Genomic DNA, 49,210 nt, shown 5'->3' on the forward strand with positions numbered 1-49,210 from the left:
GAAACCCCCCCCCCCCCCCCCCCCCCCCCCCCCCCCCCCCCCCCCCCCCCCCCCCCCCCCCCCCCCCCCCCCCCCCCCGCCGCCGTGTCCGGACGCGCCCGGCCCGTGCTGACAGCGGCGTGACAGCGGGCTGTCAGCGCACCGCCGACGCCGACAGGGAGCTGACAGCCGGGGCGGACAACCTGGGGGCATGACAGGAATCGCGACCGCCCGGAACGACCGGGGAACCACCTCCGCGAACGCCGTGGAGGTCCACGGCATCGTGAAGCACTTCGGTGCCACCAAGGCCCTCGACGGGGTCGACCTCACCGTCCGCGAAGGCACCGTCCTCGGCGTCCTGGGCCCCAACGGCGCCGGCAAGACCACCCTGGTGCGCATCCTCTCCACGCTGATCAAGCCGGACGCCGGCACCGCGTACGTCGGCGGCTACGACGTGCTGCGCCAGCCCAAGCAGCTGCGCCGCACCATCGGCCTCACCGGCCAGTACGCCTCCGTCGACGCGCTGCTCTCCGGGTACGAGAACCTCTACCTGATCGGCCGGCTGCTCGACCTCTCCCGACGGGACGCCAAGGCCCGGGCCAACGAGCTGCTGGAGCGCTTCTCGCTCACCGAGGCCGCCAAGCGCACCGCCCAGACCTACTCCGGCGGCATGCGCCGGCGCCTCGACCTGGCCGCCAGCATGATCGGCCGGCCCCGGGTGCTCTACCTGGACGAGCCCACCACCGGTCTGGACCCGCGCACCCGCAACGAGGTCTGGGACGAGGTGCAGCGGATGGTGGCCGAGGGCAGCACCGTGCTGCTGACCACCCAGTACATGGAGGAGGCGGAGCAGCTCGCGAACGAGCTGACCGTCATCGACCGCGGCCGGGTGATCGCCAGTGGCGGCGTCGCCGAGCTCAAGGCCAAGGTCGGCGGCCAGACCCTCCAGGTGCGCCCGGTGGACCCGGCCGAACTGCCGGAGATGGCCCGCTGCCTGCGGGACACCGGCATCGCGGGCGCCACCGTCTCGGCCGACACCGGACTGCTCGCGGTGCCGATCACCGGCGAGGAGCAGCTGACCGCGGTGATCGGGGTGCTGGGCACCCGCGGCTTCGCGATCGCCGGCATCGACACCAAGGTGCCCAGCCTGGACGAGGTCTTCCTCGCCATCACCGGCAAGCCCGCGACCGCCGCGGACGCCGCCCCCGCCACCAGCCTCGCCAAGGAGCCCGTCGCATGACCACCGCCACGCTCGCCCCCGCCCAGGTGGAGGACGGCCGGATCGGCCTGGCCGGCACGCTGCGCCACGTCGGGGCGCTGACCAGGCGCAACCTGATGCGGATCAAGGCCGATCCGGAGTCGATGTTCGACGCCGTGCTGATGCCGATCATCTTCACCGTGCTGTTCGTCTACGTCTTCGGCGGCGCCATGTTCGCCGGGGACCAGGACGCCTACAAGCAGTACATGATCCCCGGCCTGCTCGGGCAGACCGGCATGACGCTGGCGCTGGCCGTCGGCACCGGGCTGAACAGCGACTTCCAGACCGGGGTGATGGACCGCTTCCGCACCCTGCCGATCGGCCGGGCCTCGGTGCTGCTGTCCAAGCTCGCCGCCGAGTCGCTGCGGGCCCTGCTCTCCTCGGCGATCCTGCTGACCTTCGCCTTCCTGCTCGGCTTCGAGCTGAAGACCGGTGTGCTGGAGCTGCTGGCCGCGGTCGGCCTGTCGATGGTGTTCGGCATGTCGATCGTCTGGATCTCGATGCTGCTGGGCATGTCGCTGAAGAGCGCCCAGGCCGTGCAGGGCGTCTCCATGCTGGTCCTGATGCCGCTCCAGTTCGGCAGCTCGATCTTCGCGCCGACCGACACCATGCCGGGCTGGCTCCAGTCCTTCACCAAGGTCAACCCGCTCTCCGCGCTGGCCGACGCCTCCCGGGCGCTGCTCAACGGCCAGGGGGCGGTGGCCCACCCGGTGATGATCGTGCTGATCTGGTCGGCGGCCGCCACCGCGATCTTCGCCCCGCTGGCGGTGGCCCGCTTCCGCAAGCGGGTCTGAGCGAGCGGGGCGCGGAACCGGCCGGCGGCCCGGGACAGGACGCCGGCCGGTGGACGGGCGGCCGGCCGGGTGACCAGGGGACGGGCACCCGGCCGGCCGTTCGAGCCTCGGACCGTTCGAGCGCCTCGGACCGTTCGGGGTTCGGCCGTTCGGGGTTCGGCCGTACAGGGGCGGGCCGATGGGCTCCGGCGGGCTCAGCCGAGCAGCTCGTCCAGCAGCCGCTGGGTCTGCTCCTGCGTCATCCCCTCGCCGGTGCGGTACGCCGCCTCGTACGCCTCGTCGCCCAGCAGCCCCCGCAGCACGGCGGCCGACCGCTCGCGCTCGGCGCGCTCCAGGTACCCGCCCTTCGGGCCGTTCAGCCCGCCGTGCGCGCCGACCAGGACGGCGGCCGTGCGGCCCCGTTCCACGTCGCCGTCCCGCTCGGCGAAGGCGCGCAGCACCCCGGCCGCGGCGGGCACCACCATGATCGTCATCTGCTCGGCGAACCCGGACGCCGCCGTCACCGAGAGCAGCGTCCGCCGTCCCTCGCGGAGCAGGGCGAGCCCCTGGTCCGGATCGCCGGACCGGGCGACGATCCAGCCCCGGGAGGCGGTGATCATCCCGGACACGACGCTCGGCGCGACGCTTCCCGGTCTGCCCCGCTCCAGCAGGTCCAGTTCGGCCAGGGCCCGCGGGTACTCCTCGCGCTGGGCGTACAGGCCGGCCAGTGTCAGCCTGCCGAACAGCACCGCGCCGGACGTGGCGTGGTCGGCGGTCAGCGGCCCGAGGTCCTCGACCGTCTCCCGGATGACCCGCTCCCCGGCGTCCAGGTCCAGTTCCATCAGGGCGCCGCCGAGGTTCACCCGCAGGACCGGCACCTCCTGCAACGCCCCCAGCCGCTCGACCAGTTCGATCGCCCGCCGGTACGCGGCGACCGCCGCCGCGGCCTCGCCCCGGATGGCCAGCGACTCGCCCTGGGCCGACAGCGCCTGGGAGACGCCCCACAGGTTCCCGGCCTGCTCGAACAGCTCCAGGGAGCGCTCGCCGTCCCGGATGCCCTGCTCCCCGCCGCCCGGCCAGTCGTTCATCATCTTGGCCCGGATCTGGAGGATGAAGGCCAGGTCGTTCGCGCTGCCGTGCTCCTCGCAGCCGCGGACCGCGTCCTCCATCAGGTCGATCATCAGCTCCATGTGGCCGGTCAGGAAGGCGCCGAAGACCCGCATGATCGCCGGGAAGCGGTAGGACTGCGGGAGCTCCGGGGTGTAGACGTCCATCAGCCGCTGGGCGGTCTCGACCGCGGCCGGGTCGCCGAGGACCTCCAGGTTCCCCTCGAACATCCCTATCAGCCGGTACATCGTGAGCAGCCGGCGGGCCTCCTCGACCACGCCCTCGGGCATCGGGACGCCGTACTCCAGCACGTCGCGCTCCAGCGGCACCGGCGGCGGGGCGCCGGGCGCGAACGGGTCCCGGCCCAGCGCCGCGACCGCGCCGTACCAGCCGCGGGCCTCCAGGCCGTAGCCGCGCAGCGACCAGTACCAGCTCATGCCGATGGTCAGCACCAGGCCCTGCTGCTCGTCCCCGAGGTCGACCGCCCGGCGCAGCGCGGCCCGGATGTTGTCCTGCTCGCGGTCCAGCACGGCCAGCCAGTGCAGCTGGCGGGGGCCGTGGACGTCCCGGCCGGCGGTGGCGACCATGGCGCGGAAGTGCGCCAGGTGGCGGGCCTCGGTGGCGGCGCGGTCGGCGGCGGACTCGGCGAGGCGCTCGGTCGCGTACTCGTGGATGGTCTCCAGCATCCGGTAGCGCGGCAGGCTGGCCCCGTCCAGGTCGGCGACCAGCAGGGACTTGTCGACCAGCGACAGCAGCAGGTCGGCGACCTCGTCGCCGGCCACCTCGGTGCCGTCGGCGCAGACGGCCTCGGCGTCCTCCAGCTGCCAGCCGCCCGCGAAGACCGACAGCCGGCGCAGCACCGCCCGCTCCCGCTTGCCCAGCAGGTCCCAGCTCCAGTCGACCACCGCGCGCAGGGTCTGCTGGCGCGGCAGCAGGGTGCGGCTGCCCGCCGTGAGCAGCGCGAACCGGCCGTCCAGCCGGTCGGCTATCTGGCGCGCGGTCATCACCCGCAGCCGGGCGGCGGCCAGTTCGATGGCCAGCGGCAGCCCGTCCAGCCGGCGGCAGATCTCGGCGCAGGCCTCCGGGTCGCCCTGAGGGTCGAAGCCGGGGCGGGCGGTGGCGGCGCGCTCGGCGAACAGCCGCAGCGCGACCGGGTCGGGCAGCGGCTCGACCGGCAGGACCGTTTCGCCGGGCACGCCCAGCGGCTCGCGGCTGGTGGCGAGCACGGTCAGCCCGGGGCACTCGGCGAGCAGGACGTCGGTGAGGTCGGCGGCGGCCTGGATCAGGTGCTCGCAGTTGTCCAGGACGAGCAGCATCCGGCGGTGGGCGCAGTGATCGACCAGCCGGCGCACCGGGTCCTCGGCCCGCTTCTCGATCACCTCGGCGACCTTGCTGTTGGTGTGCAGCACGATCTCGCGCAGGCCGAGCGCGGAGACCACGGCGGCGGGCACCGCGTCGGGGCTCTCCAGCGGGGCGAGTTCGGCCACCCAGACGCCGTCCGGCCAGTTCCCGGCGGACTGCTCGGCGCGGCCGGCCTCGGTGGACAGGCTGGTCTTGCCGGAGCCGCCCGGGCCGGTGAGCGTCACCAGCCGACGGTCCGTCAGCATCCTTCGCAGGGTGGCGAGTTCGTCCTCGCGGCCGACGAAGCTGGTCAGTCGGCCGCGTACGTTGCCGCCGGGGCGCGGGGGCGGCGGCGCGTCCGGGGCGGGGGCGGGCGTCGGCCCGGGGGCCGCCGTCGCGGCCGGGGGCTCCTGGGTGACCGAGGCCGGCGGGGCGGTCGGGGGAGCCGGGGCGATCGGGGCCGCCGGAGCGAGCAACTCGGCGTACAGGGAGCGCAGTCGGTGGCCCGGGTCGACGCCGAGCTCCTCGGCCAGCGCGCGCCTGGTCCGCTCGTAGTGGCGCAGCGCCTCGGCCGTCCGGCCGCTCTCGTGCAGCGCCCGGAGCATGAGCAGCTGCAAGGTCTCGTCCAGCGGGTGCCGTTCGCACAGCTCGGTGAGCTCGGCGACCAGCTCGGCGGCCCGGCCGAGGCCGAGTTCGGCGGTGATCCGGTGGCGGCGGGCCTCGTCGCGCTGGGCCTCCAGCCGGGCGGCCGGGCCGGCGCGGTCCGGCAGGTCGGCCAGGGCGGGGCCGCGCCACAGCGCCAGGGCGGCGAGCAGCTTCTCGGCGGCGAGCGGGTGGTCCCCGGCGTCCAGGGCGCGGCGGCCCTCGCCGGCCAGCCGCTGGAAGTCGGCGAGGTCGCCGGACGTGCCGGTCAGCCAGTACCCGGCCGGACCGGAACCGACCTCGTCCCGGCCGATGGTGCGGCGCAGCCGGCCGACCAGGGTCTGGAGCGCTGCGGAGGAGTCCTGCGGGGGGTCGGCCTCCCACACCTCGTCCACCAGCACGTCGGCCGGCACCGGCCGCCCCTGCCGCAGGGCCAGTGCGGTGAGCAGGGCCCGCAGCCGGGCGCCGCCGAGGGGGACCGGGGTGCCGTCGTCGTGGTGGGCCGTCGTCGTCCCGAGGATGCCGTAGTACACCGGACCATTCTGGTCGATCGCCGGAGCAAGGGCCTCACCTTTGTGCCGGGCCCGGATCCGCGCGGAACGCGACGGCGCGCCCGGACGTTCACCGGGAGCGGCTTGTCCGGTCACCGGCCCGCCCGGCATGATCGGTCCCCTGCCCGCCTTCCTCGGACACCCGGAGCTCCCCCGCCATGACCTTCGCCGCCACGCCGCGCTCCCGCAGCGAGGACCGCCGGATCAGCCCGGTGTTCTGGGTGCTCCTCGCCGTCCTCGGCACCTCCGGGTGGGCGCTCTACTCCGGCTACGGCAACATGCGGTTCGGGATCTTCCTCTTCGTGGTGACGGGCTGGATGGTCTCGCTCTGCCTCCACGAGTACGCCCACGCGCGCACCGCGCTGCACGGCGGCGACATCACCGTCGGCGCCAAGGGCTACCTGACCCTCAACCCGCTGAAGTACGCCAACGCGCTGCTCAGCTTCGTGCTGCCGATCGTGTTCGTGCTGCTCGGCGGCATCGGCCTGCCCGGCGGCGCGGTCTGGATCGAGCGGCACCGCATCCAGGGGCGGCTCAAGCACAGCCTGGTCTCGGCGGCCGGTCCGCTGGTGAACCTGGCCGCCGCGGTGCTGATCCTGCTCCCGGTCGGCGCGGGCTGGCTGGACGACCCCCAGGTGCACGTGACCTGGAACGGCTACGAGCTCCAGGTCTCGCCGCTCGCCCTGGCGCTGGGCTTCCTCGGCATGCTGGAGCTGAGCGCGACCCTGCTGAACCTGCTGCCGGTGCCGGGGCTGGACGGCTACGGGATCGTCGAGCCCTGGCTGTCGTACAAGACCCGGCGGGCGGTCGAGCCGTTCGCGCCGTACGGGATGCTCGCGGTGTTCGCGCTGCTCTGGCAGCCCCAGGTGAACGCGCTGTTCTTCGACGCCGTCTACGGCGTGATGGAGCTGCTCGGCGTCGACCGGGCGTACGCCCAGTTCGGCCACGACCTGTTCAGGTTCTGGACGAACTGAGGCCCGGTTCTCGCTCCGGTCAGCCCTGCTGGGCGAGGGCGGCGGCCTCGGCGATCTTCGCCCGGCGGCGGTTCATCCACAGCACGTTGCTGGCCACGCCGGCCAGCGGCAGCCAGATCAGGCCCAGCCAGAAGCCCTGGGTCAGCGAGAAGACGGCGGCGGCCAGCGCGAGGACGACGACGATCAGGGCGAGCACGGACGTGCGGGGCATGGCGGCGGACTCCTAGGACCGGGTACGGACGGCCGGGTTGCGGCCGGGACCCATTGTCGCCGACCTCACCTCCGGAGCGGGGCCAGGGGTGAGGTCGACACGGCGGCCGTTGCGCGGGCGTCGGTTCAGCTTCGGTTCGGGCGCCGGTTCGGGCGCCGGTTCAGACGTCGGTGATCCGCAGGCCAGCGTGGGCCTTGTAGCGGCGGTTGACCGAGATCAGGTTCGCCACCAGCGCCTCCACCTGGTGGGCGTTGCGCAGCCGGCCCGCGAAGATGCCGCGCATCCCGGGGATGCGTGCGGCCAGGCCGCGCACGATGTCGGTGGCCTCCCGGTCGTCGCCGAGCACCATGACGTCGGTGTCGATGGTCTCCACCGACTCGTCCTGGAGCAGCACCGCCGAGAGGTGGTGGAAGGCGGCGGTGACCCGGGAGTCCGGCAGCAGTGCGGCGGCCTGCTCGGCGGCGCTGCCCTCCTCCGGCTTCAGCGCGTAGGCGCCCTTCTTGTCGAAGCCGAGCGGGTTGACGCAGTCCACGACGATCTTGCCGGCGAGGTGCTCGCGCAGCGCGGTCAGGGTCGCGGCGTGGCCGTCCCACGGAACGGCCACGATCACCACGTCGCTCTCCCGGGCGACGGTGGCGTTGTCCGAGCCCCGCACGCCGAGGCCCAGGCCGGCCGCCGAGGCCTCGGCCCGGGCGGCGTCGCGGGAGCCGATGATCACCTGCTGGCCGGCCTTGGCCAGCCGCAGGGCCAGGCCCCGCCCCTGGTCGCCGGTGCCGCCGAGGACACCGACCACCAACTGCGAGACGTCCGGTACCTCATGGGCCGGGTTTGTCGCTGAATCGAGGGAAGTCATGGGGCGATACTGCCAAATCCCCGGCCCGGCGGGACATCCTGGCCCGCATGGACGCGCTGAGAGTTGCGGCACTCCGGGACCGGCTGACCGGAACGGGCTGGCTGGAGGCGGTCGGCGGCTTCGCCGGGGCGTTGCGCCACTCGGTGGAGCGCCGCCGGGCCGGCGACCTGCTGCTGGTCGGCACCGAGGCGTACGAGCCCTGGCACCTGGCCGCCCACCTGGACGACGAGGCCGCCTGGTCGGACATCCCCCGGCTGGCGCCCACCCTGCTGCGCCACCATCCGTCGGCGGACGCCCCGGCCCATCTGACGCACGGTCTGGCACGGCTCACCGAGGCCGGGCGCGGCGCGACCGTACTCGTGGTGGCCCCGGAGGCGGCCGGCGCCCCACTGCTGGAGCGCCTCCACGACGCCCGGCGGCAGGGCGCGACGCTGCTCGCCCTGGACGGGGGCACGGCCGGTGGCCCCGGCGTGGCCGCCGGCCCCGGAGGCTTCGCCGACCTCCGCGACCTCGCGCACGAGCGGCTCGCCGTCGGCACCGGCGAGGAGGAGCCGTTCGACCTCGCCCAGCACCTGGTCAGTCTCGCCGCCGGGCAGCGGACCGGCCGCCGCTCCGTCCGGGACCGGCTCGCCGAACTCGCCGGGCGGCTCTCGGCGCCCACGATCAGCCGCTGGTGAGTCATCAGCCGCTGGTGAGTTCGGCGCCGTCCGCCGCCGGGGCCACCGGCCGGCCCACCGGTGCGACCGGTTCACCGGCCGGTTCACCAACCGGTTCACCGACCGGCCGGAAAACCCTTTGCGGGAGCGGACACCGCCCGTCCAGGATGACCGTTCGTGAACGTCGACGAACCAACGCAACCCCCCGCGCCCGGCCGGACCCGGAGGCTGCTGGGTTCGCTGACGCCCGACCTCTCCCCCTGGCGCGCCTCGCGCGACTTCCGCTACCTGTGGACCTCCGGCTGCATCACCAACTTCGGCGGCTTCCTGACCCTCGTCGCCGTGCCGATGCAGATCAAGGAGCTCACCGGCTCCTCCTTCGCCGTCGGCCTGATCGGCGCCGTGGAGCTCGTACCGCTGATCGTCTTCGGCCTGTGGGGCGGCGCCCTCGCCGACGCCCTGGACCGCCGCAAGCTGGTGCTGCGGTCGGAGGTCGCGCTCGGCCTGCTGGCCGGGGTGCTGCTGCTCAACGCCCTGCTGCCGCACCCGCTGCTGTGGCCGATCTACCTGGTCGCCGCGCTGGTCGCGGCCGCCGACGGCATCCAGCGCCCGGCGCTGGACTCGCTCCTCCCCCGGCTCGTCCCGCACCAGCACCTGACCGCCGCGTTCGCCCTCAAGTCGCTGTACCACAACGCCGCTTCGGTGGCCGGTCCGGCGCTGGCCGGTGTGGTGGTGGCCTTCGCCGGGGTGCAGACCGCGTACGCGCTGGACGCCCTCACCTTCGTCGTCTCGCTGCTGCTGCTCGTCCGGATCAGGGCGGTGCCGCCGCCGACCGCGGCCGAACGGCCTTCGATCCGGGCGGTGTTGACGGGTGTCCGCTACGCGTGGAGCCGCAAGGACCTGCTCGGCACCTACGCGATCGACATGTGCGCCATGCTGTTCGCCTACCCGGTGGCCGTCTTCCCGTTCCTGGCCTCGGAGTTGGGGGCGGACTGGGCGCTCGGCCCGATGTACGCGGCCTCGGCCCTGGGCGCCCTGGTGGTCGGCGCGACCAGCGGCTGGACCTCCCGCGTCCACCGGCACGGGCGGCTGCTGGTGGTCGCCGCCGTCGCCTGGGGCGCGTCGATGGCCCTCGCCGGACTGACCGAGCACATCTGGGTGGTGCTGCTCGGCCTGGCGCTGGCCGGCGGCGCCGACGAGATCAGCGGGCTCGCCCGCTCGACCATGTGGAACCAGTCCATCCCGGACGAGGTCCGCGGCCGGATGGCCGGGGTCGAACTGCTCAGCTACTCCGTCGGCCCCCAGCTCGGCCAGGTCCGGGCGGGCACCATGGCCGGAGTGGTCGGTGTGCGCGCCGCGGTCTGGGCCGGCGGCGCCGCCTGCGTGGTCGCCGTCCTCGCCGTCGCCGCCGCCCTGCCGAAGCTCCTCGCCTACGACGACCGCACCGACCCGCACGCCGCCGCCGTCCGCGCCGAACACGAACGCGCCGCCCAGGCGACCGCCCCGGCCGCCTGACGCCCCACCGACCGGGGCGCTACTCGGTGCCGCCGTCCTTCGGCTGGTCGCTCCAGCGCGGGTCGTTGCGCCACTCCCGGTTGCGCTCGTCCGCGATCCGCAGGGCCTGGGCGGCCTCCTCGGGGGTGGCGTACGGGCCCAGGCGGTCCTTCGCCGGGCACTCCGGGCCCTCCTCCACCTTGCTGTGCTTGATGCAGTAGAACCACTCACCGGGCTTTCCGGTCGGCTTGCGGTCGAATCCGAAGGGCATGGCGCTCTCCCGTTCCGAAGGATGGGTCGGTACCGATCATTCCCCGCCCGCCCCCTGGTCGCACACCGCCCCGGGGCGGCGGGGACCGGCGACTAGACTCGCCGCATGGCTCTCGTACCCGGCATCCAGTCCCCCACCCGCAAGGTCCCGGCGCACATCGCGCGCCCCGAGTACGTCGGCAAGCCCGCGCCGACGCCGTACACCGGGCCCGAGGTGCAGACCGCCGAGACGATCGAGAAGATGCGGATCGCCGGCGGGATCGCCGCCCGGGCGATGGAGGAGGCGGCCAAGCTGATCGCCCCCGGCGTCACCACCGACGCCCTGGACGCCGTCGCCCACGAGTACATGTGCGACCACGGCGCCTACCCGTCCGACCTCGGCTACCGTGGCTTCCCCAAGTCCGTCTGCACCTCGATCAACGAGGTGATCTGCCACGGCATCCCGGACTCGACCGTGCTCCAGGACGGCGACATCGTCAACATCGACGCCACCGCCTACATCCACGGGGTGCACGGCGACCTCAACGCCACCTACCTGGTCGGCGACGTGGACGAGGAGTCCCGGCTGCTGGTCGAGCGCACCCGGGAAGCCCTCAACCGGGCGATCAAGGCGGTCAAGCCCGGCCGTCAGATCAACGTCATCGGGCGGGTCATCGAGTCCTACGCCAAGCGCTTCGACTACGGCGTGGTGCGGGACTTCACCGGGCACGGCATCAACACGTCGTTCCACTCCGGCCTGATCATCCCGCACTACGACAGCGAGCGGGCCACCGAGGTGATCAAGCCGGGCATGACCTTCACCATCGAGCCGATGCTCACCCTGGGCACCTACGACTACGAGATCTGGCCGGACGGCTGGACGGTCGTCACCAAGGACCGCAAGCGCACCGCCCAGTTCGAGCACACCCTGGTGGTCACGGCGGACGGCGCGGAGATCCTCACCCTGCCGTGACGGCGCGGCGCCGCGAGGGCGTCGCGCGCCCGGGTGCCGTCAGCCGATCAGCCACTGCTCCTCGGCGACGGCACCCACCTCGGTGCAGGCGTCGGTGAGCACGTCCAGGACGCGCAGCGGGTCCGGCAGCGGCTGCTCGGGCCCGCGCAGCCACCGCACCCGGGAGCCGTCCGGCAGCGCGGCCGGCGGCAGCAGGGTGTACGAGCCGCGGCAGTGCCAGCGCAGGCCGGGGTGCTCGGACATGGTGTCCGGCGTGGAGTCGAGCGCGCTGGGCCACCACTCGTCCTCGTCCTGCGGGGTGCCGCGGGTGGCGGTGAAGAACAGGTAGCGGTCCTCGCCGACGGCGGCGACCGGGCCCTCGACGCCCAGCGCCGTCAGCCGCTCCAGCGCCAGCCGTCCGGCCTCCGCCGGGACGTCCAGCACGTCGTGCACCCGGCCGGTGGCGGTGACGAAGTTGGCCTCCGGGTCCCGGGCGAGCCAGCGGGAGAGCTGCTCGGTGTCGGTGGTGGCCTGGGTCTGCCAGGCGAAGGAGACCGGGTGCTGGGCCGGGGCCGGACAGGCCACCCGGTCACAGGAACACCGGTAGCCGGCCGGGTGGGCGGCGGGCGCGAGCGGGAATCCGGCGCGCACCGCGCCGAGCAGCTGATCGAGTCCGGCGGCCGGACCGTCCACGCCCCCCGCCCGCTGACGATCACGCTTCTGCCACCAGGTCGTCCACCTGCTGCCGGCTTCCATCGGGCCCCTTCCGCGCAACTGCCGTGCCTGGTGCGACACAGCGTTCGACGTACCACTCGACGCAACGCACGGCGCCCCCGACTGCTTCCCGGGGTGCTCGGCCCTGACGTCCGCGCCCTGTCGGCCGTGGCCCGGGGTCACCGGACGGCCGACGCCCGGGTCACGGTACGCAGTCGCGGCAGCACGCTGTCCGCGCCAAATCGGCCGGAGGGCACGCGGATTCGCGCCTCGCCCGGCCCGTACGGGCCCGCTGACCCGGGTGGACCCCGAGGGCGTAACAGGAAGGATAAGGGTGCGGAGGGCCTCCGGATGACCGGGGGGCGGTGCCTCTCCGGTCACACTCGCGGCGCCGCCCGCGGGCGCGGAGGCCCGGGCCACCGGCTCCCCGCCCGGGGCCGGTCCCGGGCGCCCCTCGGAGGTGAGACCCTGGGGGGATGAAGAGCGCGGACACCGCATTCGTCGGCGGCCCCCTGGACGGACGGGTCCTCCCCGTCCCGCTGGGCCCGATGCTCGGCGTGCCCAAGAAGTACAAGGTCCCGGTCCCCGCGCACGACGGGGTACCCGCGCGCACACTGGTGTACGTCCGCAGCAAGCAGGTTCGGGGCCTCAGCTGGTTCTGGCGCTACGAGTACGACGAGGCGGCCTCCGGCTGACGGCCGCCCCCTCCGGCGGTTTCCCCGCCCCGCGAACCCGGGAGGTCGGCATGGCGAGGACGGTACGGCCCCGGCGCGGCCGCTCCGGGGCGGTCGCCCACCACAACCGGCAGGTCGCCGGGGTGACGGCGGTCCTGCTCGCGGCGGTCTGCGTCTACACGGTGGTGATCGGCCCGGACGCCTGGCTCTGGTCCGGCTGGGCGGTGCTGCTGCTGGTGTGCCTGGCGCTGTTCGCGGTCCACCCCTGAGCACCGCCGCCCGCGACCGGCCCGGTCAGTCGTCCTCGGCGAGGATCAGGTACAGCTTCTTGCGGGCCTCGGTCAGCACCGCCAGGCCCTTGGTGCGCTGGGCCGGGGTGCCGGTGGCCATGACCTGGCGGATCGCCTGGTCGACGGCGGCGAGCGCCTGCCCGACCTCCTGGACGGCCTCCCAGTCGACCTCCCGGCCGGCCTCCGCCCACGGCTCGGCCGGTCCGGCGTCGGCCTCGGCCCGGCCCGCCTCGGTGAGCGAGACCAGCCGCTTGCCGCCGACCTCCTCCGCGGTGATCAGGCCCTCCTCCTCCAGCAGTTGGAGGTTGGGGTAGATCGACCCCGGGCTGGGCCGCCAGGCCCCGCCGGTCCGCTCGGCGATCTCGGCGATCATCTCGTAGCCGTGCATCGGCCGCTCCTTGAGCAGCGCCAGCAGCGAGGCCCGGACGTCACCGCGCCGGGCCCGCCCGCCGCGCCGCCCGTGCGGACCGCCGCGCCGGCCGCCGTGCCCGCCGAAGCCGTGCCCGTACGGGCCGCCCATCGGCCGGCCGGGGCCGCCACCGCCGAACGGCGGGCCGAACCCGCCGAACGCCTCCCGGCCCTCGGCACCCGCTCCGGGCATCCCCCGGAACTCCGGGCCCGGCCCCGGACCCCGGCGCCGGCCCGCGCCGCGCGGCCCCTCCCAACGGAATCGCCCGTCCTGACGTTCTGAGCGCATCGCGCCCACCTCCTGGAATCCATGAGGTTCGACGAAACAGTCGAGTCACTGTCTCGATAGTTCGACGATATATCGGTGACAGTCGCTCGTCAACGGAATCCGACACGCCGTGAACCGGCGCCGACCCCCGCGCAGCCGCTACGGTGGCGGCCATGGCCGCAGAACGAGACCTTGCGACGCTGCTGCGCGGGATGAGCCCGCGGCTCAACCCTGGGCGATACGTATACTGCACGCTCCCCACGCGGGTGCCCGCCGGCATGCGGCCGGTGGTGACCGTCGCCGAGCCCGAGGGGGTGACGGTGGTGGTCACCCAGGAGGAGGCGGACGCGCTCGGGCTGCGCTACGAGTACGTCGCGGCCTGGATCACCCTGCGGATCCACTCGGCCCTGGAGGCCGTCGGCCTCACCGCCGCCGTCTCCGGCCGGCTCGCCGAGGAGGGCATCGGCTGCAACGTGGTGGCCGGCTTCCACCACGACCACCTGTTCGTCGCCGCCGACGACGCCGACCGCGCCGTCCGGGCCCTGGAGGAGCTCTCCGCCCGCTCCGCCTGACGACTGCCGAGTGGCCGACTCCCCGGAAGCCTCCAAGACTGGAGGTGACCGCGCGGCCACCCCTGGCCGCCGGCCCCACCGGAAGGAGACGGCCGCCATGGCCATCTGCGTCACCTGCGGCAACGACTACTGGCTGGCCTTCGAGATCAGGACGGTCACCGGCGACACGTACACCTTCGACAGCTTCGAGTGCGCGATGGAGAAGCTCGCCCCGCGCTGCGAGCAGTGCGACGTGCGGATCGTCGGGCACGGCGTCGAGGTGGCCGGCAGGTTCTTCTGCTGCGCCCACTGCGCCCGTGTCAACGGCGGCCTCGGCGACCAGGTCCGCGACGCCGTCGGCGCCCGCCCCGCGTAGCGCGGGCCGCCCGCCCGGACGGGCGGGGAAGGAGAGGGGGCGGAAGAGTCGGCCTGTACGCCGGGTTCTGTCTCCCGGGCTGCTCGCGCGGCCCGGGGAGGCGGCCATCCATCTAGGACTGCCGTTGCCGGCAGCCTCGTGCGGTCCACCCGCGGACTCGGGCGAGCAGCCCTCGAACGTCCGCGCACGGTGCCCGAGGGCACCGATCTTGACCTTGCTCCAGGTGGGGTTTACCTAGCCGGCCGGGTCACCCCGGTCGCTGGTGGTCTCTTACACCACCGTTTCACCCTTACCCACCACGAAAAGCGGTGGGCGGTCTGTTTTCTGTGGCACTGTCCCGCGGGTCACCCCGGGTGGGCGTTACCCACCACCCTGCTCTGTGGAGCCCGGACGTTCCTCGGCGGGTCTGGGACCCGTCGCGACCGCCCGGCCGACTCTTCCGCCGTAGTGGTCATCGTAGCCGCTCGGGCGGTGCCTCCCGTACACCGGACCGGGCGGCCGGCACCTCGGAGCCCAGGCGGGCGGCGACCCGGGCCGCCGAGGCGCCCGCCCGGGCGGTGGTGGTGGCCAGGCCCAGGGCCAGGACGGCGCCGCCGAGGCCGGCCAGGATCCACCAGCCCACGTGGCTGGCCGGGGCGAACCCGGTCGCGACCGGGCCGGCCACGGCCGAGGTGACGACCGTGCCGATCACCGCCACGCCCAGCGACTGGCCGATCTGACGGCTGGTCGAGGCCACCGCGGCCGCCACGCCCGCCTGGGCGCGCGGCATGCCGGACACCGCGGCGTTGGTGATCGGCGCGTTGACCATGCCGAAGCCGAAGCCGAACAGCGCGTACGCGGCCAGCAGCAGCGCCGCCGGGGAGTCGGCGGCGAGCCGGGTGAGCAGCAGCCCGCTGGCGGCGATGCCGAGCCCGGCCGCCACCAGCGGCACCCGCGGGCCCCGGCTGCCGACGATCCGCCCGGACAGCGGCGCGCAGACCAGCATCATCCCGGCCATCGGCAGCGTCCACAGGCCGGCCTCGACCGGGCTGTAGTGCCGGACCTCCTGGAGGTAGAGGGTGCTGAGGAAGAGGAAGCCACCGAGGGCGGCGAAGGCGCAGACCGCGGTGACGGCGGCGCCGGTGAACGGCGCGCTGGCGAAGAACCGCGGGTCCACCAGCGGCTCGGCCACCCGCCGCTCCCAGAGCGGGAAGACGGCCAGCGCGACCGCCGCGGCGGCGGCCAGGGCGAGGATCAGCGGGGAGGTCCAGCCGTTGCCCGGCCCCTCGATGATCGCGGCGGTGCCGCAGCCGAGCAGCACGATCATCAGCAGCTGCCCCACCGGGTCCAGCCGGCGCGGGCGGGGCGCGCGGGACTCCGGGACGTAGCGGGCGGTCAGCGCGATGGCGGCGAGCGCCACCGGGACGTTGATCAGGAAGATCGAGGGCCAGCCCGCGCCGTCCACCAGGAAGCCGCCGAGCAGCGGGCCGAGCGCCATCGAGATGCCGACCACCCCGCCCCAGACGCCGATCGCCCGGGCCCGCTCCTTCGGGTCGGTGAAGGTGTTGGTGATGATCGACATCGCCACCGGGTTGAGCATCGAGCCGCCCACCGCCTGGAGCGCCCGGAAGGCCACCAGCCAGCCCAGGCTCGGCGCCTGGCTGCACAGCAGCGAGCCGAGCGCGAAGCAGACCAGGCCGGTCTGGAACACCCGGCGGCGGCCGAAGCGGTCGGCCACCGAGCCGAACAGCATCAGCAGCGAGGCCAGCACCAGGGTGTAGGCGTCGATGATCCACTGGAGGCCGGAGGCCGGGGCGTCCAGGTCCCGCTGGATCACCGGCAGGGCGATGTTCACCACGGTGTTGTCGAGGCCGACGATGAACAGGCTCAGGCAGCAGATCGCCAGGACGAGCAGGCGGCGGCGCGGTCCGGGGGCGGACGACTGGGGATCGGGCACGGACCGATCCTCCCACCACGGGCCCGGCCGGGGTGGGCGGACGGCCCGTCCGGGTGGCGGGCCCGTCCGCCGTAAGGGCTCGTACGGTGGGGAAGTGGCGGCGGATGGAGGGGGTCGGGCGATGAGCGGTGTTGCCGTGCGGGTGGCCGGGGGCGTGGTGGCGGGGGTGCTCGGCGCGACCGGGGCGCTGCACGCGGTGTGGGCGGTGACGCCGTGGCCGCTGCGGACGCCGGAGGAGTTCGCGGACGCCGTGGTGGGGACGGGCGAGGGCGTGCCGCCGGCGGGGGCCTGCCTCGCGGTGGCGGGGGCGCTGGGGGCCGGGGCCTACCTGGTGGGGGCGGAGGCCGGGGTGCTGCCGGCGGTGGGGCCGGGGCGCCTGCGGCGGGCCGGGGTGCGGGCGGTGGCGGGGGTGCTGCTGGCGCGCGGGGTGGCCGGGCCGGTGGTGTTCGGGCGGGCGAGCGGGCGCTCGGAGCGCTTCCGGCGGCTGAACGCGCGCTACTACTCGCCGCTGTGCGCGGCCCTGGGGGCCGGGGCCGCGGTGGTCGCGGGGGCGGGGGCGGGGCGGCGCCCGCAGTAGGGTGGCGTGGTTCGTCCGCCGCAAACCGTCGAGGAGTCCGCTGTGCTGGTGCTGTTGCCGCCGTCCGAGGGCAAGGCCGCGTCCGGGGACGGCGCGCCGGTGGCGCTGGACGGGCTGTCGCTTCCCGGGCTGACGGCGGCGCGCGGTGCGGTGCTGGAGGCGCTGGTGGGCCTGTGCCGGGGCGACGAGGACACCGCCGCCGAGGTACTCGGCCTCTCCCCCGGCCTGCGCGGCGAGATCGCCAAGAACGCCGGGCTGCCGACGGCCGGTGCCCGCCCGGCGGGCGAGGTGTACACCGGGGTGCTGTTCGACAACCTCGGTCTGGCCACGCTGGACGCCGCCGCGTACGACCGGGCCGAGCGCTCGCTGCTGGTCTTCTCCGGCCTCTGGGGCGCCGTGCGGATCTCCGACCGAATTCCCTCCTACCGCTGCTCGATGGGCGTCAAGCTCCCCGGGCCGGGGGCGCTCGGGGCGTACTGGCGGGGCGCGATGGCCTCCGTGCTCCCGGAGGTCGCGGACGGGCTGGTGCTGGACCTGCGCAGCTCCGCCTACGCGGCGGCCTGGAAGCCGGCCGGCGAGGTGGCCTCGCGGACCGCGACCGTGCGGGTGCTCCAGGAGCGGAACGGCGGGCGCAGCGTGGTCAGCCACTTCAACAAGGCGACCAAGGGGCGGCTCGTCCGGGACCTGCTGACGGCCGGGGCCGAGCCGAAGACCCCCGGCGAGCTGATGGACGCGCTGCTGGAGCTGGGCCACCGCGTCGAGCTCGCGGCGCGGGGCACCGCCCGCAAGCCGTGGCAGCTGGACGTGGTGGTCACCGAGGTGCACTGAGGCCGGCGCGCCCCGGTCGGGGTCAGCGCAGGTGCGAGGTGTCGTTGAGCAGCCGCACGGAGGCGTTGCCGTCCGCGTAGTACTGGACGGCGCAGATCGAGGCGGCGGACAGCTCCATCCGGTACATCGAGTCCGGCGGGGCGCCGAGCGCCAGCCGGACCAGGGTCTTGATCGGGCTGACGTGCGAGACCACCAGCACGGTCTTCCCCGGGTACCGGGCGAGGATCCTGTCCCGGGCGGCGCCGGCCCGGTGGGTCAGGGTGGTGAAGCTCTCGCCGCCGCCGGTCGGCCTTGCCTTGGCGGAGCCGAGCCAGGCGGTCAGGTCGTCCGGGTGGCGCTCCCGGACCTCGGCGAAGGTCAGGCCCTCCCAGGCGCCGAAGTCGACCTCGCGCAGCCCGTCCTCGTACCGGACCTCCAGGCCGAGCCGGGCGGCGACGGTCTCGGCGGTCTGCCGGGTGCGGCGCATCGGGGAGGCGACGACCGCCTGGACGCTGCCGCGCGCGGCGAGGGCCTCGGCGGCCCGCTCGGCCTGCCAGCGGCCCTTGTCGGAGAGCTCCGGGTCGCTGCCGCCGCTGCCGGAGAAACGCTTCTCCGGGGTGAGCGGGGTCTCGCCGTGGCGCAGCAGGACGAAGGTGGTGGGGGTTCCGAGGTCGGCGGGCGCGGCCCAGCCGGCCGTGGGGGCGGCGCTCTCCGCCGGCGGCTCGGAGGCGACGGGGGCGGCGGTGACGGGGGCGGCGGCGGTCGCGCGGGGCTCCCACTGGCGCCCGGCCTTGCCCGCGTCCATCGCCTCGTTGGCCAGCCGGTCGGCGTCCTTGTTCCGCTCGCGCGGGATCCAGGTGTACGCGACCCGGCCGCGCGGGAAGACGGAGCGCGCCTCGGCCGCGAGCGGCTGCATGTCGGGGTGCTTGATCTTCCAGCGCCCGGACATCTGCTCGACGACCAGCTTGGAGTCCATCCGGACGTCCACCGAGGCGTCCGGGTCCAGCTCGCGGGCGGCGTTCAGCCCGGCGATCAGGCCCTTGTACTCGGCCACGTTGTTGGTGGCGTGGCCGATGTACCCGGCGGCCTCGGCGATGATCTGCCCGGTGTCCCCGTCGCGGACCACCGCGCCGTAGCCGGCCGGCCCCGGGTTGCCCCGGGACCCGCCGTCGGCTTCGACGACGAAGCGCGCCGCCACCGGCTCAGGCGCCCGAGTCGGCGGTGCGGACCAGGATCCGCGAGCAGTTCTCGCAGCGGACCACCTTGTCAGCCGGCTCGGCCTTGATGGCGTTCAGCTCGGTGATCGAGAACTCGGTGCGGCAGCCCTCGCAGCGGCGCTGGTAGAGGCGGGCCGCGCCGACGCCGCCCTGGGTCTCGCGCAGCTTGGTGTAGAGCTTCAGCAGGTCGGCCGGGATGACGGCGGCGACGGTCTCGCGGTCGCGCCTGACCTTGTCGGCCTCGGCGTCGATCTCGGCGAAGGAGGCGTCGCGGCGGGCCTCGGCCTCCTTGAGCACGACGGTGGAGTGCTCCAGGCGGGCGGACAGCTCCTCGACCCGGGTGGTGGCGCTCTCCTGGCGCTCCATGATCTCCAGCACGACCTCCTCCAGGTCGGCCTGGCGCTTGGCGAGCGAGCCGATCTCGTGCTGGAGGTTCTCCAGGTCCTTCGGCGAGGTGATCGCGCCGGAGTCCAGGCGCTGCTGGTTGCGGTCGGCACGGGCGCGGACCTGCTCGACGTCCTGCTCGGCCTTGGTCAGCTCGCGGGCGGTGTCGCCCTTCTGGGCCTCGGCGGCGACGACGAGGTCCTTGAGCGCGGTGTGGTCGGCGGTGGCCTTGTCGATCTCGGCGTGCTCGGGCAGGCTCCGGCGCCGGTGGGCCAGCTGGTCGAGCTTCGAGTCGATGGCCTGGAGGTCGAGCAGGCGGATCTGGTCGGCGGGCGCGGCGTTCAAGCGGAGAGCTCCTGTGAATCGGGTCAGGCGGTGAAGGACATGGGGGCGTGCGCGGTCCACGGGTCGGTGACCCGGTGGGAGACCTTGGTCTCCACGGCCCAGCCGCGCCCGTCGGCGGCGGCCAGCAGGGCCCGCTCGGCCAGGGTGAGCCAGGGCCACTCGGTGGCCCAGTGGGCGGCGTCGAGCAGCGCGACGTGCGCCGCCTCGGTGGCCTCGGAGGCCGGGTGGTGGCGCAGGTCGGCCGTCAGGTAGGCGTCCACGCCGGCCGCCCGGACGTCGGCGAGGAAGCTGTCGCCCGAACCGCCGCACACCGCGACCCGGCTGACCAGCCGGTCCGGGTCGCCGGAGACGCGCACGCCGGCGGCGGTAGCGGGCAGGCCCTTCGCGACCTGGGCGGCGAAGGCGGCCAGGGTCAGCGGGGGCTCCAGCAGGCCGATCCGGCCGCTGCCGCGGCGGCCCCGCGGGTCGCTCGGGTCCGCCACCAGCGGGCCGGTGACCCGCAGGCCGACGGCCTCGGCGAGCGCGTCCGAGACGCCCGGGTCGGCGTGGTCGGCGTTGGTGTGGGCGACGTGCAGGGCGATGCCGTTGGTGATCAGCGTGTGCACCACCCGGCCCTTGAAGCCGGTGGCGGCGACGCTGGTGGTGCCGCGCAGGTAGAGGGGGTGGTGGGTGACCACGAGGTCGGCGCCCCACTCCACGGCCTCGTCGACGACCGCCTGGACGGGGTCGACGGCGAACAGCACGCGGTTGACCTCGGCCTGAGGGTCTCCGCAGACCAGGCCGACGGCGTCCCAGGACTCCGCCCACTGCGGCGGGTAGACCTCTTCGAGCGCGGTGATGACGTCGGACAGTTTCGGCACCTGTCGAGACTACCGTGCGCACGGGGGCGGTCGGGCCTCGGCCGTTTCGCGGACGGGCGGGGGCGGCGGTCGAGGCCGTTCGGACGCGGGTGTCGTGGGCGCACGGGTGCGCGTCAATCCGCGACAGCAGGCGCTCGACGGGCTCCGTGCGCTCAAGTACGTGCTCGCGCGCCGGGCATCCGTTACTCACAGCCGGGTTCTGGCACGGATGCGAAACCACGCCTTGATCACCCTTACGAGTGAAGTGACCGGATCTCTGTTGAGTCGCCGGTTTTCTCGAAACTAACTTCACTCCTGCGAACGGGAGTTGCCCCGAGGCCCCGCGAGGAGGGCCGGGCGGGCACCCCACGGCGCGGGCCCGGATCCGCCGGCCGGCAGGCGTCGGTCGAGGACGCCGATCGAGGGCGGCCCGGGCTCCGCCGGTCGAGGGGCCTCGTCCTCATCGCCCCTGGAGGAGCAGCCACCGGGGCGGCAACAGTCGAAGGGATGTGAAGGCGCATGGGGTCGGACACATCGCTGCGTGCTGCTGCGGGCGGGGTGCCGACGGGGCGCGGACCGGATGTGGCCGGTCCGCGCCCCGGGGTGACGCGGGCGGCACCGGCCGGCGCCGGAGGCCTGGGAGGCCGCGGTGACGGGCAGGTCACCGCCGGTGGCTTCCGGTACCCGGCCAAGCCGTCCGCGTCACCGCCGAGCCGGGGGCCGACGCCCGGCGCCCTCCGCCTGGTCGGTCGGGACGAGCCCGTCCCCCTGGTGCAGGAACGAATCACCGGACAGCCGTTGGGCGATTGGACGGCCGTACGACTGCGGCGCGACGGCGGCCCCGGCGTCGACTGGGAGCAGGCCGGGCCGGTGGCGCACGGACTGCTCGACCTCGTCGAGCGGGCGCACGCCCGGGGGCTGGTCCTGGGCCGCCTCTGCCCCGACACCGTCCTGGTCCACCCGGACGGCACGCTGCGGTGGGCCGGCTCCGCGTGTGCGGGCCCGGCCGTCGCCCCCGGCTACCGCGCCCCCGAACACGGGCCCGGCCGGCTCGCCCTGGTGCGCGACCGCGCCGCCGACCCGGCCGTCGACCGGTACGCCCTCGGCGGTCTGCTCTTCCTGCTGGCCACCGGGCACCACCCACTGCTGCCGGAGGGCCTTCCGCGGGCCCGCCCGGTCGCCGAACGGCTCGGCCGCTGGCTCGCCCTCGCGGCCCGCACCGGCGGGACGGCCCGGCGGCTGGCGCCGGCGGTCCTCGGGCTGCGGGCCGAGCGGCCGGAGGACCGCTGGGAAGTGGCCCGGGCCCGCGACTCGCTGGGCGTACGGCAGGCCCCGGTGCCACCGGCCGTACGGCCGCTCCCGTGCGCCGCGGGCGGGGTGAGCGGCGCGTGAACGTGGCCACCCGGACCGCGACCCGGGCCCTGCGCCGGGCCGGCTTCACCTTCGCCGCCGACGGCAGCCACGCCGCCTGCCTGGCCTCCTGCGCCGACAGCGGCTGGTACGCGGAGAGTTGGCGGCTGCCGCAGGACGGCGGGCCGGCCGTCCCGACCGCGCTGCCGCTGTCCGGCAACCGCCCGGAGAGCCCGCGCTCCCAGCTGGTCGCCCTGCCGGACGGCTCGGTGCTGATCTGCCGGCACGACGGCGAACGGCACGACCTGGTCCGCCTCTCCTCCGGCTCCCCCGGCTCCCCCGGGGAGAACGCCACCGTGGAGGAGCCGTTGGGGTCGGTCCGGATGACCGGACTGCGCCTGCTGCCGCTCCCGGCGGCGGCCGGGGCCGGCCCCCGCACGCCGGTGGCGGTCGCGCTCGGCAGCGACACCCGCCCGGCGACCACCGCCTGGCTGGTGCGGACGGACGGCAGCGAGCCCGAACGGGTCGCCGAGATCCCGGGCCTGCACGGCGGCGGCACCTGGCTGGACCGCACCGGCACGCTGCTCGCCCTGGACCGGGTGAACGCGGGCCTGATCCGCAGCGTGGTGCTCGACCTGCGCGGCGGCGACCGCACCACCCCGCTGCTGGAGATCGGCCCGCGGAGCAACGACCGGCTGGTGCTGTTCGACCCGGACACCCGGTTCGCCATGGTGCGCAGCGACGCGCCCGGTTCCGACCGGCTCGGCTGGGGAGTCCTCGGTACCGGCAAGCCGCTGCGGTTCCCGGAGTGCCTGCACGTCGCGGGCCTGCCCCTGCGGCCGGTCGCGCTGCGCACCGGGGCGGACGGCCCCCGGGTCGCGGTGCAGATCGACCGCGGCGCCGGCTCCGCGCTCGCGCTGTGGCGGCCGTCGGCCGGGCGGCTGGATCCGCTGCCGGTGCCGCCCGGGAGGCTCGGCACCGTCGGGCACTGGGGCGGGGCGGGGCTGCGGCTTCCGTACTCCTCGCCCGACCACCCGGCGGCGCTGGCGACCCTGGACGTGGACGCGCTGCTGGCGCACGGCCCGCTCCCGCCCGCCTCCGGTCCGGCGCCGCTTCCGCTCCAACTCGCCCCGCTGGCCTCGGGGTTGCCCGGTCCGTGGCAGAACGCCGGGCCGCCCTGGCAACCCGGCGGGGTGCGCCCGGTCAGCGCCGAGCCGGCCGGCTGGCGGCTCGACGGCAGCACCCCGCCCGGCGACGGGGGCCGCTGGCAGCCCGCGCAGAGCCTCGAACTGGCGGGCCCGGCAGGGCCGTTGGAGGCCGTGGTGTACGGCGGGGACGCCTGGCTGAGCAGCCCGCACCTGGTGCTGGCGCTGCACGGCGGCCCGGCGGACGCCTGGCGGCTGGAGTTCGACCCGGCGCTCCAGCGGATGGCCGCCGAGGGCCTGGCGGTGGTGGCGCCGAACCAGCGCGGCTCCACCGGCTACGGCGTGGCGCACGCACTGGCCATCCGGGGCGCCTGGGGCGGGCCCGACCTGGACGACGTGCTGTACCTGCTGGACGGCATCGCCGGCCAGCGCGCCGCGCTCGGTCTGGAGCCGCCGGCCCTCTTCGGGGTCAGCTACGGCGCCTTCCTGGCGCTGCTGGCGGCCGCGCACGCGCCGGCCGAGCAGGTCTCCCGCTGCGCGGTGGTCGCGCCGTTCCTGTCCGGCGCCCGGCTGCTGGCCGAAGCGGCGCCGCCGGTCCGGGCGTTGACCACCCGGCTGGGCGGCGGCGAGCCGATCGCCGACGCCCGTGGACCGCGCGACCTCATGCAGCTGGCGCACCGGCTGACCGCGCCGCTGCTGGTGGTGCACGGCAGCCGGGACGAGGTGGTGCCGGTGAGCCAGTCCCGGGCGCTGCGGCACGAGTTGCTGCGGATCGGCCGGGTCGAGGGCGAGGACTTCCGGTACGTCGAGGCGGTCGGCTCCGGGCACGAGGTGCTCGCGGACGAGGGCGCCGCCGTGCTGCACGAGCTGCTGGCCGGCTTCCTGCGGACCGGCCGACCGGGCTGAGCGGTCCGGGCTGAGCGGTCCGGGTTGGGCGGTCCACCGAGCCGACCGGGTCGAACCCCGCGGCACGCTGGGCGATCCGGGTGAACTCGCCGCGCCCCGGGCACGGACCGGGCGCCTTCGCCGGGCGGCGCGCGGGCGGCCGGCGGGCCGGCCCGGCGGTCGCCGAGTGCCGCCCCGGCGTGCCGCGAGCCGGTCGGCCGCCGGCCCGTTCCGACGCCCCGGACCAGCACAGGACGCGCGTCGGGTTCTCGCATAGGATCTCGTCCGTCCCAGCCGCCACGGTGGCCGGGGCGGGCCGCGATCACCGGCTACGGGCGCGTACCGAGCGCCCGATCGGGGACCGGACCGCGCGCCGACCGCGCCGGCCGGGCGCCGATGACCTGCACCCTCCGCACGGAAAAGACGATTCTCATGTCCGACACCCTCACCGACACCACCGGCCCCGCGGTTACCGGGACCGACGCCGACGAGAAGACGGCCAAGGACACCGCCGCGCACGGCCGCCACCGCGGCGGCTCCGCCGCCGACGACAGCCCGGAGACCGACCCCCACGGCCGCCACCGCGCGGCCGGAGCGCGGGGCTGACCCCACCGGCACGACCCCGAGGGCCCGTGGGAGGAGCACCTTTCCCTCCCCACGGGCCCTCGCCGTCCGTCCGTGCGGTCGAGTCGCCTCAGCCCATCGTCACGACCGTCCGCAGCGCCTCCCCGCCGCGCATCTGGGCGAGCGCCTCGTTGACCTCCGCGAGCCCCACCCGGTGGGTGACCATGCCGTCGAGGTCGATCCGCCCGGCCCGCCAGAGGTCCACGACCAGCCCGATGGTGCGCGCGACCGTCGCCCCGCCGTACAGCGAGGGCAGCAGGCGCTTCTCGTTGAAGAACAGCTCGCCCATGGTGAACCCCGCGAGGTCGTCCTGCGCGCCCGCGCCGATCACCACCACCGCGCCGCCGCGCCGGGCCGCCTCGTAGCCGGCCCGGACGGTGGCCGCGCGGCCGACCGCCTCGAAGACGTAGTCGAAGCCGCCGCCGGGCAGCTGCCTGGCGGCCGCCTTCAGCTCCTCGGGGGCGAGCGCCTCGGTGGCGCCGAAGGCCAGGGCGCGCTCGCGGCGCGAGGCCACCGGGTCGACGACGGTGATCCGTGCGGCGCCGCAGACCCGGGCGCCCTGCACGGTGGCCACGCCGACCCCGCCCGCCCCGATCACCGCGACGCTGGCGCCGGGCTCGACCCGGGCGGTGTTGACGGCGGCGCCGATGCCGGTGGTCACCCCGCAGCCGATCAGCGCGGCGGCCTCGTACGGGAGGTCGGCGGGCACCTTGATGACGGCGTTCGCCGCGACCACGACCTCCTCGGCGAAGGCCCCGGTGCCGTAGAAGCCGGAGGCGCTCAGCCCGCCCTCGGCGATCCGGAAGCCCGGGGCGCCGAGACCGCGCAGGCTGGCGACGCACAGGTGGCCCCGGTCGCGCACGCAGTGGTCGCAGCGGCCGCACGGGGCCATCCAGCAGAGCACCACCCGGTCGCCGACGGAGACGCCGGTGACGTCCTCGCCGACCTCCACCACGTCGCCGGCGCCCTCGTGCCCGGGGACGAACGGCGCGGGCTGGGGCAGCACGCCGCTCATCGCGGAGAGGTCCGAGTGGCAGAGGCTGGCGGCGCGCATCCGGACCCGTACGGTGCCCGGGCCGAAGCCGATCGCCGTCACGTCCTCGCGGACGTCGAGGGTCTCCTGGCCGGTCTTGTGCAGGACGGCTGCGCGCATGGTGCTGCTCCCGGGGTGCCTGGTGTGCCTCGGATCGGCGGTCGCGCCGATTCTGGCACGGGCGGCGACCCCCGACTAGAACGCGTTCCACCCCGCACGGGGCGCCCGGGATCCCCGGCGCGGCCGGGCCCGCTACCGTCGAGTAGGGTCCGTGCACGTCGGCCCACACCCTGCCCCGAGGAGCACCGCATGTCCGACCTGCTGGAGAGGGCCGCAGCCCCGGCGCCCGAGGTGCTGGCGGCGTTCGAGTCGGCCACCGGGTTCATGCCGCCGGACGAGGGGCTCGCGCTGTACGCGGCGGCGCTGACGGCGGCCCGCACCACCGGGCTCCCGGTGCTGGAGATCGGCACCTACTGCGGCCGCTCGGCGATCCTGCTCGCGGCGGCGGCCCGGGAGGCCGGGACGGTCGCGCTGACCGTCGACCACCACCGCGGCTCGGAGGAGCAGCAGCCCGGCTGGGAGTACCACGACCCGAGCCTGGTCGACCCCGAGGTCGGGCTGATGGACACCCTGCCGCGCTTCCGCCGCACCCTGCACGCCGCCGGGCTGGAGGAGCACGTGGTGGCGCTGGTCGGCCGCTCGCCGCGGATCGCCGCGCTCTGGGGGCGCCCGCTGGGCCTGGTGTTCATCGACGGCGGCCACACCGACGAGCACGCGAGCGGCGACTACGAGGGCTGGGTGCCGCACCTGGCGCCGGAGGGCCTGCTGGTGGTGCACGACGTCTTCCCGGACCCGGCGGACGGCGGCCAGGCTCCGTACCGGGTGTACCTGCGGGCGCTCGACGAGGGCTTCGAGGAGGTCTCGGTGACCGGCTCCCTGCGCGTGCTGCGCCGCGCCGCCCGGTAGTCCGCCCCTGCCGCGGCCCCGCGACGGTGCCGAAGGCCGACGCCCCGACGCCGTGCCGGGGCTGTCGAGCGGGGGTTCGAACGGTACCGTGGCCCGCAGCACCAGGCAGAGCATCGGCGGACGGTGGGGGCCAGCAGCGACATGACGGACCAGCAGAACAGCGCTCCGGCGGTCTGGGACCCCACCGCGCGCGGCGGCGCCGGCGGCTGGGTGCGCGGCCCGCAGCGCCCTGCCGACGGCCGGCCCGATGCCGAGCGGGCCGAGGCCCCCGCCGCGCCGCAGCCGTCCGTGCTCCACTCCTCCACGGCCCAGCCGCCCGCGCCCCAGCCCTCCACGGCCCAGCCGCCCGCGCCCGGCGCCGTCGGCGACCAGGGGCCTCCGCTGGGCGCCCGCCCGTACCTCGCCGACGCTCCCGGCTACGACCCGCCGACCGCCCGGCTGTCCCCCGTCGCGCCCCCGCCGCCCCCGGCCGCCCCGCCGTTCCCCTCCCACCCGGGCCCGCCGGCCCCCGGCTACGGCTACCCGCAGCCGCCCGCCGCCCCGCCGCAGCCCCCGTACGGTGCCCAGCCCGACCATCCGACCGGCCGCGGGGAGGACGACGAGGACCGCCCGGCCAACCGCCGGACCCCGCTGCTGATCGGCTTCGCCCTGCTCCTGGTGCTGGCGATCGGCGGCGGCCTGCTGTTCGCCGCCCGCGGCAACGGCGACAAGGACGCCCAGGCCGCTCCCACCCCCGCCCCGGCCTCCGCCCCGGCGACGGGCGGGGAGAACCTGCCCCCCGCCCCCGCGCCCACCGGCACGGACGCCGCCCCGAGCGCGAGCGCCCCGGCCACGCCCACCACCGCCCCCACCGCGACCGCGACCGCCCCCGGCCCCAACGCCAAGTCCCAGGCGCAGGCGCTGGACGGCCTGCTCACCGACGGCGAGAACGCCCGGGCCTCGATCAGCAACGCCGTCGCCAAGGTCAGCAGCTGCCCGGCGAAGGCCGACATCGAGGCCGCGGCGCAGGTCTTCGACAGCGGCGCCTCCCAGCGCGACGGCCTGCTGGCCAAGCTCGCCGCCCTGAGCGTCTCGGACCTTCCGGGGGGCGCGGACGCGGTGAACGCGCTCAGGTCCGCCTGGCAGCTGTCCGCGGACGTCGACCGGGCGTACGCCGCCTGGGCGCGCGCCGTCGCCGCCCAGGGCTGCTCCGGCCGGGCGCCGTCCACCGCCGACAAGAAGCACGCGGACGAGCTCAACCCGCAGGCCACCCAGGCGAAGGCCGACTTCCTGACCAAGTGGAAGCCGATCGCGACCGCCTACGGCATCACCCCGCCCACCTCGGACAGGATCTGACCGACCAGTGCCCGGTTCCGCCCCTCGCCCGCCCCGCCGTTCCACCCTGCTGCGCGTCACCACGGCGGCGGCGGTGGCCGTTCCGCTCTGCACGGCGGGCTGGCTCGGCTGGCGGGCCCTCGACCACTCCGACCCGGCGGGCGCCACGGCGGCCCCGGCCACCGCGGCCACCCGGCCGGCCCCGGCCGGGACCGCCGGCACTCCCCTCACCCCTCCCGTCGCACCACCGCCGACCACCGGGGCCGACGCCACCCCCGCTCCGGCCGGGACCCCCGCCGAACCCCCGGCCGACACCCCCACCACGACGGCCCCGGCGGCCACCCCGCCCCCGCCCGCCGCCGGGCCGACCAGCCTGGCCGGCCGCACCGTCCTGCTCGACCCCGGCCACAACCCCGGCAACTCCGCCCACACCGCCCAGATCGACCGTCAGGTGGACATCGGCAACGCCCGCAAGGAGTGCGACACCACCGGCACCGAGACCAACGCCGGCTACGCCGAGGCCGAGTACACCCTGGACGTCTCCCGCCGGGCCCGCGCCCTGCTGGCCGCCCGGGGCGCCACGGTGGTGCTCACCCAGGACGGCGACCGCCCCTGGGGCCCGTGCATCGACGAACGCGCCCGCGCGGGCACCGACGCGCACGCCGACGCCGTGGTCTCGGTGCACGGGGACGGCGGCCCGGCGGGCGGCAGCGGATTCCACGTCATCATGCCCGCCAGGGTGGTGGCCGGTAAGGCGGACAACGCGGCGATCGTCGAACCCTCGCACCGGCTCGGCCTCCTGCTGCGCGACCGGTTCCACGCCGCGACCGGTGAGCCGTACGCGGACTACATCGCCAAGGACGGCCTGGACACCCGCTCCGACCTGGGCGGCCTCAACCTCTCCACCGTCCCCAAGGTGTTCATCGAGTGCGGTAACATGCGCAACTCGGCGGACGCCAAGCGGATGACGGACCCTCAGTGGCGCCAGCAGGCGGCCCAGGGGATCGCCGACGCGCTCACCGCGTTCCTGACGGCCCAGTAGAAGACCGGAGCGCCGCACCGGAGTCGGGCCGAGCACCCGCGGTGGGCGGCGTTCCGCCCGGACCGCACGGTTTGCAACGAATTCGCCCCGTTCCCGAGCCCGCCGTGCACCGGCGGGAGGGTTGGGCCTAGGCTTCTGGTCCGTTCGGGAGTTTCGGCCGGTCAGCCCGACCGCGCGAACCACCGACCACGACACGTCAACGAGGGGAACGTTAGTGAATCTGCGCGCTCTCACCAGGGGAGACGCCGCCGTCGCAGGCGCGGCCGTCCTGCTCTTCATCGCCTCCTTCCTGCCGTACCAGACCTGCTCCGGTCGGTACTGCGGCGGCACCATCGCCTCGCAGAACGCGTGGAGCACCGCCCTGTTCCCCATCCTGCCCTCGGTCTACCTGCTGGGCATCGCCGCCGCCGTGCTGATCCTGGTGCAGCGCTTCCAGGGACCGGCCGCCACCAGCCGCCAGGTGCTCGGCCTGCGGCTGGACCAGTGGGGCATCGCGTTCGCCGTGGCGGCGCTGTGGAGCTCGGTCTGGGCGCTGGGCGGCGGCACCAGCAGCAACATCCCGGGCCTCGACATCGGCCACGGCTTCGGTGCCTGGCTCGGCTTCCTCGCGCTGCTCGTGCTCGCCGGCGCGGCCGCCGCGAGCCCCCTCGTGCCCGCGCTGAAGGCCCCGCTGGTCGCCGACCGCCCGGCGGCCGTCCCCGGCCAGTACGGCTACCCGGGCCAGCAGGGCGCGCCCGGCCAGTACGGCTACCCGACCCAGGTCCAGGAGCCGGCGTTCGGCGGCCAGGGCGGCTACGGCTACCCGGGCGCCGGCCAGCCCCAGCCCGGCCAGCAGGTGGCGGCCGCCCAGCCGCACGACGCCGCCCCGGCCCCGCAGCCGACCCCGGCCGCCCAGCCGGCGCCCGCCCCGGCGGCGGACTTCCAGCCGTTCTGGTTCGCCGTCCCGGCCCCGCGCCAGCTGGCGCCGAAGGACAACCCGGCCGGCGCCCCGGTCGGCGAGGTCGTGCCGGGCACCTGGTACCTGGCCGTCGAGCAGCGCGGCGCGGCGCTGGTGGCGCAGCTGCCGGACGGCAGCCAGGGCGTGCTGGCCGACACCTCCGGCATCCAGCGCGGCTGACGCACCGCCCACGGACGTGCGAAGGGGCGGGACCGGTTCTCCGGTCCCGCCCCTTCGCCGTGCGCGGGCCTTCGTCTTCGTCACGTCCGCCCCTTCGCCGGGCCCGCTCCTTCGCCGGGCCCGCCCTTCGGGGGCGCCGTCGCGGGCGCCGCCTCAGCAGCAGTCCTCGACCACCAGACCGGCGGGCAGCTGCTCCCCGCCGAAGACCGCGACCGTCGCCGGGTCCCCGCCGAGCGCGGCCACCGCGAGCAGCAGCGCCCCGGCCGTCCAGGTGGTGCGCTCCTCCGGCCAGATCGCGTCGTCCTCGAAGACGTACCCGGTCCAGTACGAGCCGTCCTCGTGCCGCAGGTGCTTCTGGATCCAGCGCAGGATGTCCACCGCGCGGTCGGACTGGCCGATCGCCCACAGCGCGAGCGCCAGCTCGGCGCTCTCCCCGCCGGTCACCCACGGGCGGTCGCTGACGCAGCGCACGCCGAGGCCGGGGACGACGAAGCGCTCCCAGTCCCGCTCGATCCGCTCCAGCGCCGCCTCGCCGCGCAGGCCGGTGCCGAGCACCGGGTAGTACCAGTCCATCGAGTAGCGGTCCTTGTCCAGGAACCGCTCGGGGTGGTGCGCCACGGCGTGCCCCAGCCACCCGGCCGCGAGCTCCCAGTCGGGCTGCGGCTCCTCCAGGTAGTCGGCGATGGCCAGGCCGCAGCGCAGCGCGTGCAGGATGCTGGAGGAGCCGGTGAGCAGCGCCTCGCCGGTGGCGGCGCCGTCCTCGTCGACCCGCCAGGCGATCGGGCCGCCGGGCAGCCGCAGCGCGACGATGAAGTCCAGCGCGCGCCGGATGACCGGCCAGATCCACTCCAGGAAGGCGTCGTCCCCGGTGCTGAGGTGGTGGTGCCAGACCCCGACGGCGACGTACGCGCAGAAGTTGCTCTCCTTGGCCCGGTCGGTGACCACGCCGTCGGTGTAGGCGGCGTACCAGGAGCCGTCCGGGTTCTGGGCGGCGGCGAGCCAGCGGTAGGCGGCCTCGGCGGCGGCGTGCTCGCCGGCCGTGTCGAGGGCCATCGCGGCCTCGGTGTGGTCCCAGGGGTCGAGGTGGTGGCCGGCGAACCAGGGTATGGCGCCGTCGGGGCGCTGCTCGGCCAGGATGCTGCGCACGGTGTCGGCGGCCTGCTCGGCGTCGAGCACCCCGTCGAGCAGCAGCACCTCGGGGACGGCGGCGGTCATGCCGAGCCGCCCGGCGCGCGGTGGGGCTTGGTGGCGTACGCGACGAAGCTCTTGCCGATGACCGGGTTGAGGGCCCGCTCGGCGGCCTTGGTGAGGGTGCTGATCACCGGGGTGCCGACGATGTCCCAGACCAGCAGCTGGTGGTAGGCCTTGACCGGCAGCGCCTTGTCGTTGTCGACGCCGACCGCGCACTTGATCCACCAGTACGGCGAGTGCAGCGCGTGGGCGTGGTGGGTGCCGTACGGCTCCAGGCCGGCGTCCTTGAGCTTGCCGAGCAGTTCGTCGCCCCGGTAGATCCGGATGTGGCCGCCCTCGTTGGCGTGGTACTCGTCGGACAGCGCCCAGCAGATCTTCTCCGGCAGCCAGCGCGGCACGGTGACGGCGATCAGGCCGCCGGGCTTGAGGACCCGGAACATCTCGTCGAGCACGCCCTTGTCGTCCGGGATGTGCTCCATCACCTCGGAGATGATGATCTTGTCGAAGTACTCGTCCTCGAACGGCAGCGCCAGCGCGTTGCCCTCCATCGCGACCGCCGACGCGCCCTCGGGGGCCTCACCGGCCTGCTCCATGGCCGCGAACCACTTCTTGACCTCGGCGATCTCCTCGGCGTTCTGGTCGAGGGCGACCACGTCGGCGCCGCGGCGGTAGCACTCGAACGCGTGCCGGCCCCCGCCGCAGCCCAGGTCGAGCACCCGGTCGCCGGGGGCGAGCGGGAAGCGCGAGAAATCGACGGTCAGCACTACAGGACTCCCATTCCTTTTGCTACCAAGCGTTCTTGACGCTTCGTCACGCTTCGTCGGGCCGGCCCGCCCCGCCGTCACCGTCCGGGCGGCGACCGGGCCGCGCCTAGGACACGTACCGCCAGCCCGGCCCCGAGCGGGCCCGGGCGCCGGCCCCGGTGGCGATCGCCGCGCGGTACGCCTCGGCGGTCAGCTCGGCGGCCCGCTCCCAGGTGAACCGGGCCAGCACCCGCTCCCGCCCGGCCCTGCCGAGCGCGGCCCTCAGCTCCGGGTCGTCCAGCAGCCGGCCGAGCGCGCCGGCCAGCGCGTCCGCCTCCCCCGGCGGCACCGCCAGGCAGGTCTCCCCGTCCGGGCCGGCCACCTCGGGGATCGCCCCGCCGGTGGTGGCGACCAGGGGGGTACCGGTGGCCATCGCCTCGGCGGCGGGCAGCGAGAAGCCCTCGTACAGCGAGGGGACGCAGGCCACCTCGGCCGAGCGGTAGAGGTCGACCAGCTCCCGGTCGGTCAGCCCGCTGCGGAACTCGATGTGCTCGGCCAGCCCGAAGCGGCGCACCGCCTCGGCCACCGGGCCTTCCTCCTTCTGCGGCTTGCCGACCACCACCAGGTGGGCGTCCCGCTCGGTGCGGACCTTGGCGAGCGCCTCGACCAGGAAGACCAGGCCCTTGAGCGGCACGTCCGCGCTGGAGGTGGTGACGATCCGGCCGGGCACCCGCCCGACGCGCTCCGAGGGCGACCAGAGCCGGGTGTCGGCGCCGATCGGCACCACCGAGATCGCGCCCGGCGCCGCGCCCAGGTGCTCGGCGATCTCGCGCTGCGAGGTGCCGGAGACGGTGATCACGTGGTCCAGCCGGGCCGCGACCCGGCGCTGCATCCGGGTGAAGGCGTACCAGCGGCGCAGCGACAGCCGCTTGGCCCGGGTGGTGGCGGCGGCCAGCTCCAGCTGCCGGTCCACGGTGATCGGATGGTGGATCGTGGTGACCAGCGGGAAGCCGTGCCGGGCCAGGCCCAGCAGGCCGTAACCGAGGGTCTGGTTGTCGTGCACCACGTCGTAGCGGCCCTTGTGGGCGGCCAGGTAGCGGCGGGCGCGCAGCGAGAAGGTGAGCGGCTCGGGGAAGCCGCCGGTGCGCATGGTGGCGAACTCCAGCAGGTCCACCGGGCCGCGGAACTCGTCGCGCGCCGGGGTGCGGAAGGGGTCGTCGGCGCGGTAGAGGTCCAGGCTGGGCAGCTCGACCAGGCGCACCGAGCCGGGGCCGTCGACCTCGTCCAGCACCGGGTAGGGCTGGGCGCCGATCACGTCCACGTGGTGGCCCAGGGCGGCCAGCTCGCGGGAGAGGTGCCGTACGTACACGCCCTGGCCGCCGCAGAAGGGATCCCCGCGGTACGAAAGCAGGGCAATCCGCAGCGGCTGCGCGGTCATCCTGGGCCCTCTTCTCTGGCTGCCGTCTGTGCTGCCGGACGCGTCGTCCGGTCGCTAAAGTAGATCAGGTTTCAGTGGCTGGGGAACTCGTGATCGACCACGTGAACAATGAGAGACCTCGAAGATACCGGCCCGTAGCTTTTCCTCAGGAGGCAGGGCTGGTGATTCCCGCCACGCCGAATCCTGCCGACCCCGTGGAGCACGCCGCCACTCTCGCCCGCCCGGGAGCACCCTTGCCGTCGCCCTCTCGTCCGATGCCGCCGCCGGCCCCGCCGCACCTCCCGCCGTCCGTCCCGACCACGGGAGAGCCGCCGCTGACCGCGCGGCAGGCCGAACGGCGCCGGCGCATCCTGCGCGCCGCCACCGCGCTGGCGGTGCGGGGCGGGTACGAGGCGGTGCAGATGCGGGAGGTCGCGGAGAGCGCGCAGGTCGCCCTCGGCACGCTCTACCGCTACTTCCCGTCCAAGGTGCACCTGCTGGTCGCGGTGATGCTGGAGCAGTTGCGGGGCCTCCACGAGCACATCCGGCGGCACCCGCCGACCGAGCCCGAACCGGCGCCGCGGGTCGCCGACACCCTCACCCGGGCCTTCCACGCGCTCCAGCGCGAACCGCTGCTCGCCGAGGCCATGGTCCGGGCGCTGTCCTTCGCGGACCGCTCGGTCGGGGCCGAGGTGGACCAGGTCAGCGCGGCCACCGGACAGCTCATCCTGGACGCGATCGGCCAGTCCGGACCGCCCACCGAGAGCCAGCGCGCGGCGGTGCGGGTGATCGAGCACACCTGGCACTCGGCGCTGGTCGCCTGGCTCTCCGGCCGCGCCTCGATCGCCGAGGTACGGGCCGACCTGCACACCGCGGCCCGGCTGCTCACCCTGCCCTGAGCCGTCCGCCCGCCACGGCCCGGACTGGAACCTGTTCCTGCCAGTGGCCGGACCACCGGCGCGCTCCGGCGGATAGAGTCGACGGGCAGCACAACTCCATCCCGTTCCTCCCCCGGGGAAAGCCGGTGCGAATCCGGCGCTGACCCCGCAGCCGTGAGTCCGGCGCCGCGCTCGGCCGCCCGGACGAGCCGGAGCACCCGGGGAGGCACGAGCGGCCCGCCCGGACGCACTCCGCCCGGCACCGTCGAGGACTACGGAACGGCCCGACGCCCGGGCCACCACCGCTCACCGAAAGGCACACCCGCACCATGCTGACCGCCGCCCGCCTGGGCGCCGCCGCCCTGTCCGCCGCACTGCTCACCGGCCTCGCCGCCGGACCGGCCCTGGCCGACGTCCCGGCCCCCGCCCTCCCGGACGGCCTGTACGGCAAGAGCGACCCGACGTACGACGGCGTCTGGCGGCAGTCGCTGGCGCTCACCGCCCTGACGGCGGCCAAGGTCACCCCGGCCGACTCGGCGGTCGGCTGGCTCACCGGCCAGCAGTGCGAGGACGGCGGCTGGCCCTCCTACCGGGCGCCCGGCGCGGCCTGCGACGCCAAGTTCGAGGACAGCAACGCCACCGCCGTCGCCGTCCAGGCCCTGATCGCCCTCGGCGGCCACCAGGACGCCGTCGACAAGGGCGTCGCCTGGCTCAAGGCCAACCAGAACGCCGACGGCAGCTGGGCCTACAACCCGGGCAACCCGGGCGACGCCAACTCCACCGGGCTCGCCGTCACCGCGCTGTTCGCCGCCAGGACCGACCCGGCGGGCGTCGCCAAGGCCGGCAAGTCCGCCTTCGACGGGCTCGCCCTGTTCCAGCTCGGCTGCGCGGCCCCCGCCGACCAGCGCGGCGCCTTCGCCTACCAGGCCGACCCGGCCGGCGCGCTCGCCCCGAACGGCCTGGCCAGCGGCCAGGCCGCGCTCGCCGCCGTCGGCGGGCACCTGCCGGTCGCCGGCTCGGCGCGCGCCGACGCCGCGCCCAAGGCCCTCGGCTGCGCCTCCGACGCGGCGGCGGCGAGCCCGGCCGCTTCGGCTCCTGCCGCTTCGAGCCCGGCCGCTTCGGCTCCGGTCGCGCACGCGGACTCCGGCGAGGCCGTCGGCGCCTACCTCACCGCCCAGCTCGCGGCGAACGGCGACCACCTCAACCTCGTCACCCCGGGCGCCGAGCCCAAGCCCGACTACACCGCCACCGCCTGGGCCGCCCTCGCCCTCACCCAGAGCGGCCACCCCCAGCAGGCCGCCGGCGCCGTGGACTGGCTCGCCAAGGAGGGCGCCGCCTGGACCAAGGACGGCAACGACGCCGGTGCCACCGCCACCCTGCTGCTGGTCTCCCAGGCCGCCCACCGCGACACCGCCTCGCTGACCGGACAGCTCACCGCCCTCGGCCCGGCGCCCAAGGCCACCGCGGCGGCGGCCCCGTCGGCTTCGGCGACCCCGGAAAAGAAGAAGGACGGCGGCATCGGCCAGTACTGGCTGATCGGCGTCGGGCTGCTCGTCGGCATCGGCGGCGGCCTCCTCCTGAGCCTCCAGCGCAAGCGCAACACCCACCTCTGATGCGCCGCGACTCCCACCCCGCCCCGGCCGCCCGGGCCGCTTCGGCCCGCCCGACGCCGGCCCCGGGCCGGGGCACCGCACTCCCGGGCCGGGGCACCGGCGCGCCCGCCCGGCGCCCCCGGGCCGCCCTCGCCACCGTGCTCCTCCCCCTCCTCGGGGCGGTGCTGCTGCTCGTCTCCGCCGCGCCCGCCCAGGCGGCCGGGTACCGGTACTGGTCGTTCTGGCGCGGCGTCGAGGGCGGCGGCTGGACGTACCAGCAGCAGGGAGCCTCGGTCGCCGTCCCCCCGGACGGCGCGGTGGACGGGTGGCGCTTCGCGCTGAGCCCGGACGGCGGGCAGGACGCCGCGAAGCCGCGGACCGCCGGGAGCTTCGCCGACATCTGCGCGGCCACGCCCGCCCAGGAGGGCCACAAGCGGGTGGCCGTCGTGCTGGACTTCGGGACCGCCGAGGACGCCGGCTCCTCCGCCGCCGCTGTGCCCGAGCAGCGCACGGCCTGCGCCAGCGTCACGCCCCGGGCCAGCTCGGCCGAGGTGCTGGCCGCCGTCGCCCCACCGCTGCGCTACGACAACAGCGGCCTGCTGTGCGCCATCGCCGGCTACCCGAAGGCGGGGTGCGGCGAGCAGGTCGGCGCGGCGGGTTCGGCCCCGTCGGACACCGGATCCGCCCGGTCCGCCGACCACGGCAGCGGTCCGGACGTCGGGCTGATCGCCGGGGGCGCGCTGGTCGCCGTCCTCGCCGGTGGCGCCGTCTGGCAGGCGCGCCGCCGCCGTCACCCCTGACCCCCTCCTCCCGCCCCCAGCCAGTCCCCACCCCTGGACGACCAACCGTGAGCAGCACCGCCGCCCGTAGCACCCGGCCGCCCATCGGCCCCCGTCAACTGCACCCCGGGGCCTGGTGGTTGTGGGCGCTCGGGCTGGGCGCGGCGGCCACCCGCACCACCAACCCGGCGATCCTGCTGCTGCTCACCGCCGTCGCCGGGTACGTGGTCGCGGCCCGGCGCGGTGACGCGCCCTGGTCGCGTTCGTACGGGGCGTTCCTGCGCCTCGGCCTGCTGGTGCTCGGCATCCGGCTGGTCTTCGCGGTCTTCCTCGGCTCCCCGGTCCCCGGCACCCACGTGCTGGTCACCCTGCCCGAACTCCCGCTGCCCGCCTGGACGCAGGGGGTGCGGATCGGCGGCCGGGTGACCGCAGAGGGACTGCTCGCGGCCCTCTACGACGGGCTGCGGCTGGCCACCCTGCTGATCTGCGTCGGCGCCGCCAACTCCCTGGCCAGCCCGGCCCGTCTGCTGCGGGCGCTGCCCGGCGCGCTCTACGAGGCGGGCGTCGCCGTCGTGGTGGCGATGACCTTCGCGCCGAACCTGGTGGCGGACGTCCGCCGGCTGCGCGCCGCCCGCCGCCTGCGCGGACGGAACGACAAGGGGATCACCGCCGTGCTGAGCGTCGGACTCCCGGTGCTGGAGGGCGCGTTGGAGCGGTCCATCGCGCTGGCCGCCGCGATGGACACCCGGGGGTTCGGCCGCACCGCCGACGTCCCGCGCCGACTCGCCCGGGTGACGGCCGCGCTCACCCTGGCCGGCCTGCTCGGGGTCTGCCTGGCCGCGTACGGGCTGCTGACGGCCGGCGGCGCGGGCTGGGCGCTGCCGGTGCTGCTGATCGGCCTGGCCGCCGCCTTCGCCGGGCTGCTGCTCGGTGGCCGACGCTCCGTCAGATCCCGCTACCGACCGGACCCTTGGGCGATTCCCGAGTGGCTGACCGCCGGTTCCGGCGCGGCCGTGGCGGCCCTCACCACCTACCTGGCCACCCAGGACCCGGCCGCGTTCGCCCCCACCGTCGTCCCGCCGACCGTCCCCGCGCTGCCGCTGGCCGCCGTCCTGACCGCCCTGCTCGGCCTGATACCGGCGTTCGCCGCCCCGACCCCGCCCCGGAGGGCATCGTGATCACCTTCGAGCAGGTCTCCGTCCGGTACGCGGACTCCGCCGCGCCCGCCCTGAACGACGTCGACCTCACCGTTCCCGAGGGCGAACTCTGCCTGCTGGTGGGGCCGTCCGGCTCCGGCAAGTCCACCCTGCTGGGGACGGTCAGCGGCCTGGTGCCGCACTTCACCGGCGGGGTGCTGCACGGCCGGGTCACCGTCGGCGGCCGGGACACCCGCGAGCACCGGCCGCGCGAACTCGCCGATCTGGTCGGCACGGTGGGGCAGGACCCGCTGGCGCACTTCGTCACCGACACCGTGGAGGACGAACTCGCCTACGGCATGGAGTCATTGGGCCTGCCGAGCGATGTGATGCGCCGCCGGGTCGAGGAGACGCTCGACCTGCTCGGCCTCGCCGAGCTGCGCGACCGCTCGCTGAACTCCCTCTCCGGCGGCCAGCAGCAGCGCGTCGCGATCGGCTCGGTGCTCACCGTGCACCCGCGCGTCCTGGTCCTGGACGAACCCACCTCGGCGCTCGACCCGGGCGCGGCCGAGGAGGTGCTGGCCGTCCTCCAGCGGCTGGTGCACGACCTCGGCACCACCGTGCTGCTGGCCGAGCACCGCCTGGAGCGGGTCGTCCAGTACGCCGACCAGGTGCTGCTGCTCACCCCCGGCGCCCCGCCCGTCCTCGGCGAACCGGCCGAGGTGATGGCGCACTCCCCGGTGCACCCGCCGGTGGTCGGCCTCGGCCGGCTCGCGGGCTGGCGGCCGCTGCCGCTCTCGGTCCGCGACGCGCGCCGCAAGGCCGCCCCGCTGCGCGCCGACCTGGACGGCCGGGTGCCGGCTCCGGCCGCTCTCCCCGCCACCGAGCCGATTCCCGCCGCCGGGCCGATCGCCACCACCGACCGCCTCGCCGTCCGCCGCGGCCCCGTCCCGGCCCTGCGCGGTGTGGACCTCTCGCTCCGCCCCGGCGAGATCACCGCCCTGATGGGCCGCAACGGCGCCGGCAAGTCCACCCTGCTGGGCAGCCTGGTCGGCCTGCACACCCCCGCCTCCGGCAGCGTCAGGGTCGGCGGCCGCACCCCGCACCGCACCCGCCCCGCCGACCTGATCCGCGAGGTCGGCCTCGTCCCGCAGGACCCGCGCGACCTGCTGTACGGCGAGTCGGTCGCCGCCGAGTGCGCCGCGGCGGACACCGACGCGGGCGCTCCGGCGGGCACCTGCCGCGCACTGGTCGAGCGCCTGCTGCCGGGCATCGCCGACGACACCCACCCGCGCGACCTCTCCGAGGGCCAGCGGCTCACCCTCGCCCTCGCCGTCGTGCTCACCGCCCGGCCCCCACTGCTGCTCCTGGACGAGCCGACCCGCGGCCTCGACTACGCGGCCAAGGCCCGGCTGGTGGAGATCCTGCGCTCGCTGGCGGCCGAGGACCACGCCGTGCTGCTCGCCACCCACGACGTCGAACTGGCCGCCGAGCTCTCCCACCGCACGGTGATCCTGGCCGAGGGCGAGGTCGTCGCGGACGGGCCGACCGCGGAGGTGGTGGTCTCCTCCCCCGCGTTCGCCCCGCAGGTCGCCAAGGTGCTCGCGCCCGGGCCGTGGCTCACCGTCGGGCAGGTCGCGGAGGCGCTGAGCGCATGAGCAGCCGTCCCGTCCCGCTCGGGCGCCGGTCGGTCGCGGCGCTGCTGTCCGTCTCCTTCGTCGGCGTCGCCGCCTTCGGCTGGCCGCTGCTCGCCTCCACCGACTCGGCGCTGGTCGGCCACTCGGCGGACGCGCCGTGGCTGTTCGCGCTGCTGCTCCCGCTGCTGCTCGCCGTCGTCATCGCGCAGATCTCCGAGGGCCGCTCGGCCGGCGGCGGCGCACCCGGCCTGGACGCCAAGTCCGTGGCCCTGCTGGGGGTGCTGGCGGCGGCGGGCGCGGCACTGCGGCCCCTCGGCGCCGGCACGGCGGGGCTGGAACCGATGTTCTTCCTGATGGTGCTGTCCGGGCGGGTGCTCGGGCCCGGCTTCGGCTTCGTGCTCGGCTCGCTGTCGATGTTCGCCTCCGCGCTGCTGACCGGCGGGGTCGGGCCGTGGCTGCCGTTCCAGATGCTCGCCATGGGGTGGGTCTGCCTGGGCGCCGGACTGCTGCCGGGCGCCGCCTCGCTGCGCGGACGCCGCGAACTCCTGCTGCTGGCCGGGTACGGGGCCGTCGCGTCCCTGGCGTACGGCACGATCATGAACCTCCAGGGCTGGCCCTACATCGGCGGCCTGGCCGGCTCCGTCTCCTTCGTCCCCGGTGACCCGCTGCCCGCCAACCTGGTCCGCTTCGCGGCGTACTGCCTGACCACCTCCCTGGGGTGGGACCTGCCCCGCGCCGCCCTCACGGTCGTCCTCTGCCTCACCCTCGGCACCCCGGTCCTGCGCGCCCTGCGCCGCACCACCCGCCGCGCCGCCTTCGACGCCCCGGTCACCTTCCGGCCACCACGGGAGTGAGCGGGCCGCACCGGGAGTGAGCGGGCCGCGCCGGGCGGAACGCAGACGTTCGCCGCGGGCGGGAGCAGCGGCACCACCGCGGTGGGGTTCCGCCGACGCGCCCCGGCGCGCACCGGCGCCTGCGCTCCGGGGCGCGCCCGCTCCGGCACCATCGGAGGCGGGACACTCCCCTTCGAGGACTCCAGGAGCAGCGCGATGACCGAGCAGAACACCGATCAGAACGCCGGGCGGAACCCGGGCGAGCACCTCCCCGCCGTCGCCGTCGCGGTCGTCGTCAAGGACGGCCGGGTGCTGATGGTGCGGCGGCGGATCGCCGAGGGCGAGCTGTCCTGGCAGTTCCCGGCCGGCGAGGTGGAGCCCGGGGAGTCGCCCGAGGCCGCGGCCGTCCGCGAGACCGCCGAGGAGACCGGGCTGCGGGTGGCCGCCGCCAGGGTCCTCGGCGAGCGGGTGCATCCGCAGAACGGGCGGCGGATGTCGTACACCGCCTGCGAGGTGGTCGGCGGCACCGCCATGGTGATGGACTCCGACGAACTGGACCGGGTGGTCTGGGCCTCCCGCTCCGAGCTGGCCGAGTACGTGCCGTTCCCGATGTTCCCGCCGGTGCGGGAGTACCTGGACGGCCTGCTCGCCGGTTAGGGCGGGGCGGCGGCGCCCCGGGTCGGACAGCCCGCCGCCGTGTGACGCACGTCTCACGTCGCGGCCTGTCACGGATCGGCGGCCTCCGGCGTCCTGTGGGAGGCAACGGCCGTACGGAGGGAGACCAGGGATGAGCAGCGAACACACGGACGGCCACCGCGCCGACCCGGCCACCGAGGCGTTCGTCGCCCATCGCAACCTGCTGTTCACCGTCGCCTACGAGATGCTGGGCTCGGCGGTGGACGCCGAGGACGTCCTCCAGGAGACCTGGCTGCGCTGGGCCTCCGTCGACCTCGCCACCGTCCGCGACCGACGCGCCTACCTGGTCCGGATCACCACCCGACAGGCACTCGGACGGCTGCGCACGATCGGCCGGCGCAGGGAGTCCTACGTCGGCCCGTGGCTGCCCGAACCACTGCTCACCTCCCCGGACGTGGCCGAGCAGGTCGAGCTGGCGGACAGCCTCTCGATGGCGATGATGATGGTCCTGGAGACCCTCGCGCCCACCGAGCGGGCGGTGTTCGTGCTGCGCGAGGTGTTCGGCCTCGGGTACGAGGAGATCGCGGAGGCGGTCGACAAGACTCCGGTCGCGGTCCGTCAGATCGCCCACCGGGCGCGGGCCCACGTCGCCGCGCGCCGGCCGCGCGGCACCGTCTCGGCCGAGGAGGCCCGCACCGCCATCGCCGCCTTCCAACGGGCCGTCGACACGGGCGACCTGCAGCAGCTGCTGGACCTGCTCGCCCCCGACGTGGTCGTCCTGAGCGACGGCGGCGGCGTCAAGCACGCCGTACCCCGGCCCGTCGTCGGCGCCGACCGGGTCGGCCGCCTGCTGGCCGCCGGAGTGGCCGCGTGGCGTTCGCTGGCGACGACCGAACCCACCCAGGTCAACGGGCACCCGGCGCTGCTGGTGCGGATGAACGGGGAACTCGACCTGGTGCTGGCGATGCGGATCGACGAGGGGCTGATCACCGGCATCTACTCGGTGCGCAACCCCGAGAAGCTGACCCACATGGAGCGGGAGACGCCGGTGACCCTCTGAGGCCCCTCCACCCCTCCGCCCCCGTACGCTGTCCGGCAGCACCGGGAACGCAGGCGTTCGGGGGAGCCAGTGGAACTACGTCAGTTGCGCGTCTTCGAGGCCGTCGCCGCCCACCGCACCGTCACCGGCGCGGCGGTGGCGCTCGGGCTCACCCCGTCCTCGGTGTCCGAGCAGGTCCGCACCCTCGAACTCAGCCTCGGCACCGACCTGTTCGAGCGGACCAGGCCCGGCCTGACGCTCACCCCCGCCGGGGAACGGCTGCTCCCGTGGTCCCATCGGCTCCTCGGCCAGGCCGAGCAGGCCCGCCGCGAGGTCGCCGTCCCCCGGACCCGCCTGCGCCTCGGCGTCCTGGCGGCCGTCGCCGCCCACCTCCCGGCCGTCCGGGCCCGCCTCACCGACCGCCGGCCGGACCTGGACGTATCGCCGCGCACCGAGCCCGGCCGTGACGTCCTGCTCGACGGCGTCGCGGCCGGGGCCCTGGAAGCCGCCCTCGTCCTCGACTCCCCCGGACCGCTCGGCGCCCTCGGCTTCCCCCTGCCGCCCGCCCCGCTCGACCACCTCGACCTCCAGGACGTCCCCCTCGCCCTGGTCGCCGCCCCCACCCATCCGCTCGCCGGCGCAGCCGCCCTCGGCCCCGAACACCTGCGCGGCCACCGCCTCCTGGTCGACGCCCCCGGCTGCTCCTACCGCCTGGCCGGCGAGTGCCTCCTGGGCCACCACGTCCGGCGCCTGCGGACCGGCGCCGTCCCCGTCACCCGCGCCTGCGCCGAACAGGGCCTGGGCATCGCCCTCCTCCCCGCCTCCGCCGTCGGGGACCAGCTCACCGCCGGCACCCTCGCCCGCCTCCCCCTCGACCCCCCGCCGCTGCGTCTGCGCCTCCTCTGGCGTGCCGACCGCGCCCCGCTCCCCGGCCTCCGCCCCGCTCCCGCCGGCTGAGCGCCGGGCCCCGTACGACAGCGTGCCCCGGGGTTCCCCGAACCCGGGGCACACGACCGCGGCACGGAGACCGGGGCTCGGGCTCGGCTACGCCGCTCCGGCGAGGTGCGAGAAATGCCCCATCCGGCGATCCGGAATCGAGCTGAACTCCACGTACGCGGCCCGCACGCTGTTCTCGGCCGCCACGTCCCCGGCCATGACCAGCTCCTCCGCCTCCTTCAGGACGGAGGCGAGCCTGGTGGACTTCTCCGCGCATTCGAGCGTGAGCTTGAGGCACTTTCCCAGGACGCGGCGGTTCAGGAAGTCGAAGGGGTGCGCCGCCCCGTAGGAGGCCCGCAGCACCGGAGACAGCTCCTCTTCGGCGATCAGGGCGACGCGCTCCAGCGCCTGGACGCAGGCGTCGAAGAACACCCGCCGGTCCTCCACGCTGCCGGCCGCCTCCATGCTCTTCATCGACGCTTCCGCGTCACGCGTGGCGGCCTTCCAGCGCGAGAACGCCTCGGCCAGCTCGCGCTCCGCCCGGCTTCGGTCCTCCCTGCGGGCGGCGGCCTCGCGGGCCGGGGCCGGGGTGTAGCTGGGGCCGGAGTGGGTGAGGGCGCCCCAGAACTTTCGCGCCGCACCGCCGTCGGACACCCCGCGCGGCTCCGGACAATAACTGGCACCGCCGTGCGTCAACGCCTCGAAGAATTCTCGATTCACAGTTCAGACACCCCCATCACCGACTACCGAAGAACTGATGACCACGGCCTGGGACTCGGCACCCGGCTCCTGGGCCGGAATCGACCGGATCAGCGATCCGACGTCCGAAAGTTCCGAGTCCTTCGCCGAGTTCTGCCACTTGTCAAGGATCGCCGGGGCTCCCGCACCGGCGATGACCGCCCCGAAAGCACTGAACGGGCCGGCCATGGAGACCGCCCACGCGACACCCGCCCCGATCAGCGTCCGGGCGATCTCCGCGGCGATGTAGATCGACAGCTTCGTCCCACCGGGCACCTCCCACGGCCAGCACCGCTTCGACTGGACCACGCGGAAGAACGTCAGCAGCGAGACGAGGAGGCCGCCCACCAGGCCGTAGACCGCCATCGCCCAGTGAGACATCCCGGCTTCCTTCTACCCCGACCCGAAGCTGACTGCCTGTCAACATATCGCGCGGGCGCCACACGGTGCCACGCTCACCGCGTCAACCGTCACGCGACGCACTCACGGTCCGACCCCGATCGACACATCGGGCCCTCCCCGACGGGAAGGGCCCGAAACGTGTCCGCGCCGTCCGCGCGTGCGCGCCGACCGGCAGGCCGACGCTAGGCGCCCTTGGGGCCCGCCGACTGGACGACCTCGAAGGACCAGAGGGTGGAGCCGCTGGCTGCCGGGCGCTGGGGGGCCTCACCGGAGGGGCCGTGCTGGTGGGCCGACTTCATCGGGCCCTCCATCCAGGCCTTGAAGTCCTCCTCGCTGCGCCACCGGGTGTAGACGAGGTACTGGTCGGTGCCCTCGACCGGGCGGAGCAGCTCGAACCACTCGAAGCCGTCCGAGTTCTCCACCGCGCCGGCGCGGGAGGCGAAGCGCTGCTCCAGCACCTCCCGCTGCTCGGCGGGCACGGTCAGGACGTTGATCTTGACGACGGACATGCTGCTCCTTCTGCTCCGGTGACTGCCTACGGGCAGCAGTCTGCTACACCTCACGGCCGGGCGGTTCGCGGGGCGCCGCCGGTCACGGTGGGTGGTGAGGCGCCGACGTGCAGGGACGCGGGCGGGATGCAAGCCTGGAGGTAGAGCCCAGAACCCAAACGACAGGGGAGTGGTCATGGGTATCGGCGACAAGTTCCAGGACAAGGCGAAGCAGGCCGCGGAGGAGGCCAAGCAGCGCCTCGGCCAGCAGCAGCCGCAACAGCAGCAGGACGAGCAGCAGAAGGCCGCCCAGGGTCAGCAGCAAGGGCAGCAGCAGGGCCAGCAGAACCTGGACGATCTCGGGGACGAGATCGAGGGCCAGCAGTAGCCGCGAGCAACGGACCGGGGGGGGGGGGGGGGGGGGGGGGGGGGGGGGGCGGGGGAGGGGGGGGGGGGGGAGAGGGGGGGGGGGGGGGGGGCGCTCCCCCCCCCCCCCCCCCCAGCCCCCCCCCCCCCCCCCCCCCCCCCCCCCCCCCCCCCCCCCCCGGCCGATCTGGGGGCACAACGTCCTTGGGAACGTCAGGACTTGGGAAGCCCCTCGGTCGCCAGGGTCTGGTTCTTGTAGGCCTTCACGCCGGTGATCTCGGTGCCGAACCAGTCCGGCGCCGAGAAGGCCGCCGCCTCGTCCTCCGTGGCGAACTCGACCTCGGCGGTGCGCAGTCCGGCCAACCCGCCCTGGTAGACGTCGACGTGGACGACGACACCGGACGCCTCGAAGGTGTAGCGGTCCTTGACCACCCGGGCGCCCTCGGTGGCCGGCCAGAGTTCGGTGAACTCCCGCTCCTCCAGGTCGCGTTCCACCTCGATCCGGGCCGGTGAGCCCGCCGAGGAGGAGGCGCGCCGCTTGACGCCGAGGACGTGGCTGCCGCCGATCCGGCGCAGCCGCACCTCCGTGCCGTCCTCCTTGATCGCGATGTACCCCTGTTCGATGCGCTCGCGCACCGCCGTCCGCGGCGGTTCGAAGGCGCCCAGCAGGAACTTGCGCTCGATTTCGAGCGGCATGCCGCACCACCCTTCCCGGTCGACCGGCCCCCGGGCCGTTCAGAACGACCGCCCCTCCCCACGGTACGGCCCCTGCGCCCCCTCCTGGTCCGGCCGGTCCCGGAGGTCCGCGCAGAGCGAGGAGCTGAGCCGGTTCAGCACCCCGGCGAGGTCGGCGTACCGCTGTTCGTCCCAGTCCCCCAGCAGTGCGGCGAGTTGGGTGCGACGGGCGGCGACCAGCCGCAGTGCCGCCTCCTCCCCCGGTTCGGTGAGCCGCATCGGCAGTCCGCCGGAGCGGACCGCCAGCCCCCGGCCCTCCACCTCCCGGACGGCGTCCTCGATGACGGAGACCGGGACGATCCGCCGCTCGGCCAGTTCGGCCGGTTCCACCGAGCCGTGCTGGTGCATCTGGAGCAGCAGCCAGCTGGAGGCGGGCAGCAGGTCCAGCCCGGCGGTCGCGGTGATCCGCCGGAAGAGGTCGCGCCGGGCCTCGCGGCTGTTCAGCACCGACAGCGCGCGGGCGATCTCGTCCAGCGAGGTGCGCTCCACCGGGTTGAAGCCGATGGACTCGCTGAGGTCCGGCGCGGTGACGGTGGAGCGCAGTTTCTGTTCGCGCAGGAACAGCGACAGGACGAACGCGACCACCGCGACCGGCACCGCGTACAGGAACACCCGGGTGATCGACTCGGCGTACGCGTGGTAGACCCCGGGCTGGACGGCGGCCGGCAGGTGCGGGATGACCCGCGGGTCGGAGGTGATGACCTCCGGCCGGAAGCCGGGCGGCAGCGGCACCCCCGCCAGGGCGTCGGCGAGCCGGCCGCGCAGCCCACTGGCGAAGATCGTCCCGAAGACGGAGACGCCGAAGGAGGCCCCGATGGAGCGGAAGAAGGTGGCCCCCGCGGTGGCCACGCCGAGGTCCTCGTAGCCCACCGAGTTCTGCACGATCAGCACCAGCACCTGCATCACCAGGCCCAGCCCGAGGCCGAAGACCAGGAAGTAGGCGCTCATCTCGGCCGTGCCGCTGTGCTCGTCCAGCCGGGAGAGCAGCAGCAGACCGACGGTGGTCACGGCCGTCCCGGCGATCGGGAAGACGCGGTAGCGGCCGGTGCGGGCGACGATCTGTCCGGAGCCGATCGAGGTGAGCAGCATGCCGAGCACCATCGGCAGCATGTGGATGCCGGACAGGGTGGGCGAGACCTGCTGGACCACCTGGAGGAAGGTCGGCAGGTAGGTGAGCGCGCCGAACATCGCGAAGCCGATCACGAAGGAGATCACCGCGACCAGGCTGAACGTCCGGGAGCGGAACAGCCGCAGCGGCAGCACCGGCTCCGCCGCCCTCCGCTCCACCAGGACGAAGGCGAGCAGCAGCACCAGGCCGAGCACCCCGAGGCCGATGATCTGCCAGGAGGTCCAGGCCCAGGTGGTTCCGCCGAGTGAGGTCATCAGCACCAGGCAGGTCGCGACGGCGGCGATCAGCGCGGTGCCGAGGTAGTCGATCCGGTGCTGCCGGCGGACCTCCAGCCCGTGCAGCACCGCCGCGATCACCACCAGGGCGACGATGCCGATCGGCAGGTTGATGTAGAACACCCAGCGCCAGCTGAGGTGGTCGACGAACAGCCCGCCGAGCAGCGGCCCGAGCACGCTGGTGACCCCGAACACGGCGCCGAACAGGCCCTGGTAGCGGCCCCGGTCCCGGGGCGCCACGAGGTCGCCGACGATCGCCTGGGAGAGCACCATCAGCCCGCCGCCGCCCAGGCCCTGGAGCGCGCGGAAGGCGATCAGCTCGCCCATGTTCTGGGCGATCCCGCACAGCACCGAGCCGAGCAGGAAGATCACGATGGAGGCCTGGAAGAAGCGCTTCCGGCCGTACATGTCGCCGAGCTTGCCCCACAGCGGGGTGGCGGCGGTGGAGGCCAGCAGGTAGGCGGTGACGACCCAGGAGAGGTGGTCGAGGCCGCCGAGGTCGCTGACGATGGTCGGCAGCGCGGTGGAGACGATGGTCTGGTCGAGGGCGGCGAGCAGCATCGCCAGCAGCAGGGCGCCGATCGGCACCCAGAGGTTGGGCACGGTGACCGCCGGCGGGCCGGGCTCGCCCACCGGGCTCCGGCCGGACGCGGCACGCGGCTCCGTCATGGCGTGTCCCTGGGCGTCATGGCGTCTCCGTCGGCATCATGGCGTCTCCCTGCTCACCGCGCCGGGTCCGGTTCGTCCCGATTCGTTCCATCGGTTTGAGCCGAGCGTAAGCGCCGGGGACAACCGCCGCGCTCCGGGCGTTCTCCGAGGAGTCGGCCGGCACCGGGCGGCACGACGGCCCCGCCGAGGGGCGGACGCCCCTGTCCACCCCTCGGACGGTCCTGCATAATCAGGCGCGATCGGGCGCCCGGACCGTGGACCGAACGAACGACCCCCGGCCGGACGCCGCGCACGACCGCCAGCGAAAGCCGACGCGACACCGAGGAGGACCGGCCGATGCCGGACCAGCACTGCCCGACGTGCGGCACCGCACGCTCCGCCGGGTGCGGCTGCGTCCCGGACCCGAGCCTCACCGAGACCGCCGTGCTCCCCCACACCGAGGGCCCGCCGCTGGTCCGTCCGTACGTCTCGCAGGCCGCCGGTCAGGTGGCCGACCAGTCCCCTGCGGGGGCGCCGCTGGTGGACCCGTTCGCGACCGCGGTGCTGCCGCCGGTCGCCCCGGGGCAGCCCGCCGTGCCCGGGCCGCCGCCCGTTCCCCCGCTGGGACCGGACGCGGACGCGTACGCCACCACCGTGCTGCCGCCGGTCAGTCCGGGGCGGGGCCCGCTCGGGCCGGACGCCGACGCCTACGCCACCGCCGTGCTTCCGCCGGTGCCTCCGGTGACGGACTCGGGCGCGTACCCGGGCGCGCAGCCGCCGCAGCCGCCACCACCGCGCCCGGCACCGGCGCCGGGCGGCGAGATCGGCCTCTTCCCGGTCGGGCAGGCCCCGGACGCGCCCGGGCCCGCCACCGGCGGCCGGGCCGCCAGACGGGCGGCCGAACAGGCCGGGCGAGCCCCGCTCGCCCGGCGCAAGGGGCTGCTCGCCGGCGTCGGCGCCGCCCTGGTGGCGCTCACCATCGGCCTCGCGTACGCGGTGACGCCCTCCGGCGAGCCGGCCAAGCAGGCCCAGCCGCTGCCGACGACGACCCTGGCACCCGCACCGGTGGACCCGCCCAGCGCGGCGGCGCCCGCCACCACCGACCCGGCTCCACCGACCAGCGAGGCGCCGAGCCCGACGCCCAGCCCCACCCACAAGCCGAGCCCGACCCGGACGCCCACCCCCACCCCCACCCCGACCGCCGCGCCGCCGCAGGCCGCCCCGGTCCAGACGCCCGACCCGGTCCCCAGTCCGCCGGCCGCGCCCAGCCCGGCCCAGTCCTCCCGGACGCTCCAGCTCGGCGACAGCGGGCCCGACGTCCGGGCCATGCAGCAGCGCCTGTACGCCGCCTCCTGCGGAGCCGTCGACAAGTCGATCGTCAGCGGCGTCTTCGACTTCTGGACCCGGACGGTACTCAGGAACTACCAGCACAAGAACGGGATCAAGGACGAGAACGGGGTCTACGGCCCCGAGAGCCAGGCGGCCCTGGCCTCCGACCCGGGCTGCTGAACCCGGACCCCGCTGACCCCGGACCCGCTGCGCCCGGGATGCTGACGGAAACGACCGGGGACGGGCGGCCGCCTCCGCCCGTCCCCGGCCCCGCCGACCCGTCAGCCGGTCCTACGTTGTTGATGGGTTGGACGGGCCAGTCGTATGGTCCTGAGGCCCAGAGACGCCGGGTATGGCTTTCAGTCGGTTGCCCTCGATGGT

General features: G+C 75.3%; 49 protein-coding genes, 1 other RNA gene and 1 riboswitch. Of the genes, 30 read left to right on the forward strand and 20 right to left on the reverse strand.

Translation table 11 applies throughout. The features are described 5' to 3' along the window. The first annotated feature begins 190 nt into the window (after window positions 1-190). Both ACZ55U_RS25385 and ACZ55U_RS25390 read left to right on the forward strand, forming a co-directional pair. Window positions 191-1,219: an ATP-binding cassette domain-containing protein gene (locus tag ACZ55U_RS25385; protein WP_465529249.1), complete on the forward strand. Its 1,029-nt coding sequence runs from the start codon at window positions 191-193 to the stop codon at window positions 1,217-1,219. Next, window positions 1,216-2,031, forward strand: a complete 816-nt coding sequence (locus ACZ55U_RS25390) for an ABC transporter permease (protein WP_465529251.1) — start codon at window positions 1,216-1,218, stop codon at window positions 2,029-2,031. The genes ACZ55U_RS25385 and ACZ55U_RS25390 overlap by 4 nt, the downstream gene beginning before the upstream one ends. Window positions 2,032-2,225: 194 nt before the next feature. Here ACZ55U_RS25390 and ACZ55U_RS25395 read toward each other — a convergent pair whose 3' ends face one another. Then, window positions 2,226-5,633 (reverse strand): AfsR/SARP family transcriptional regulator, encoded by a 3,408-nt coding sequence (locus ACZ55U_RS25395; protein ID WP_465529253.1) that lies wholly within the window; start codon window positions 5,631-5,633, stop codon window positions 2,226-2,228. A 176-nt stretch (window positions 5,634-5,809) separates the two neighbouring features. On the opposite strand from ACZ55U_RS25395, the gene ACZ55U_RS25400 reads away from it, so the two are divergent. Further along, on the forward strand, window positions 5,810-6,625 hold the full coding sequence (locus tag ACZ55U_RS25400) for a site-2 protease family protein (RefSeq protein WP_465529255.1): 816 nt from the start codon (window positions 5,810-5,812) through the stop codon (window positions 6,623-6,625). Between the two features lie 19 nt (window positions 6,626-6,644). Here ACZ55U_RS25400 and ACZ55U_RS25405 read toward each other — a convergent pair whose 3' ends face one another. Next, a complete protein-coding gene (locus tag ACZ55U_RS25405) occupies window positions 6,645-6,836 on the reverse strand; it encodes a hypothetical protein (RefSeq protein ID WP_465529257.1) in 192 nt (63 codons plus the stop codon). A 160-nt stretch (window positions 6,837-6,996) separates the two neighbouring features. After that, entirely contained in the window at window positions 6,997-7,689 is a 693-nt protein-coding gene (gene npdG, locus ACZ55U_RS25410) for an NADPH-dependent F420 reductase (protein WP_465529259.1), read from the reverse strand. Between the two features lie 47 nt (window positions 7,690-7,736). Between npdG and ACZ55U_RS25415 the strand changes: the two genes are divergently transcribed. After that, entirely contained in the window at window positions 7,737-8,366 is a 630-nt protein-coding gene (locus ACZ55U_RS25415) for a hypothetical protein (RefSeq protein ID WP_465529261.1), read from the forward strand. Between the two features lie 156 nt (window positions 8,367-8,522). Further along, entirely contained in the window at window positions 8,523-9,860 is a 1,338-nt protein-coding gene (locus ACZ55U_RS25420; protein ID WP_465529263.1) for an MFS transporter, read from the forward strand. Between the two features lie 19 nt (window positions 9,861-9,879). Here ACZ55U_RS25420 and ACZ55U_RS25425 read toward each other — a convergent pair whose 3' ends face one another. Beyond that, window positions 9,880-10,110 (reverse strand): hypothetical protein, encoded by a 231-nt coding sequence (locus ACZ55U_RS25425; RefSeq protein WP_465529265.1) that lies wholly within the window; start codon window positions 10,108-10,110, stop codon window positions 9,880-9,882. A gap of 105 nt (window positions 10,111-10,215) precedes the next feature. Between ACZ55U_RS25425 and map the strand changes: the two genes are divergently transcribed. Beyond that, window positions 10,216-11,061, forward strand: a complete 846-nt coding sequence (map, locus tag ACZ55U_RS25430) for a type I methionyl aminopeptidase (RefSeq protein ID WP_465529267.1) — start codon at window positions 10,216-10,218, stop codon at window positions 11,059-11,061. A gap of 39 nt (window positions 11,062-11,100) precedes the next feature. Here map and ACZ55U_RS25435 read toward each other — a convergent pair whose 3' ends face one another. Further along, the gene (locus tag ACZ55U_RS25435) at window positions 11,101-11,796 is read right to left on the reverse strand and encodes a bifunctional DNA primase/polymerase (protein WP_465529269.1); all 696 of its coding nucleotides are present in this window, start codon (window positions 11,794-11,796) and stop codon (window positions 11,101-11,103) included. 434 nt (window positions 11,797-12,230) lie between these two features. Here ACZ55U_RS25435 and ACZ55U_RS25440 point away from each other — a divergent pair, with 434 nt between their 5' ends. Further along, window positions 12,231-12,449 (forward strand): hypothetical protein, encoded by a 219-nt coding sequence (locus ACZ55U_RS25440; RefSeq protein ID WP_465529271.1) that lies wholly within the window; start codon window positions 12,231-12,233, stop codon window positions 12,447-12,449. A gap of 50 nt (window positions 12,450-12,499) precedes the next feature. Further along, complete coding sequence (locus ACZ55U_RS25445) at window positions 12,500-12,697, forward strand: hypothetical protein (RefSeq protein ID WP_465529273.1); 198 nt, start codon at window positions 12,500-12,502, stop codon at window positions 12,695-12,697. A 25-nt stretch (window positions 12,698-12,722) separates the two neighbouring features. Here ACZ55U_RS25445 and ACZ55U_RS25450 read toward each other — a convergent pair whose 3' ends face one another. Continuing rightward, window positions 12,723-13,415, reverse strand: a complete 693-nt coding sequence (locus ACZ55U_RS25450; protein WP_465529275.1) for a PadR family transcriptional regulator — start codon at window positions 13,413-13,415, stop codon at window positions 12,723-12,725. 152 nt (window positions 13,416-13,567) lie between these two features. Between ACZ55U_RS25450 and ACZ55U_RS25455 the strand changes: the two genes are divergently transcribed. Next, the gene (locus tag ACZ55U_RS25455) at window positions 13,568-13,966 is read left to right on the forward strand and encodes an ACT domain-containing protein (protein ID WP_465529277.1); all 399 of its coding nucleotides are present in this window, start codon (window positions 13,568-13,570) and stop codon (window positions 13,964-13,966) included. Window positions 13,967-14,063: 97 nt separating this feature from the next. Beyond that, window positions 14,064-14,321, forward strand: coding sequence for a Prokaryotic metallothionein (locus tag ACZ55U_RS25460; RefSeq protein WP_465529279.1), 258 nt, complete (start codon window positions 14,064-14,066; stop codon window positions 14,319-14,321). Between the two features lie 40 nt (window positions 14,322-14,361). Here the strand turns inward: ACZ55U_RS25460 and rnpB are convergent. Both rnpB and ACZ55U_RS25470 read right to left on the reverse strand, forming a co-directional pair. Then, an RNA gene (gene rnpB / locus ACZ55U_RS25465) (RNase P RNA component class A) lies at window positions 14,362-14,759 on the reverse strand. Window positions 14,760-14,772: 13 nt separating this feature from the next. Beyond that, complete coding sequence (locus ACZ55U_RS25470) at window positions 14,773-16,257, reverse strand: MFS transporter (protein WP_465529281.1); 1,485 nt, start codon at window positions 16,255-16,257, stop codon at window positions 14,773-14,775. Window positions 16,258-16,378: 121 nt separating this feature from the next. On the opposite strand from ACZ55U_RS25470, the gene ACZ55U_RS25475 reads away from it, so the two are divergent. Both ACZ55U_RS25475 and yaaA read left to right on the forward strand, forming a co-directional pair. After that, the gene (locus ACZ55U_RS25475) at window positions 16,379-16,834 is read left to right on the forward strand and encodes a DUF3995 domain-containing protein (RefSeq protein WP_465529283.1); all 456 of its coding nucleotides are present in this window, start codon (window positions 16,379-16,381) and stop codon (window positions 16,832-16,834) included. A 42-nt stretch (window positions 16,835-16,876) separates the two neighbouring features. Continuing rightward, window positions 16,877-17,662: a peroxide stress protein YaaA gene (gene yaaA / locus ACZ55U_RS25480; protein WP_465529285.1), complete on the forward strand. Its 786-nt coding sequence runs from the start codon at window positions 16,877-16,879 to the stop codon at window positions 17,660-17,662. Between the two features lie 22 nt (window positions 17,663-17,684). Here the strand turns inward: yaaA and ACZ55U_RS25485 are convergent, their stop codons facing one another. From ACZ55U_RS25485 to ACZ55U_RS25495, 3 genes are read right to left on the reverse strand one after another with little or no spacing between them, the layout of a single operon-like run. Continuing rightward, entirely contained in the window at window positions 17,685-18,839 is a 1,155-nt protein-coding gene (locus ACZ55U_RS25485; protein ID WP_465529287.1) for a bifunctional RNase H/acid phosphatase, read from the reverse strand. Window positions 18,840-18,843: 4 nt separating this feature from the next. Continuing rightward, window positions 18,844-19,587 carry a zinc ribbon domain-containing protein gene (locus ACZ55U_RS25490; RefSeq protein WP_465529289.1) on the reverse strand — a complete coding sequence of 248 codons (744 nt, stop codon included), beginning with the start codon at window positions 19,585-19,587 and terminating at the stop codon, window positions 18,844-18,846. A gap of 23 nt (window positions 19,588-19,610) precedes the next feature. Continuing rightward, a complete protein-coding gene (locus tag ACZ55U_RS25495) occupies window positions 19,611-20,447 on the reverse strand; it encodes a Nif3-like dinuclear metal center hexameric protein (RefSeq protein ID WP_465529291.1) in 837 nt (278 codons plus the stop codon). 750 nt (window positions 20,448-21,197) lie between these two features. Between ACZ55U_RS25495 and ACZ55U_RS25500 the strand changes: the two genes are divergently transcribed. From ACZ55U_RS25500 to ACZ55U_RS25510, 3 genes are all read left to right on the forward strand, one after another. Then, complete coding sequence (locus ACZ55U_RS25500) at window positions 21,198-21,818, forward strand: hypothetical protein (RefSeq protein ID WP_465529293.1); 621 nt, start codon at window positions 21,198-21,200, stop codon at window positions 21,816-21,818. Continuing rightward, window positions 21,815-23,827 carry an alpha/beta hydrolase family protein gene (locus tag ACZ55U_RS25505; RefSeq protein WP_465529295.1) on the forward strand — a complete coding sequence of 671 codons (2,013 nt, stop codon included), beginning with the start codon at window positions 21,815-21,817 and terminating at the stop codon, window positions 23,825-23,827. Before ACZ55U_RS25500 ends, ACZ55U_RS25505 begins: the two co-directional genes overlap by 4 nt. A gap of 411 nt (window positions 23,828-24,238) precedes the next feature. Further along, entirely contained in the window at window positions 24,239-24,412 is a 174-nt protein-coding gene (locus tag ACZ55U_RS25510) for a hypothetical protein (protein WP_465529297.1), read from the forward strand. An 88-nt stretch (window positions 24,413-24,500) separates the two neighbouring features. On the opposite strand, the gene ACZ55U_RS25515 is transcribed toward ACZ55U_RS25510, so the two are convergent. Continuing rightward, the gene (locus ACZ55U_RS25515; protein WP_465529299.1) at window positions 24,501-25,583 is read right to left on the reverse strand and encodes an alcohol dehydrogenase catalytic domain-containing protein; all 1,083 of its coding nucleotides are present in this window, start codon (window positions 25,581-25,583) and stop codon (window positions 24,501-24,503) included. Between the two features lie 189 nt (window positions 25,584-25,772). Between ACZ55U_RS25515 and ACZ55U_RS25520 the strand changes: the two genes are divergently transcribed. The 4 genes from ACZ55U_RS25520 (at window position 25,773) to ACZ55U_RS25535 (ending at window position 29,902) form a co-directional block, all read left to right on the forward strand. Further along, window positions 25,773-26,429 (forward strand): class I SAM-dependent methyltransferase, encoded by a 657-nt coding sequence (locus ACZ55U_RS25520; protein ID WP_465529301.1) that lies wholly within the window; start codon window positions 25,773-25,775, stop codon window positions 26,427-26,429. Window positions 26,430-26,570: 141 nt separating this feature from the next. Continuing rightward, a complete protein-coding gene (locus ACZ55U_RS25525) occupies window positions 26,571-27,764 on the forward strand; it encodes a hypothetical protein (protein ID WP_465529303.1) in 1,194 nt (397 codons plus the stop codon). A gap of 7 nt (window positions 27,765-27,771) precedes the next feature. Then, window positions 27,772-28,785, forward strand: coding sequence for an N-acetylmuramoyl-L-alanine amidase (locus ACZ55U_RS25530; protein WP_465529305.1), 1,014 nt, complete (start codon window positions 27,772-27,774; stop codon window positions 28,783-28,785). 214 nt (window positions 28,786-28,999) lie between these two features. Next, window positions 29,000-29,902: a hypothetical protein gene (locus ACZ55U_RS25535; protein WP_465529307.1), complete on the forward strand. Its 903-nt coding sequence runs from the start codon at window positions 29,000-29,002 to the stop codon at window positions 29,900-29,902. A gap of 153 nt (window positions 29,903-30,055) precedes the next feature. Here the strand turns inward: ACZ55U_RS25535 and ACZ55U_RS25540 are convergent, their stop codons facing one another. The 3 genes from ACZ55U_RS25540 to ACZ55U_RS25550 form a co-directional block, all read right to left on the reverse strand. After that, the gene (locus tag ACZ55U_RS25540; RefSeq protein ID WP_465529309.1) at window positions 30,056-31,117 is read right to left on the reverse strand and encodes a prenyltransferase/squalene oxidase repeat-containing protein; all 1,062 of its coding nucleotides are present in this window, start codon (window positions 31,115-31,117) and stop codon (window positions 30,056-30,058) included. Beyond that, window positions 31,114-31,857 carry a class I SAM-dependent methyltransferase gene (locus tag ACZ55U_RS25545; protein ID WP_465529311.1) on the reverse strand — a complete coding sequence of 248 codons (744 nt, stop codon included), beginning with the start codon at window positions 31,855-31,857 and terminating at the stop codon, window positions 31,114-31,116. Before ACZ55U_RS25545 ends, ACZ55U_RS25540 begins: the two co-directional genes overlap by 4 nt. Before the next feature lie 106 nt (window positions 31,858-31,963). Beyond that, on the reverse strand, window positions 31,964-33,274 hold the full coding sequence (locus ACZ55U_RS25550; protein WP_465529313.1) for a glycosyltransferase family 4 protein: 1,311 nt from the start codon (window positions 33,272-33,274) through the stop codon (window positions 31,964-31,966). A gap of 254 nt (window positions 33,275-33,528) precedes the next feature. On the opposite strand from ACZ55U_RS25550, the gene ACZ55U_RS25555 reads away from it, so the two are divergent. The 9 genes from ACZ55U_RS25555 to ACZ55U_RS25595 all read left to right on the forward strand — a co-directional run bounded on the left by ACZ55U_RS25555 (window position 33,529) and on the right by ACZ55U_RS25595 (window position 42,740). Beyond that, a complete protein-coding gene (locus ACZ55U_RS25555; RefSeq protein ID WP_465529315.1) occupies window positions 33,529-34,152 on the forward strand; it encodes a TetR family transcriptional regulator in 624 nt (207 codons plus the stop codon). Between the two features lie 116 nt (window positions 34,153-34,268). Continuing rightward, window positions 34,269-34,350: riboswitch (cobalamin riboswitch) on the forward strand. 110 nt (window positions 34,351-34,460) lie between these two features. Then, window positions 34,461-35,744 carry a prenyltransferase/squalene oxidase repeat-containing protein gene (locus ACZ55U_RS25560; protein WP_465529317.1) on the forward strand — a complete coding sequence of 428 codons (1,284 nt, stop codon included), beginning with the start codon at window positions 34,461-34,463 and terminating at the stop codon, window positions 35,742-35,744. Next, the gene (locus tag ACZ55U_RS25565) at window positions 35,744-36,523 is read left to right on the forward strand and encodes an SCO2322 family protein (protein WP_465529319.1); all 780 of its coding nucleotides are present in this window, start codon (window positions 35,744-35,746) and stop codon (window positions 36,521-36,523) included. The genes ACZ55U_RS25560 and ACZ55U_RS25565 overlap by 1 nt, the downstream gene beginning before the upstream one ends. Before the next feature lie 47 nt (window positions 36,524-36,570). Further along, on the forward strand, window positions 36,571-37,680 hold the full coding sequence (locus tag ACZ55U_RS25570) for an energy-coupling factor transporter transmembrane component T (protein ID WP_465529321.1): 1,110 nt from the start codon (window positions 36,571-36,573) through the stop codon (window positions 37,678-37,680). Beyond that, the gene (locus ACZ55U_RS25575; protein ID WP_465529323.1) at window positions 37,677-39,296 is read left to right on the forward strand and encodes an ABC transporter ATP-binding protein; all 1,620 of its coding nucleotides are present in this window, start codon (window positions 37,677-37,679) and stop codon (window positions 39,294-39,296) included. Before ACZ55U_RS25570 ends, ACZ55U_RS25575 begins: the two co-directional genes overlap by 4 nt. Then, the gene (locus ACZ55U_RS25580) at window positions 39,293-40,129 is read left to right on the forward strand and encodes an ECF transporter S component (protein WP_465529325.1); all 837 of its coding nucleotides are present in this window, start codon (window positions 39,293-39,295) and stop codon (window positions 40,127-40,129) included. Before ACZ55U_RS25575 ends, ACZ55U_RS25580 begins: the two co-directional genes overlap by 4 nt. 195 nt (window positions 40,130-40,324) lie before the next feature. Next, window positions 40,325-40,765 carry an NUDIX hydrolase gene (locus ACZ55U_RS25585; protein ID WP_465529327.1) on the forward strand — a complete coding sequence of 147 codons (441 nt, stop codon included), beginning with the start codon at window positions 40,325-40,327 and terminating at the stop codon, window positions 40,763-40,765. Window positions 40,766-40,895: 130 nt separating this feature from the next. Beyond that, window positions 40,896-41,804 (forward strand): RNA polymerase sigma-70 factor, encoded by a 909-nt coding sequence (locus ACZ55U_RS25590; protein WP_465529329.1) that lies wholly within the window; start codon window positions 40,896-40,898, stop codon window positions 41,802-41,804. Window positions 41,805-41,873: 69 nt separating this feature from the next. Then, window positions 41,874-42,740: a LysR family transcriptional regulator gene (locus ACZ55U_RS25595; protein ID WP_465529330.1), complete on the forward strand. Its 867-nt coding sequence runs from the start codon at window positions 41,874-41,876 to the stop codon at window positions 42,738-42,740. A gap of 87 nt (window positions 42,741-42,827) precedes the next feature. On the opposite strand, the gene ACZ55U_RS25600 is transcribed toward ACZ55U_RS25595, so the two are convergent. From ACZ55U_RS25600 to ACZ55U_RS25610, 3 genes are all read right to left on the reverse strand, one after another. After that, window positions 42,828-43,439, reverse strand: coding sequence for a hypothetical protein (locus tag ACZ55U_RS25600; RefSeq protein WP_465529332.1), 612 nt, complete (start codon window positions 43,437-43,439; stop codon window positions 42,828-42,830). Between the two features lie 3 nt (window positions 43,440-43,442). Then, entirely contained in the window at window positions 43,443-43,823 is a 381-nt protein-coding gene (locus tag ACZ55U_RS25605; RefSeq protein WP_465529334.1) for a hypothetical protein, read from the reverse strand. A gap of 218 nt (window positions 43,824-44,041) precedes the next feature. Beyond that, window positions 44,042-44,368: an antibiotic biosynthesis monooxygenase family protein gene (locus tag ACZ55U_RS25610; protein ID WP_465529336.1), complete on the reverse strand. Its 327-nt coding sequence runs from the start codon at window positions 44,366-44,368 to the stop codon at window positions 44,042-44,044. Window positions 44,369-44,543: 175 nt separating this feature from the next. Here ACZ55U_RS25610 and ACZ55U_RS25615 point away from each other — a divergent pair, with 175 nt between their 5' ends. After that, the gene (locus ACZ55U_RS25615) at window positions 44,544-44,735 is read left to right on the forward strand and encodes a hypothetical protein (RefSeq protein WP_465529338.1); all 192 of its coding nucleotides are present in this window, start codon (window positions 44,544-44,546) and stop codon (window positions 44,733-44,735) included. A gap of 191 nt (window positions 44,736-44,926) precedes the next feature. On the opposite strand, the gene ACZ55U_RS25620 is transcribed toward ACZ55U_RS25615, so the two are convergent. Together ACZ55U_RS25620 and ACZ55U_RS25625 are read right to left on the reverse strand one after the other, a co-directional pair. Continuing rightward, entirely contained in the window at window positions 44,927-45,409 is a 483-nt protein-coding gene (locus tag ACZ55U_RS25620) for a CYTH domain-containing protein (protein ID WP_465529340.1), read from the reverse strand. A gap of 39 nt (window positions 45,410-45,448) precedes the next feature. Next, a complete protein-coding gene (locus ACZ55U_RS25625) occupies window positions 45,449-47,521 on the reverse strand; it encodes an MDR family MFS transporter (protein WP_465529342.1) in 2,073 nt (690 codons plus the stop codon). Window positions 47,522-47,857: 336 nt separating this feature from the next. Between ACZ55U_RS25625 and ACZ55U_RS25630 the strand changes: the two genes are divergently transcribed. Next, complete coding sequence (locus ACZ55U_RS25630; protein ID WP_465529344.1) at window positions 47,858-49,009, forward strand: peptidoglycan-binding domain-containing protein; 1,152 nt, start codon at window positions 47,858-47,860, stop codon at window positions 49,007-49,009. Window positions 49,010-49,210: the final 201 nt, after the last annotated feature.

Source organism: Kitasatospora sp. NPDC034533, assembly GCF_055575155.1.

Excerpts from the sequence above, each read along its gene's own strand:
- ACZ55U_RS25385 (WP_465529249.1), top strand. The coding sequence starts at position 191 with ATGACAGGAATCGCGACCGCCCGGAACGACCGGGGAACCACCTCCGCG.
- ACZ55U_RS25390 (WP_465529251.1), top strand. The coding sequence starts at position 1,216 with ATGACCACCGCCACGCTCGCCCCCGCCCAGGTGGAGGACGGCCGGATC.
- ACZ55U_RS25400 (WP_465529255.1), top strand. The coding sequence starts at position 5,810 with ATGACCTTCGCCGCCACGCCGCGCTCCCGCAGCGAGGACCGCCGGATC.
- ACZ55U_RS25405 (WP_465529257.1), bottom strand. The coding sequence starts at position 6,836 with ATGCCCCGCACGTCCGTGCTCGCCCTGATCGTCGTCGTCCTCGCGCTG.
- npdG (WP_465529259.1), bottom strand. The coding sequence starts at position 7,689 with ATGACTTCCCTCGATTCAGCGACAAACCCGGCCCATGAGGTACCGGAC.
- ACZ55U_RS25415 (WP_465529261.1), top strand. The coding sequence starts at position 7,737 with ATGGACGCGCTGAGAGTTGCGGCACTCCGGGACCGGCTGACCGGAACG.
- ACZ55U_RS25425 (WP_465529265.1), bottom strand. The coding sequence starts at position 10,110 with ATGCCCTTCGGATTCGACCGCAAGCCGACCGGAAAGCCCGGTGAGTGG.
- map (WP_465529267.1), top strand. The coding sequence starts at position 10,216 with ATGGCTCTCGTACCCGGCATCCAGTCCCCCACCCGCAAGGTCCCGGCG.
- ACZ55U_RS25435 (WP_465529269.1), bottom strand. The coding sequence starts at position 11,796 with ATGGAAGCCGGCAGCAGGTGGACGACCTGGTGGCAGAAGCGTGATCGT.
- ACZ55U_RS25440 (WP_465529271.1), top strand. The coding sequence starts at position 12,231 with ATGAAGAGCGCGGACACCGCATTCGTCGGCGGCCCCCTGGACGGACGG.
- ACZ55U_RS25445 (WP_465529273.1), top strand. The coding sequence starts at position 12,500 with ATGGCGAGGACGGTACGGCCCCGGCGCGGCCGCTCCGGGGCGGTCGCC.
- ACZ55U_RS25450 (WP_465529275.1), bottom strand. The coding sequence starts at position 13,415 with ATGCGCTCAGAACGTCAGGACGGGCGATTCCGTTGGGAGGGGCCGCGC.
- ACZ55U_RS25455 (WP_465529277.1), top strand. The coding sequence starts at position 13,568 with ATGGCCGCAGAACGAGACCTTGCGACGCTGCTGCGCGGGATGAGCCCG.
- ACZ55U_RS25460 (WP_465529279.1), top strand. The coding sequence starts at position 14,064 with ATGGCCATCTGCGTCACCTGCGGCAACGACTACTGGCTGGCCTTCGAG.
- ACZ55U_RS25475 (WP_465529283.1), top strand. The coding sequence starts at position 16,379 with ATGAGCGGTGTTGCCGTGCGGGTGGCCGGGGGCGTGGTGGCGGGGGTG.
- ACZ55U_RS25510 (WP_465529297.1), top strand. The coding sequence starts at position 24,239 with ATGTCCGACACCCTCACCGACACCACCGGCCCCGCGGTTACCGGGACC.
- ACZ55U_RS25515 (WP_465529299.1), bottom strand. The coding sequence starts at position 25,583 with ATGCGCGCAGCCGTCCTGCACAAGACCGGCCAGGAGACCCTCGACGTC.
- ACZ55U_RS25520 (WP_465529301.1), top strand. The coding sequence starts at position 25,773 with ATGTCCGACCTGCTGGAGAGGGCCGCAGCCCCGGCGCCCGAGGTGCTG.
- ACZ55U_RS25525 (WP_465529303.1), top strand. The coding sequence starts at position 26,571 with ATGACGGACCAGCAGAACAGCGCTCCGGCGGTCTGGGACCCCACCGCG.
- ACZ55U_RS25540 (WP_465529309.1), bottom strand. The coding sequence starts at position 31,117 with ATGACCGCCGCCGTCCCCGAGGTGCTGCTGCTCGACGGGGTGCTCGAC.
- ACZ55U_RS25550 (WP_465529313.1), bottom strand. The coding sequence starts at position 33,274 with ATGACCGCGCAGCCGCTGCGGATTGCCCTGCTTTCGTACCGCGGGGAT.
- ACZ55U_RS25555 (WP_465529315.1), top strand. The coding sequence starts at position 33,529 with ATGCCGCCGCCGGCCCCGCCGCACCTCCCGCCGTCCGTCCCGACCACG.
- ACZ55U_RS25560 (WP_465529317.1), top strand. The coding sequence starts at position 34,461 with ATGCTGACCGCCGCCCGCCTGGGCGCCGCCGCCCTGTCCGCCGCACTG.
- ACZ55U_RS25565 (WP_465529319.1), top strand. The coding sequence starts at position 35,744 with ATGCGCCGCGACTCCCACCCCGCCCCGGCCGCCCGGGCCGCTTCGGCC.
- ACZ55U_RS25580 (WP_465529325.1), top strand. The coding sequence starts at position 39,293 with ATGAGCAGCCGTCCCGTCCCGCTCGGGCGCCGGTCGGTCGCGGCGCTG.
- ACZ55U_RS25585 (WP_465529327.1), top strand. The coding sequence starts at position 40,325 with ATGACCGAGCAGAACACCGATCAGAACGCCGGGCGGAACCCGGGCGAG.
- ACZ55U_RS25590 (WP_465529329.1), top strand. The coding sequence starts at position 40,896 with ATGAGCAGCGAACACACGGACGGCCACCGCGCCGACCCGGCCACCGAG.
- ACZ55U_RS25605 (WP_465529334.1), bottom strand. The coding sequence starts at position 43,823 with ATGGCGGTCTACGGCCTGGTGGGCGGCCTCCTCGTCTCGCTGCTGACG.
- ACZ55U_RS25610 (WP_465529336.1), bottom strand. The coding sequence starts at position 44,368 with ATGTCCGTCGTCAAGATCAACGTCCTGACCGTGCCCGCCGAGCAGCGG.
- ACZ55U_RS25615 (WP_465529338.1), top strand. The coding sequence starts at position 44,544 with ATGGGTATCGGCGACAAGTTCCAGGACAAGGCGAAGCAGGCCGCGGAG.
- ACZ55U_RS25620 (WP_465529340.1), bottom strand. The coding sequence starts at position 45,409 with ATGCCGCTCGAAATCGAGCGCAAGTTCCTGCTGGGCGCCTTCGAACCG.
- ACZ55U_RS25625 (WP_465529342.1), bottom strand. The coding sequence starts at position 47,521 with ATGACGGAGCCGCGTGCCGCGTCCGGCCGGAGCCCGGTGGGCGAGCCC.
- ACZ55U_RS25630 (WP_465529344.1), top strand. The coding sequence starts at position 47,858 with ATGCCGGACCAGCACTGCCCGACGTGCGGCACCGCACGCTCCGCCGGG.